This is a genomic window from Phenylobacterium sp. (assembly GCF_031984885.1).
In the GTDB taxonomy this organism is placed as follows: Bacteria; Pseudomonadota; Alphaproteobacteria; order Caulobacterales; family Caulobacteraceae; genus Phenylobacterium.
Map to the genome: position 1 here is coordinate 1 of NZ_DAMABV010000006.1, position 56,048 is coordinate 56,048.

Sequence of the window (56,048 nt, forward strand, 5' to 3'; positions counted from 1 at the left end):
TCGTACACCTCGCCGCCACCATGATCTGGCTGCGCTGAATGTCGATTCCGCCTAGCGCGGAGAGCCGAACGAGCCGTTAAAAGTGCAGCTTTTCCAGCTATTCCGTAGTTGTCGTGCGCGGCGCGCTGCGCAGCAGGAAGGCCGGGATGTCCGAGCCGAAGCCGACCACGCCGTCGCGGTCCTCACGACTGTCGCGATTGTCGCGACCGTCCCGATGGTCGCGGTCGCGGCGCGGACGCTCGCGGCGCGAGGGCTCGGCCGCCGCTTGAGCCGGCGCGGGAGCGGGAGGGGCGGCCGCCTTGGGCGCGGCCTTGGCCGGCGCTTCGGCGCGGGCGCGCGTGCGGCGCTTGGGCGCCTCGGCCTCGCCTTCGGCTTCGACGGGGGCGGCGACGATCGGCTCCATGGAGGCGACTTCGCCGTGGGCCGCGATCGGACGGGCGCGATCACGCCCGCCACGTTCACGCTCGCCGCCGCGCTCACGGCCGCTGCGTTCGCGGCCTCCACGTTCGCGGCTGCTGACGCGGCGCTCGTCCTTGATCGCGGCGAAGTCGACGCCTTCCAGCACGACCTCTTCAGGGACCTTGCCGATCAGCTTGAGCACCTTGTCGATGTTCTTGGCGTCGGCCGGGGTGACGATCATGAACGCCTCGCCGCTGCGGCCGGCGCGGCCGGTGCGGCCGATGCGGTGCACATAGTCGTCGGCGTGGTGCGGGACGTCGTAGTTGAAGACGTGGCTGACCGCGGGGATGTCGAGGCCGCGGGCGGCGACGTCGGAGGCGCAGAGCAGCTTGAGCTCGCCCTTGCGGAAGCTCTCCAGCGTGCGCATCCGGGTCGCCTGGTCCAGGTCGCCGTGAATGGGGCCGGCGTCGAAGCCATGCTTCTTCAGGGACTTGGCGACGATGTCGACTTCGGACTTGCGGTTGCAGAAGACGATGCCGGTGTCGACCTCGGCCTTCTCGATCAGCATGCGCAGGGCGGTGCGCTTGGCCTTCGGATCGGAGGTGGGCAGGCGGACGAGATGCTGGGTGATGGTTTCGGCGGTGGTGGCCGGCCGCGCGACCTCGATCCGCAGCGGATCGTTCAGGAACTGCTTGGTCAGCCGGGTGATTTCCGGCGGCATGGTCGCCGAGAAGAACAGCGTCTGCTTCTTGGCCGGGGTCAGCTTGAAGATGCGCTCGATGTCGGGGATGAAGCCCATGTCGAGCATGCGATCGGCTTCGTCGATCACCATGATCTGGACGCCGGTCATCAGCAGCTTGCCGCGCTCGAAGTGGTCGAGCAGGCGGCCGGGCGTGGCGATCAGCACGTCGACGCCGCGATCGAGCTTCAGCTCCTGGTCGCCGAAGGAGACGCCGCCGATCAGCAGCGCCCACGAGAGGGTGCGCTTCTGGCCCTTGGAGTACTTCTCGAAAGAGGCGGCGACCTGGTCGGCCAGCTCGCGCGTCGGGGCCAGCACCAGCGAGCGCGGCATGCGCGCCTTCGACCGGCCCGCAGCCAAGCGGTCGATCATCGGCAGGGTGAAGGCGGCGGTCTTGCCGGTGCCGGTCTGGGCGATGCCAAGCACGTCGCGGCCCTGAAGGGCGACGGGAATGGCCTGCGCCTGGATCGGGGTGGCCGTGGTGTAGCCGGTGTCGGCAACTGCCTGGAGCGTCGCGGGCGACAGGCCCAGTTCGGAAAATTCGGTCATTCAGCAGCAATGGGGGCGGAAGGCCCGTCCGGAGACGAGCTAGCGAACCGCGGCGGCGCAGACGGCGATCGTCGCGCGACGCGGAAGATACGGAGACATGGCGTCAAGTCAAACGCGTTCTGTCCCCTTGCAGTTCAAGGCGGGTCTTGAGGTTCGCCGATGTAGAGCGCGCGGACCTCGGCGGACGCATTCTGAGACACTGCTTGGCGGCCGAAAATCGGGGGTCGCAGGGCGAGCGTCCGAGACGTTGCGTGGCGGCGGCGCGCCTAGACGTCGAGGTCGTCGGCGGCGAACTCGGCGTTTTCCTGGATGAAGCGGAAGCGCAGCTCGGGCTTGCGGCCCATCAGCGCCTCGACCAGGTCTTCGACGGTTTCCTCGGCGCGGGGCAGGGTGACGCGGGCCATGGTCCGGGTGGACGGATCCATGGTGGTCTCCTTGAGCTGGCCGGGCATCATTTCGCCCAGGCCCTTGAAGCGGCCGATCTCGGGCTTCTTGCCCTTGTACTCGGTCGCCAGCAGCTCTTCGCGGTGGGCGTCGTCGCGGGCGTAGATGGTCTTGCCGCCGTGGCTCATCCGGTAGAGCGGCGGCAGGGCCAGGTAGAGGCGGCCGGCGCGGATCAGGTCCGGCATGGTCCGGTAGAAGAAGGTGATCAGCAGCGATGCGATGTGGGCGCCGTCGACGTCGGCGTCCGTCATGATCACCACGCGCTCGTAGCGCAGATCCTCTTCCTTGAATTTCTTGCCGGGCTGGACGCCGAGCGCCAGCAGCAGGTCCGACAGCTCCTTGTTGGCGACCAGCTTGTCGACCGAGGCCGAGGCGACGTTCAGGATCTTGCCGCGCAGGGGCAGGATCGCCTGGGTCTTGCGGTTGCGGGCCTGCTTGGCCGAGCCGCCGGCGGAGTCGCCTTCGACCAAGAAGATCTCGGTGCCGTCGGTGGCCTGGCCCGAGCAGTCGGCCAGCTTGCCGGGCAGGCGCAGCTTGCGCGTCGCCGAGGCGCGCTGGACGTCGCGGTCGCGGCGGCGCTTGAGGCGCTCCTCGGCCCGGTCGATGACGAACTGCAGCAGGATGCTGGCCGATTTCGGCTGGGCGGTCAGCCAGTGGTCGAAGGGATCGCGCAGGGCGTTCTCGACCAGGCGCTGGGCGTCGGACGAGGAGAGCTTCTCCTTGGTCTGGCCCTGGAACTCCGGGTTGGAGATGAACACGCTGACCAGGGCGCCGGCCTGGGCCACGACGTCCTCGGCGGTGATCAGGCCGCCGCGCTTCTCGCCGGTCAGTTCGGCGTACTGCTTCAGGCCGCGGGTGAGGGCGGCGCGCAGGCCGGCCTCATGCGTGCCGCCTTCCGGGGTCGGCACGGTGTTGCAGTAGGACTGCATGAAGCTGTCGGCCTCGCCGAAGCCGGCGGGGGTCCAGGTGACGGCCCATTCGACCTTGCCGGTCTCGCCTGGGCGCTCGTAGCGGCCGGCGAAGGGCTCGGGGGTGACGGTCTCGATGTCCTTGACCCGTTCGGCCAGGAAGTCGGCCAGGCCGTTGGGGAAGCGGAACACCGCCTCGGCCGGGGTCTGGTCGTGGATGCGCGAGGGATCGCAGCTCCAGCGGATCTCGACGCCGCCGAACAGGTAGGCCTTGGAGCGGGCCATGCGGTAGAGGCGCGCGGGCTTGAAGGCGCAGCCCTCGCCGAAGATCTGCTCGTCGGGCAGGAAGGCGATCGCGGTGCCCTTCTTGCGGGTCGCGCCGAGCTTCTCGATCGCGCCCAGCGGCTTGCCGCGGCTGAAGGACTGGCGCCACTCGAAGCCGTCCTTCCAGGCGGTGACGTCGACGCGCTCCGACAGCGCGTTCACCACCGAGACCCCGACGCCGTGCAGGCCGCCGGAGGTCTCATAGGCCTTGCCGGAGAACTTACCGCCCGAGTGCAGGACGGTCATGATGACTTCCAGGGCCGACTTGCCCGGATGCTTGGGGTGCGGGTCGACCGGGATGCCGCGGCCGTCGTCCTTGACGCTCAGGACGCCGTCGGCGTCGAGCTTGACCTCGATGACCTTGGCGTGACCGGCGACGGCCTCGTCCATGGCGTTGTCCAGCACCTCGGCGAACAGATGGTGCAGGGCGCGCTCGTCGGTGCCGCCGATGTACATGCCCGGCCGCTTGCGGACCGGCTCCAGGCCCTCGAGGACCTCGATGTCCTTGGCGGAGTACCCGCTGGCCGGCTTGTCGGTCAGCGCCGCCGGATCGGGACGTGGCTCATGGCTCTGCGCCAGCGGCGCAGCCGGCGCGGGGTTGAGGGCGTCGTCGAAGAGCGAAGCTTGGGGGGGAGCGGCCTGGGACATGCGACCTGAAAATGGAACGATTCGAGACCGCCCCATATGAATCGCGCCGGCTGCTAAATCAATGCGACCGGGCGGCGTAGCGTCGATGAGCGCTCGTAGGCCCCCGAACGGCCGCGATGGCGTCCGCTAGACGAGGGCGGCCGCCGCGGCGCCGCGACGGCGGCGGATGACGGCGCCGGCCATCACGAAGCCGGTGATCAGCATGGCCCAGGTCGAGGGTTCGGGAACCGGCGTCGGGAAGCGGGGCAGGGGACCTCCGGGCCGCGGCCCCGCGGCCGGGTCGGGCGCCACCAGCCAGTGCCACGGCGAGGGCAGGCGCGGATCGATCTCATAGAGCGTCGGCGTGCGGATGGCTTCGAACGGCAGGGCCTGCTCGACGCTGGTCTCGTGGATGGCGGACCGGGGCTCGGCCATGCCGGCAAGCTGGGTTTCCGGGAGCAGGACCTGTTTGGGGCGGCCGCGCGCGGGCATGAAATAGACCGGGACCATCTGCGTGGAGCCCGCGACGGGCGTGGCGACCAGCGACATCGCCCCGAGCGCGCTGGAGAGCAGGGCGGGCGTCATGGCCGGCAGCGGGATGACGATGGTCGCCAGCAGCAGACCAAAGAGCATCCTGTTCGTTGTCTTCTTCGACGTTCTTCGCATCGATTGAGCAGCCCCGCATCGCTGGACGCAATTGTCCTGAGGGACCGGGGAGCAAGTCGCGGGCCATCCGGCGGCGCGTCGCCATGCGCCGTGTGGAGCGGATTAAGATATTGTAAATAATTGTATTTCGGGGTTTCCAGTTCGCGCGCCGGCCCGTATCGGCATGCGGCGGGCGGGCGTCGCGCAGGACGAAAAACCGCAAGCTGTGCCGGAACGGGCCAGGGGGCCGGCGACGCCGACCCCCCTTTCGAGGCGTCAGTTCCCCTTGAGCACCAGCGGCGCGCTCGGCGCGTCGGCGGCGATGTCGGCGCCGTGGAAGGGCAGGCGGTGCCAGCCCTTCTTCGAATAGAGCCAGGTCTGGTCGGCGTAGTGCGGCGAGGCCGGATCGGTGGACTGGGAGTAGGACAGCACCGCGTCGGCGACCGGCCCCTTGTCGTCGAAGGTGACGACCTGGATGTAGCTGGAGCCGTGATAGGGCACGTAGCCGCCGGCCTTGGCGTCGAAACGGGCCTGTTGGGCGTTGAGCACGCCGTCGCTGCCTTCGCCGCCGTGAACCGGGATCTTGTCCTGGCCGCGGATCGTGAAGTGGTGGGCGCCGTAGGGCGCGTCCAGCGGGATGTTCTGGGCGGCCATCAACTCGACGGCGCCGGCCAGGGCCTGGCGCAGCTTGGCGGCCGTGTCGGGGGCGGTCTTGAGCCCACGCGGGGTGTTGATCGGATCGGCGGCGCTGAACGGCGTGACGTAGAGGTCGGCGATCTTCTGGGCCTGGCGCCAGTATTCCATCCAGAGCAGGGCGCCGACGCTGTCGTTGTCCATCCGGCGGTCCCACTTGGCCAGGATCGCGCAGGCTGGGCCGAGGTCGACGCTCTTGCCTTCTGCCGCGGTCGCGCCGCCGCCCTCGCAGGCTTTCAGCGTGTCGTCGAGGTAGAGTTCGGCGGCGTGGTTCTTGTTCCAGAACAGCATGGTCTTCACCGCGTCCTGGTCGAAGCCCTTGCCGGGCAGGCCGTCCGTACCGGCCAGGCGTGCGTCGATCTCGACGACGCCGGAGCGGGTGCGCAGGTTCTGCGGCGTGTCGACGAGCCCGACGATCGGAGAGTGGGCCGGCAGCGGGGCCTTGGCGTTGGCCAGCCAGAAGCTGTCGTTGCTGTTGGCCACGTAGTCGGTGCGGATCACGGCGGGCATGGTTGCGCCGGGCATCAGGCCAGGGGCGTCCCAGTCGCAGGCCGAACGCGAGCCGTCGAGCACGTAGACGCGCGAGGCGTCCGCCAGCCTGGCCGCGGCGGGGCTGGGCGCGCAGGCCTGCAGCTTCTCGGCCGAGACGTTCGGGGTGGCGGTGATGTCGGCGTAGAGCGCGTCGCCGTGGCGGTCGGCGGCGATGGTGTTGACCCACGGAATGCCCAGCGACGTGGTGATGAGGTCCTTGATCTCGCCGACCGACTTGGCGCGGCTGATGTCCAGCCAGGTTCCGGCCGCGGCGCTGTTGCCCTTGTTGGCGTCGCGCAGGGCGTAGGCGGTCTTGTCGGTCCAGGCGAGCCCGGCCTGGGGCATGACCACGACGGGGCCGTAGACGGTGGCGTAGTAGGTGCGGGTCTGCGGGCCGGCGGCGGTGTCGACGGTCACGGTCCTGCGATCCATGACGTGGCGCTTGCCGTCGACCAGGTAGGCGGTCGGGTCGGCCGGATCGAGCGCCAGTTCGAACAGGGTGAAGTGGCGGTCGGTGGAGACCGTGTGGGTCCAGGCCACGTCCTTGTTGAACCCGATCGACAGGCCGGGCGCGCCGGCGATGGTCACGCCCATGGCGTCGAACTTGCCCGGGATGGTCAGGTGCAGTTCGTAGAAGCGGTTGGTGGTCTCCCACGGGAAGTGCGGGTTGCCGAGCAGCAGGCCGGACCTGTTGGTCGTGGCGTCGCGGCCGAACGCCCAGCCGTTGGAGCCGAGGCCGATCTGCTCGGCCATATCGGGCAGGCCGACATTGGCGGCGGCCTTGGCCGGCGCCGCGGCGCTGGGCGGCGCCGCGGCGTTGGTCTGGCGCAGCCAGGCGCCGCCGCTGGCCTGGATCATCCGCTCTTCGTTCAGGCGCAGCATGTCGTCGACGCCGATGGGGCGGACCCAGGCGGCGTCGCGGCACTCGGCGGGGCGCTTCTCCTTCGGCGTGTCGGCCAGGTAGCGGTTGAAGCCGGCGACGTAGCCGTGGACCAGGGCGCGGTAGTCGGCGGGCCCCTTGTCGAGCTTAGCGCGCAGCGAGGCGATATCGTCCTGGGCGCGGAAGAAGAAGTCGCTCTCGAGGTTCTTGATGTCGGTGAAGGCGATGACGGTGGTGGCGTCGGGCCCGAAGCGCCTGGTCCGCTCGCCGTTCACGGTGACGATCTTGTCGGCGATCAGGCAGAGGTTGTCCTGCGCGAAGGCGTAGGCCTGGCCATAGCCGAGGCCGCCGAAGTCCTTCGCCGTCACATGGGGGATGCCGTACCTGGTGCGGACGATCTGGGCTTCGTAGGTCGCCGCGCCGGCGCTCGAAGCGATACCAGCGGCCAGCACCCACGCAGCGGCGCCCACAAGCAGCTTGTTCATGGCGTTTCCCCCAATTGATCCCTGCTTCGACTCGCAGGGTGAGCGGGGATGACGACGCAACCGAACGTAGTTCGTCAACGTGAAGCTTCACCGGGCGATGAAAAAGGGGCCGCGGATTGCTCCGCGGCCCCTTCGAAGATCGCCTCAGGCGGCTTCGATCAGCACGAATAGTACATGTCGAATTCGACCGGGTGCGGATGCAGTTGGAGGCGCATGACCTCCTGCATCTTCAGCTCGATGTAGGAGTCGATGAAGTCGTCGTCCATGACGCCGCCGGCCTTCAGGAAGGCGCGGTCCTTGTCGAGGTTTTCCAGGGCTTCACGCAGCGAACCGCAGACTTCCGGAACCTTCTTCTGCTCGCGCGGCGGCAGGTCGTAGAGGTTCTTGTCCTGGGCCGCGCCCGGGTCGATCTGGTTGATGATGCCGTCCAGGCCGGCCATCAGCAGGGCGACGAAGGTCAGGTAGGGGTTGCCCATCGGGTCCGGGAAGCGGGCTTCGATGCGCTTGGCCTTCGGCGAGTCGACGTGCGGGATGCGGATCGAGGCCGAACGGTTGCGGGCCGAGTAGGCCAGCTTCACCGGGGCTTCGTAGCCGGGCACCAGACGCTTGTAGGAGTTGGTGGTCGAGTTCGAGAAGGCGTTGATCGCCTTGGCGTGCTTGATGATGCCGCCGATGTACCACAGGCACATCTGCGACAGGCCCGCGTACTTGTCGCCCGCGAATAGCGGCTTGCCGTCGGCCCAGATCGACTGGTGGACGTGCATGCCCGAACCGTTGTCGCCGAACATCGGCTTGGCCATGAAGGTCGCCGTCTTGCCGTAAGCCGCGGCCACGTTGTGGATCACGTACTTATAGAGCTGCATCCGGTCGGCCATGGTGATCATGGTGTCGAACTTCAGGCCGAGTTCGTGCTGGGCCGGGGCCACCTCGTGGTGGTGCTTTTCCGGCTTCATGCCTAGCTCGCCCATGACGGCGAGCATTTCGCCGCGCAGGTCCTGGCTGCTGTCGACCGGGTTGACCGGGAAGTAGCCGCCCTTCGGGCCGGGCCGGTGGCCCATGTTGCCTTCCGGATATTCCTTGCCGGTGTTCGACGGCAGTTCGGTCGAGTCGTAGGAATAGCCGGTCTTGTGCGGGGCGGTCGACCAGCGCACGTCGTCGAAGATGAAGAACTCGGCTTCCGGGCCGAAGAACACGGTGTCGCCGATGCCCGACGACTTCACGTAGTTCAGGGCCGCCTTGGCGATCGAACGCGGGTCGCGGTTATAGGGCGTGCCGGTGTCCGGGTTCACGATGTCGCAGAACAGGCACAGCGTGGTCTGCTGGTAGAAGGGGTCGATATAGGCGGTGTCCAGGTCCGGACGCAGCTTCATGTCGGACTCGTTGATGGCCTTCCAGCCGGCGATCGACGAGCCGTCGAACATGGTGCCGTCGGTCAGGAAGTCCTCATCGACCAGGTCGATGTCGAAGGTGACATGCTGCATCTTGCCGCGAATGTCGGTGAAGCGGACGTCGACGTATTTGACGTCCTTTTCCTTGATCTGATCCAGAATGTCCTTGGCGGTCGTGGCCATGGTCTTATCCCCTTGAAGAAGTCCGATAGCAGTAGGTCTTAGACGGCTGCGGCGCCGGTCTCGCCGGTGCGGATGCGCAGGACGTCGGTGATCTCCGAAACGAAGATCTTGCCGTCGCCGATGCGGCCGGTGCGGGCCGCGCCGACGATGGCTTCCAGCGCCGCTTCGAGCTGGTCGTCGCTGACGACCACTTCGATTTTGATCTTCGGCAGGAAGTCCACCACGTACTCTGCGCCGCGGTAGAGTTCGGTGTGGCCCTTCTGGCGGCCGTAGCCCTTGGCCTCGATGACGGTCATGCCCTGGACGCCCAGCTCCTGCAGGGCTTCCTTCACTTCGTCCAGTTTGAACGGCTTGATGATGGCTTCGATCTTTTTCATTCCAAGCTCACTGGCCTCGCTAGGGACGGCGCCGCCGGGGGCGGTTGGCGGCTACGAGCACGCTCCAGGCAGGGGCGACAAGGGGGATGGGCTTGCGGTTCCGTCGCGGGAGCGTGCGATGATGTGAATGATGCATTTTTAGGCACACGGCGCCCAAATCACGATCAGCGCCGGAAACATACAGTTCGCGTCTGTTCGACGGCCCTCGCGGCGCGCGATCAGTCGCGCAGGGGAGAGAATGATGGACGAGCGGACACCAGTTCTCATCGGAGCGGGCCAATTCACCTATAGGGGCGATCCGGGCGCTTCGCCTTCCCCAACGGCATTGCTGAAGATTGCGGCGGAACGCGCCGCGGCGGACGCGGGCCTGCCCGCAGAGAAGCTCTCGCAGATCGATAGCTTGGCCGTCGTGGGCTTCACGATCGACGCGCCCGGCGGCGGCCGGCTTGTGCCGCACTCCACCAATCCGCCGGCGACCCTGGCCAGGCGGATCGGGGCCGATCCGAAATATGCGGTCTATTCGCACATGGGCGGCAACAGTCCCCAGCAACTGGTCAACACGGTCTGCGAGCGGATCGCCAAGGGCGAGACCGACTTCGCCCTGGTGGTCGGCTGCGAGTTCCTGGGCTCGGCCACCAAGCGGCTGACCAAGGGGCTGGGCTTCGCCGACTGGGACGACGCCGAGGACCTGCCCGAGCCGGACCGCATCGGCGATCCGCGTCCGGGCGTGACGCCTTACGAGGCCAAGCATGGCCTGGGGCGGCCCATCAACTGCTATCCGCTGTTCGAGAACGCCTTGCGGGCCCGGGACGGGCGTTCGATCCCCGACCACCAGAAGCGCCTGGGCGAGCTGTTCGCGCCCTTCACCCAGGTGGCTGCGAAGAACCCCGAGGCCTGGTTCCCGATCGAGCGCTCGGCGCAGGAACTGGTCGAGGTGACCGACCGCAACCGCATGGTCGGCTTTCCCTACACCAAGTACCTGAACGCGATCATGGAGGTCGACCAGTCGGCCGGGGTGCTGGTGGCCAGCCTGAAGACGGCGCGCGAGCTGGGCGTGCCGGAGGACCGGCTCGTCTACCTGCATGGCTGCGCCGACGCCTCGGACCTCTGGTATCCGCTGGACCGCCAGGACTTCCATTCCAGCCCGGCGATGCGGCTGACCGGCAAGCGGGCGCTGGACATGGCGGGGGTCGGGCTGGCCGACATCGGCCACATCGATCTCTATTCCTGCTTCCCGGTGGCGGTGGAGGTCGGGGCCGAGGAGCTGGGCCTGGCGCTGGACGATCCGCGCGGACTGACCGTGACCGGCGGGCTGCCCTATATGGGCGGGCCGGGCAACAACTACGCCATGCACTCGATCGCGGTGATGATGCAGCGGTTGCGGGACGATCCGGGCTCCTACGGCCTGGTGACCGCCAACGGCTGGTTCCTGACCAAGCAGTCGACCGGCGTCTATTCGACCAGGCCGCTGCCCGGGCCGTTCGAACGGCAGGACCCGAAGATCATCCAGGCCCAGATCGACGCCTTGCCGCACCCGGCTGTCATCGAAGAGCCAAACGGCGCGGCCACTATCGAGACCTACACGGTCGTCCACGGCCGCGAGGGCTACATGATGGGCATCGTCGTCGGGCGCGATTCGGAAGGCCGCCGGTTTGTCGCCAATACGCCGACGGACGAGGCGACGCTGGCCGGACTTGAGGCTAAGGAAGCGGTGGGCCGCACCGGGACCGTCAGCCGCTCCGAGGACGGGACCCGCAACATCTTCATACCGGATTGATTTCGATGTCCCGACTTTACCTGATCCGCCATGGCAAGCCGGCCGCCGTCTGGGGCGAGGCCGACGAGGACCCCGGTCTGGACGCGGCGGGCCAGGCGCAGGCGCAGGCGGCGCGGGACTACCTGATGAGCCTGCCCGAGGGCGAGCGGCCGACGCGCGTGGTCAGCTCGCCCCTGCGCCGCTGCCGCGAGACGGCGGCGCCGACGGCCGCGGCCCTGGGCGTCGAGCTCGAGATCGAGCCCTTCGTGGGCGAGATCCCGACGCCCCGGGCGTTGAGCGCCGCGGAGCGGCCCGCCTGGCTGCGCGGCGTGTTCCAGGGACGCTGGAAGGACGTCGAGGGCGATCTCGACTACGACGCCTGGCGCGGGGAGGTGGTGAAGGCGCTGCATTCGCGCGGGGGAACGGCGGTGTTCTCGCACTATGTGGCGATCAATGCGGTGATCTCGCATCTGGATGGCGACGAGCGCGTTCTGGTCTTCCGCCCTGATCACGCCTCGATCTCGACCTTGGAAACCGACGGCGAGCGCTTGACCTTGGTGGAGCGGGGGCGCGAAGCCTCTACCCAAGTCCTTTAGGTCAGACGAGGAGCGGCCGTGGCTGCGCGAAAGATTCTCACGGTCGCCGAAGTCACGGCCGCCGATCAGGCGGCGATCGCCGCGGGCGCGCCCGGCGTCGAGCTGATGGAGCGGGCGGGGGCCGCGGTCGCCGAGGTGATCGTCGAGCGTTTCCCCCAGTTGCCGGTCTGCGTGCTCTGCGGGCCCGGCAACAACGGCGGCGACGGCTATGTCGTGGCCCGGCTGCTCAAGGCGCGCGGCTGGCCGGTCGAGGTGAGGGCGCTGGCCGAGCCGCAGACGGCCGACGCGCGCGCCGCCGCGGCGGCCTGGGAGGGCGGACTGACGCCCTGGGACGCCCCGCTGGAGGCGCAGCTCTATGTGGACGCCATGTTCGGCGCGGGGCTCGCGCGGGCGCTGAACGGCGAGGCGGCGGCGATGGTCGCGCGGCTGGCCGCCCATCCCGAAACCGTGGTCGCGATCGACGTGCCCTCGGGCCTGCCGGGCGACACCGGCGCGCCGCAGGGGCCGGTGATCGTGGCGGGGCTGACGGTGACGTTCCACGCCAAGAAGCCCGCCCACGTGCTGCAGCCCGGGCATGAGCTGTGCGGCGAGGTGGTGGTCGCCGACATCGGCCTGGCCGACGGCCCGGGCCTACTGATCGAGAACGGCCCCGAGGCCTGGCTGGCGCGCTTTCCCTGGCCGCAGGCGAACTCGCACAAGCATGCGCGCGGACGGCTGGTGGTGGTGTCGGGCGAGGCGTGGAACACCGGCGCGGCGCGGCTCTCGGCGCGTGCGGGCCTGCGGATGGGCGCCGGGGTGGTGACCTTGCTCTCGCCCAGCGAGGCGCTGTCGGTGAACGCCGCGCATCTGGAGGCGGTGATGCTGAAGGGCTTCGACACCGAGGCCGAACTGGAACAGGCGGCCGCCGACGTGGACGCCGCGATCATCGGGCCGGCGGCGGGCGTCACCGAGAACACCCTGGTCAATGTGATGGCGCTGGCGCGGACCGGGGCGGCGCTGGTCATCGACGCCGACGCGATCACCGTCTTCCGCGACGACCCGGAGGAGCTGTTCTCGGTGCTGGACGTCGACGACGTGCTGACGCCGCATCCGGGCGAGTTCGAGCGGCTGTTCCCGGGACTGCTGCAGGATTCGCCCGAGCGGATCACCGCGGCGCGGCGCGCGGCCCAGCGGGCCGACGCCATCGTGCTGCTGAAGGGCGCCGACACGGTGATCGCCGCGCCGGACGGCCGGGCCTGCGTCAACGCCAACGGATCGCCCTGGCTGGCCACCGCCGGCTCGGGCGACGTGCTGGCCGGGTTCATCGGCGCGCTGATCGCCCAGGGGATGGAGAGTTTCGAAGCCGCCTGCGCCGCGGCCTGGATCCATGCCGAGATCGCCGACCTGCACGGGCCGGGCCTGATCGCCGAGGACCTGCCCGGCCTGGCGCCGAGCGTCCTGCGCCGGCTTTACGAGGGGCGCCTGGGCTAGGCTGTGGCCAGCCGGCCCGACCCATGCTAACGGCTGGCGCAGGATGACCTCGAACCTTCAGCGCGCAGCAGCCATCGTGGCTATCAGCCGTCCGGTAGCAACCGGGCGGACGATCATGCGTGTTTGGGAGGGCGGGAGCGTCTAGGGTTCGGCAACGAACCTGACGTGCAGCAGAAAACCCCTCCCGGCGACGGGAGGGGTTTTGCTTTTGAGGCCCAAGCCGACGCCGGACCGCGATCCGATCGGAGCCTTCCATGACCTCGCTTACCCCTGAACTCCTGGCGGCGCTGGCGCTCTTCGCCTTCGTCTCCTCGATCACGCCTGGACCCAACAACACGATGCTGATGGCCTCGGGCGCCAATTTCGGGTTCCGGGCCACGATCCCGCACCAACTGGGCGTGTCGGGCGGCTTCTTCCTGCTGGTGGTCGCCGTGGGGCTTGGGCTGGGCGGGCTGTTCGCCGCCTATCCGGGACTGCATGACGTGCTGGCGGTGATCGGCGGGCTCTATCTGCTGTGGCTGGCCTGGAAGATCGCCACGTCCACGGGGCTGGGCATGGGGGAGGCGGGCGCGCACCCGCAGACCTTCCTGCAGGCGGCCGCCTTTCAGTGGGTGAACCCCAAGGCCTGGGCGATGGCGCTGGGCGCGGTGACCGCCTATGCGCCGCGTGACAACTACGTGGCCAACATCCTCGTGGTGTCGCTGATCTTCGCGGTCATAAACCTGCCGTGCATCGCCAGTTGGACCGGATTCGGCGTCGGCCTGCGGCGGTTCCTGGACAAGCCGGCGGTGCTGCGCGCGTTCAACATCGGCATGGCCCTGCTGCTGGTGATCTCGCTCGTTCCGGTGGCCCTGGAGCTCATCGGCGGCTGAGCGGCGGCGGGCGCGGAACTCAGGAGATGACTTGCTGAGTTCCGCCGCCGCACGGTAGAGGGGGGCCTGCCTGCGGCTATGGCGGAATTGGTAGACGCAACGGTTTTAGGTACCGTCGGGAAACCGTGGGGGTTCGAGTCCCTCTAGCCGCACCAGCTCCTCTGCCTTCGTCGGCGCTGGCCGCCAGCATCGGACGGACGGTCAAGACTTCCGGACATTCCGACATTGAGACGCCGGGGCGCCCCGCCTACCTGGGGGCTCCAATCCGGAGTCGCGTATGCTTGAAATCCAGTCCGCCGATCGGCCCGATGCGGTCGCCGTCTCCGACGGCGCGGGGCCTGCCAAGCCTGCCTGGAACGGCATACTGACGCTCTCCCTCAGCGTCTTCGCGCTGGTCACCGCCGAGTTCCTGCCGCCTAGCGTGCTGACGCCCCTGGCGGCGGACCTGGGGGTCAGCCTGGGGGCCGCAGGGCAGGCCGTCACGGCCACGGCCGTCGTCGGGGCGTTCGCGGCCTTGCTGGTCCCGGTCTTCACCAGCCGTTGGGATCGCCGGCGGGTGATGCTGGGGTTGCTCCTGCTCCTCTGCATCTCGAACCTCATGACGGCTGCGGCGGCGAACCTGCCCATGCTGCTGGCCGCGCGGGTCGTGCTCGGGGTCAGCCTCGGCGGCTTCTGGTCGATGGCGGCGGCTACGGCGATGCGACTCGTGCCGATGCCGGTGCTTCCGCGCGCCATGTCGATCGTCTTCACGGGCGTGACCGTGGCGACGGTCTCAGCCGCGCCGATCGGAGCCTATGTCGGCGACGTCTGGGGGTGGCGCGCCGCGTTTCTGATCGCCGGGGTGGTGGGCGTCCTGGCTCTGGTCGGGCTCTGGTTCACGTTGCCGAAGCTGAAACCCACCGCGGTCGCCAAGCTGGCCGACCTGATGGAGGTGGCCGCGCGTCCCCGCGCGCTGGTCGTGCTGGCCTCCGTGCTGGTGGTGATCTCGGGCCACTTCGCCGGCTTCACCTATATCCGGCCGGTTCTGGAGCAGGTTGCGCGACTGGACGTCGCCGCTATCTCGCTGGTGCTGCTCGCCTTCGGCTGCGCCGGGTTCATCGGCAATTTCGTCGGCGCCTTCGTGGCGGAGCGCGATCCCAAGCTGGCGATCATCGGCGGCGCGGGCCTGATGGCCGCATCGATGGCGGGGCTGGTGCTGCTCGGGAGTTCGCCCTGGCTCGCGGGCCTGGCGCTGACGCTCTGGGGGCTGGCCTTCGCCGCCTTGCCGGTGGGCTTCCAGGCCTGGATGGTGACGGACGTGCCGGACCGGCCGGAACTGGCGGGCGGGCTGCTGACCGCCGCCTTCCAGGTCGCGATCGCCACCGGCGCCGTGATGGGCGGTCTGCTGGTCGACCGTTTCGGAGTGCTGAGCGCGGCGGTCTATTGCGGGATGGCCGCTGCGGTCGGCCTCTGCCTGGTGGCGGCCCTGCGCCGCCGCCGGGCCGCGCAGGAGGCGTCCTGCTACGCGGCCTAGGCCCGGCGTCGGACGAACGGCAAAGAAAAGCGGAAGCCTGGGCATGGTTCTGCCGGGCGCGCCACCACATCTCTTCCGATCGTTTGGATCAGGAACCGGTCAATTGCCCGATGCTAGCTTGCAGGCCCAGCTCAGTCCGCCGGTCTCGGACCTTCATCGGGCGATGGACGAGGACCCGCTGAGCCGCATCCTTAGGGACTTGAGGATCGTGGGCGTCTCCTACGGCTGCTGCCGGTTGTCGGCGCCCTGGGGCGTCAACTTCCCCAAGGACGGGACCGCGCGGCTGCATTTCATCATCGAGGGCGCCTGCTGGCTGCGGGTCGAGGGCCAGGAGCCGATGCGGCTGGACGCCGGCGATGCGGTGCTGCTGCCCAAGGGCACGACCCATTGCCTGAGCGACACCGAGCACGGCCGGACGACCTGCATCTCCGACATGCCGGTGCGGCCGATCGGGGACCGGGTCTACCGGCTGGATGGCCCAGCGGCGGCCACCGCGGTGATCGCCTGCTGCAACGTGCGGTTCCGCGAGCCCTGCCTCAATCCGCTGCTGGAGCTGATGCCGGTGGTGGTTTCGGTCGCGGGCGCGCGAAGCGATCCCACGCTGCCGGCGTTGCTGGCGGCGATGGCCGACGAGGTCCTTGACCAGAAGATCGGCGCGGCGACGGTGCTGTCGCGGCTGGCCGACGTGGTGATCACCCGGCTGATCCGGGCCTGGGTGCGGGACGGCGGGCGCGAGGCCGAGGGGTGGATGGCCGCCATCCATGACCCGAAGATCGGCCGCGCCCTGGCCGCGATCCACCAGGATCCGGCCAACGATTGGTCCATCGAGGCGCTGGCCCGCACCGCCGGCCTCTCGCGCTCGATGTTCGCCGAGCGTTTCACCAGGGTGCTGGGGCTTTCGCCGGCCCGCTACGTCGCGCGCTGGCGGATGTACCTGGCCAGCGCGCTGCTGGTCGAGCAGGGGTTGAGCATCGCTGAGGTCAGCGGCCGGCTGGGCTATGAATCCGGTCCCGCCTTCAGCCGCGCGTTCAAGCGGCACCTGGGCGTCTCGCCAGGCGCGATGCGGCTGCGGGCCGTGGGCGCGTCTGCGGAGATGTCGGCGCCCGCCTGACCCCTGGCGCGGGAAGGCCCGGCCGTCTTTGCGCTTGGACTGGGGCGTGCGAAATGACATAAGAGCGCCCGCTCGCCGCCGCTCCGTTCGGCGGCGACCACCTTTTCACCCCTAGGGCGGACCTGCCGGCGCGAGCCCGCGCCGCACTCCGAAATTCGAGAATGTCGATGCAGATCGTTGAAAAGTCTGGCGAAGGCCTGAGCCGCGTTTATGGCGTGACCGTTCCGGTCGCGGACCTGAACGAGCGGCTCGAGGCGCGGATCGTCGAGATCACGCCGCAGCTCAACATCAAGGGCTTCCGTCCGGGCAAGGTGCCCGCCGCGCACGTCCGCCGCCTGCACGGCAAGGCCCTGATGGCCGAAGTGGTCGAGCAGACCATCTCGGAAACCACCCAGAAGGTGCTGGAAGACAACAAGCTGCGTCCGGCCGGCGAGCCCGACCTGAAGCCGGAAGGCGACATCGCCCAGGTGATCGACGGCAAGGCCGACCTCTCCTACGAGATCGCGGTCGAGATCATGCCGGACTTCGAGCCGACCGACCTGAGCAAGATCGCCCTGACCCGCCCGGTCTACGAGCCCACCGAGGCCGAGGTCGACGAGGCGCTGGACGAGCTGGCCAAGCAGAGCCGCACCTACGAGCCGCGCACCGGCAAGTCGCTGAAGGCCAAGGACGGCGACCAGTTGCTGATCGACTTCGTCGGCCGCATCGACGGTGAAGCCTTCCAGGGCGGCACGGCCGAGGATTCGGAACTGGTGCTGGGTTCGGGCCAGTTCATCCCGGGCTTCGAAGAGCAACTGGTCGGCGCCAAGCCGGGCGACGAAGTCATCGTCAAGGTGGCCTTCCCGGCCGACTACCAAGCCGCCAACCTGGCCGGCAAGGACGCCGAGTTCACCACCACGGTGAAGGAAGTCCGCGCCCCGGTCGACGCCAAGGCCGACGACGCCCTGGCCGAGCGTCTGGGCGTCGAGAGCCTCGAGAAGCTCAAGGAACTGCTGAAGTCGAACCTGGAGTCGCAGTACGCCGGCGCCTCGCGCTTCAAGCTGAAGCGCGCCCTGCTGGACGTGCTGGACGAAAAGCACGACTTCCCGCTGCCGCCGAAGATGGTGGAAGCCGAGTTCAACGCCATCTGGCAACAGGTCCAGGCCGACAAGGAACGTGGCGGCCTGCCGCCGGAGGACGCCGAGAAGTCGGAGGACCAACTGCAGACCGAATACCGCAAGATCGCCGAGCGCCGCGTGCGCCTGGGCCTGGTGCTGGCCGAGATCGGCCGCGTCAACAACGTCCAGGTGACCGAGCAGGAACTGCTGGACGCCATGCGCCAGGAAGCCATGCGCTATGGCCCGCAGGCCCAGCAGATCTTCGACATGTTCCGCCAGAACGCCGGCATGCAGGCCCAGCTTCGCGCGCCGATCTTCGAGGACAAGGTCGTCGACCTGATCGTCGGCAAGGCCACGGTGAAGGACGAGAAGGTCTCCAAGGACGACCTTCTGAAGGAAGACGACATGCCGGAAGGCTACGGCGCCTAAGCGCCGACCGGCCCTTCCACGGACGCAGAAATCCCTCCCGGAAACGGGAGGGATTTTCTTTAGGACTATCGGTCACCTTGCGCTGGCCCCTCCGCCACGCGATATCGGAGGGGAACGCGGCTCTGCGTGCAGAGTCGATCCATTCAGAGAGGCTTCCCTTTATGCGTGACCCGCAGATCACCGCGCTGAACCTCGTGCCCATGGTGGTGGAGCAAACCAGCCGCGGCGAGCGCGCCTTCGACATCTTCTCGCGCCTGCTGAAGGAACGCGTGATCTTCCTCAACGGGCCGGTCGAGGACGGCATGTCGGCGCTGATCTGCGCCCAACTGCTGTATCTCGAAGCCGAGAACCCGAAAAAAGAGATCCAGATGTACATCAACTCCCCCGGCGGGGTGGTGACGTCCGGTCTCGCGATCTACGACACCATGCAGTACATCCGCTCGCCGGTCGTGACCCTGTGCATGGGCATGGCCGCGTCGATGGGGTCGTTCCTGCTGATGGCCGGCGAGAAGGACCAGCGCATCGCGCTGCCCAACAGCCGCATCATGGTGCACCAGCCGTCGGGCGGCTACTCGGGCAAGGCCTCGGACATCGAGCGCCACGCCGAGGACATCATCAAGACCAAGCGCCGGCTGAACGAGATCTACGCCAAGCACACCGGCCGTTCCTATGAAGAGGTCGAGGAAAAGCTCGACCGCGACACCTTCATGACCCCGGAAGAGGCCAAGGAGTGGGGCTTGGTCGACCACGTGATCGAGCGCCGCGCCGAGGACTAGGCGCGCCATGCCAGGTCACGTCCTCGTCGTGGGCGGAACCGGCATGCTGTCAGGACTTGTGGAGGCGCTCGCCGGCGACGGCGGGCGCCTTTCGCTTTTGTCGCGCCATGCCTCGCAGCGGCCCGGCGGGATCGACTGCGACTACCATGACGAGGCCGCGTTCGCTCGGGCGCTGGACGCGGCGATCGAGCGCAACGGGCCGGTCGAACTGGCCATCGCCTGGTTTCACACCCTGAAGATCGCCGCGCCCCGGCTGCTGGCGCAGCGGGTGAGGGGACGCATGTTCCAGGTGCTGGGCAGCGCCACGGCCGATCCGGCCTATCCGCACCGTCTGGCCGCCGCCGCAGCCGTGGCCGAGGGGCTGGCGGAATGCCGGCTGCGCCAGGTGGTGCTGGGGTTTCGGGTGGTTGACGGCGGATCGCGCTGGCTGACCAACGCGGAGATCTCCGGCGGGGTGCTGGAGGCGGTGCGGGCCGACCGTCCGCTGAGCATCGTGGGCCAGGTGGAGCCTTGGCCGGCTAGGCCGTGAGCCGCGCCCTGGTCGTGGCGACGAGTGCGGCCCGCCCGGGCTCGCCGGTGACGTCGAAGCGATCGAAGTCGCCGCCGGCCGCATCGCGCAGGTCGGCGAACAGGCCCTTGGGGTCTTCGTGAAAGTGCAGGAACGCCTTGGACCTGCGATAGAAGACGCCGCGCTTCTTCTCGACCATGCCGGGGAGGGCGCGAAGCTCGCCCAATAGCGGTTCGAGCTGATCTAGGGCGTGTTCCCCGGCATGCTTCATGCGCCTCAGTCCTCGCGGGGGTACTGTTGCGGCCGGGCGAGATAGTAGTCCGCCGCGGGCAGGCCGTCAGGCGCCTCCACGGCGGCGTTGAAGACGCGATCGTCGAAGCCGCCGCGCTCGGTGCGCTTGGCCAGGCGCCTGGCTTCGATCTCGGCCATCGACAGGCCGTGCGCGGCGGCCAGGGCGTGGATGACCTCCAGCACGTCGGCCAGTTCGCCGGTCAGCTCGGCCGGCGAGGTCGCCTCCCTGGCCTCCTGCGCTTCCTCGACCAGCTTTTCCTTAAGGGCCGCGACGAACTCCGCCTCGCCCAGGCGGCGCTCGAAGACGGCGAGGCCGTCGGCCCGCATCATGGCGGGCAGGCGGTCGCGGATCAGCTTCTGGACACGGAACCGCATCGCCCTAGGGAACGTCGTCGTCGCCGACGATCCCGCCTTCGTCCTCCCAGGCGCCGATGGCCTTCGCCTCCTTGCGGCTGAACTTGAGGCGCACGCCCGAGCCGAACCCGTCGCCGTCGTCGATGAAGAGCACCCCGAAGTCGTCCAGGGCGCGCAGGACGCTCTCCACCTCGGCCGTGACGTCCAGCGGGCCGTGGCCGTTGGCTTCGAGCTGTCGCAAGGTCTGGAGGTCCAGGCCGGCGCGGGCGGCCAGTCTGGCCTGGCTGACGCCGGTCAGGGCGCGGGCGGCGGCGATCTGGGCGCCGGAGACGACTGTGGTCATGGTTCCTCCAACCGAGGCGGGATCAGGGCTTTTCCTGGAAGACGCGGTAGCCGGGCTCGTCGGCTATGGCGAGCATCTCACGATCGCCGCTCGTATCGCCATAGGCGGCGCGAAGACGCACGCCGGGGCCGAACACCTGCTCGAGCCGGCGGACCTTCTCCGGGCCCCGGCAATTGGGGCCATTGAAGCCGCCGGTCACCCGGTCGCGGGCGTCGAACACCAGCTCCGTGCCGATCAGCAGGTCGGCGCCCAGCCCGCGGGCGAAGGGGGCGACCACGATCTCCGGGGAGGCCGTGACGATGACCAGCTTGGCGCGGCGCTGGCCCCAGCGGCGCCAGGTCCGCAGCGCGTCCGGGCGCAGCATGCGCGGGGCCATCAGCTCGGCGAAGGCGCGGGCGTCCGCCTCCAGGCGCTCGCGCGAGACGCCGGCCAGGAATTCCCGCGTGGCGGCGGCCTTGATGCGTCCGCGATTGCGGTGGCCGAGATAGGAGACGGCGGCCGGCAGCAGCTTGGCCAGGCCAAGATTGTAGCGCGCGGGACCGGCCCGCCACTTCAGAAAGGCGGTGTAGCTGTCGTGAGTGGTCAAGGTGCCGTCGAAGTCGAAGGCCACCACGCCAGCGTCTTCGATACGCTCGTCCAAGGATTCCACCTGCGCTCCGCCGATGCGTCGCAGTTGTCGTCTAGCCATATGTCCCCCAACACGCTCAGAATTTGGGCGTGTCAACTCAAACAAGACCGCTAACGCCGGGCCGGCCGTTTGAGGAGAGGCTTATGCGGCGTCAGGGCGTCTCACTTGCGCCACTTCAACACAATCCCATCTAGGGATTCGGACATGCCCGCCATCGGGCCCCGCCGACGCCAATTGTCACTGAAGCATGTCAGAGGCTTGTGATCGTGGCCCGGATCGGGGAATGTCAAGGATTAGACAACCCCGGGCACGTATCCTGCACTGATGGCGTCAGGGACGCCTCCGGGCCGAACGATGGCGAAGACCACGGTCTGCGTTGTCGAGAGAGTGAGAAACGAGCATGACCAAGGCCGCGAGCGGGGACTCCAAGAGCACGCTTTATTGCTCATTCTGCGGCAAGAGCCAGCACGAGGTCCGCAAGCTTATCGCGGGCCCGACGGTGTTCATCTGTGATGAGTGCGTCGAACTGTGCATGGACATCATCCGCGAGGAGCACAAGATTTCCTTCGTTAAGTCGAAGGACGGCGTTCCGACGCCGAAGGAGATCCGCGAAGTCCTCGACGACTACGTGATCGGCCAGGACCACGCCAAGAAGGTGCTCTCGGTTGCGGTCCACAACCACTACAAGCGCCTGAACCACGCGACCAAGAACAACGACGTCGAGCTGGGCAAGGCCAACATCCTGCTCATCGGGCCGACCGGTACGGGCAAGACCCTGCTGGCCCAGACCCTGGCCCGAATCATCGACGTGCCGTTCACCGTGGCCGACGCCACGACCCTGACCGAAGCCGGCTATGTCGGCGAGGACGTCGAGAACATCATCCTGAAGCTGCTGCAGTCGGCCGACTACAACGTCGAGCGCGCGCAGCGCGGCATCGTCTACATCGACGAAGTCGACAAGATCAGCCGCAAGTCGGACAACCCCTCGATCACCCGCGACGTGTCGGGCGAGGGCGTCCAGCAGGCGCTGCTGAAGATCATGGAAGGCACGGTGGCCTCCGTGCCGCCCCAGGGCGGCCGCAAGCATCCGCAGCAGGAATTCCTGCAGGTGGACACGACCAACATCCTGTTCATCTGCGGCGGCGCGTTCGCCGGCCTGGAAAAGATCATCTCGGCCCGCGGCCAGGGCACCTCGATCGGCTTCGGCGCCAAGGTGTCGGACCCCGACGACCGCCGCACCGGCGAGATCTTCCGCCAGGTGGAGCCGGACGACCTGCTGCGCTTTGGCCTGATCCCGGAGTTCATCGGCCGTCTGCCGGTGATCGCCACCCTGGACGACCTCGACGAGGCCGCCCTGGTGAAGATCCTGACCGAGCCCAAGAACGCCTTCGTGAAGCAGTACCAGCGCCTGTTCGACATGGAGAACGTCGGCCTGACCTTCACCGACGACGCGCTCAGCGCCGTGGCCCGCAAGGCTATCCAGCGCAAGACCGGCGCGCGCGGCCTGCGCTCGATCCTGGAAGGCATCCTGCTCGACACCATGTACGAACTGCCGACCTATGACGGCGTCGAGGAAGTGGTGGTCAACGCCGAGGTGGTGGAAGGCCGCGCCCAGCCGCTGGTCATCTACGCCGAGCGCCGCGACAAGGGCGGCGCCGCCTAGAGCCTGGGTGAGCGACCAATGATCAGGGGCCCCGCGGACATGCGCCGCGGGGCCCTTTTCGTTTCGGGCCGGCCGCCATGAGCCAGGTAGCGGTCCCGCCCTGCGACCGCGGCGTGGTCGAGGCGACAGCGCCCTGCGACGAGCCGTCGAACGGGCCGCTGGTGCTGGCCGGGACGGTGCTGGGCTCGAGCCTGGCGTTCATCGACGGCTCGGCGGTCAATCTCACCTTGCCGGTGATCCAGCAGCAGTTGGGCGGCGACGCGGCCGGCGCGCAATGGATCATGAACGCCTACGCCCTGATGCTGGGCGCGCTGGTCCTGGCCGGCGGAGCGGCGGCCGATCGCTATGGCCGGCGGCGGGTGTTCGTGGTCGGCGTGATCCTGTTTTCTGCCGCTTCGGCGCTTTGCGGCGCGGCCCCGAATCTTCCCTTGTTGATCATGGCGCGGGCGGTGCAGGGGATCGGCGCAGCCCTGCTGGTCCCGGCCAGCCTCGCCCTGCTGGGCGCATCGTTCGACGAGAAGGGCAGGGGCCGGGCGGTCGGGGTCTGGGCCGGCGCCAGCGGGCTGATGAGCGCGGTCGGGCCGGTGCTGGGCGGCTGGCTGACCGACACGGTGTCCTGGCGGGCGGTGTTCCTGATCAATCTGCCGCTGGCGGGGCTGGCGATCGGCTTCATCCTGGCGGGCGCCAGGGAGAGCCGCGCGCCGGCCGCCGGGCCGGTCGACTGGGCGGGGGCGGCCTGCGCGACCCTGGGCCTCAGCGCCGTCACCTGGAGCCTGACCCAGGCTTCGACCCAGGGCGCCTCGCCGCTGGCCTGGACGCTCGGCGGCCTGGGCGTGGTCCTACTGGCCGGCTTCCTGTGGATCGAGCGGCGGGCCCCAAGCCCGATGGTCCCCTTGAGCCTGTTCAGGAGCAGCGCCTTTTCCGGCGCCAACGGCCTGACCCTGCTGCTCTATGCGGCGTTCGGCGGGGCGCTGTTCTTGCTGCCGTTCCAGCTTATCCGGGTGCACGGCTATCCGGCGACGGCGGCCGGCGCCGCCCTGCTGCCGCTGTCGATCGGGCTGGCGGTGCTTTCGCCGATGGCCGGGGCGTTGTCAGCTCGGATCGGCGTGCGGGCGATGCTGACCATCGGCCCGTTCCTGGTAGCGGCCGGCTTTGCGGGCCTGGCCTGGAGCGCGCACGACGCGGGCTATTGGACAGGGGTGTTCCCCGGCCTGGTGCTGCTGGCCCTCGGGATGGGCGTCGCGGTCGCGCCGCTGACGGACGCGGTGCTGGGCGCGGTCCCGAGCGCCTATGAGGGCGCGGCGTCGGGCGTCAACAATGCGACGGCGCGGATCGGCGGCCTGCTGGCCGTGGCCCTGGCGGGTTTCGTCCTGGCCCCTGGTTCGGCCGGGGCCGAGGCCATGACCCAGGGCTATCGCTGGGCGATGTCGGCGGCGGCGCTGGGCGCGGCCGCCGCCGGGCTGATCGGGGCGATCACCATGCGGGCCGCAAAGCCCTGATGGTTACTTCTTCGCCGCGGCCGGCGCGCGCGGCTTCAACCGCTCCGTCCAGTCGAGGGTGGTCAGCCAATAGCTGTTGGTTCGCGGGAGGAAGCCGTCGCGCTTGCGCGCTTCCACCCAGCCGTTGAGGACGTTCAGCAGGTCCGCATCGCCCTTGCGGACGGCGAAGGCGTCGGCGGTGCGGGCCAGGGGCTCGCCCTCGACGACGACGTACCTCTCCGGGCTCCTGACCGCGACCAGGCGGGGGATCGGCGCCTTGTGGGCCAGGGCGGCGACGGCGCCGCCCTGCAGCGCGCGCTCGGCGGCCAGCAAATCGGGAAACTCCTCGACCGTCGCCGCCGGCAATTTCGAGCGGGTGAGCAGGACGGCGGGCGACCCGGCCACCGCGCCGATCACCACGTCGGCCTTGTCCAGGTCGGCCATGCGCACCGGCGCCGCGCCGGCCGCGACGATGGCCACTTCGCTTTCGCTGTAGGGCGTGGTGAACCAGGCTTGGCGCAGGCGATCCGGTTCGATGGCCAGGGAGGCGGAGATCAGGTCGCAGTCGCCCTTGCCCAGGCGGCTCATCATGTCGGCATAGCTGACCGGCACGAACTCGGGGGTGAGGCCGAAGTCGGTGGCCAGGCGCTGGCCGATGTCGATCTCGTGGCCGATCCAGCGCCCGGAGGGGGTCTTCATGGCGTAGGGCGCGCCCTCGACCACGCAGACCTTCAGAGAACCCCGCTTCGCCGCGTCGTCGAGCGTATCGGCCGTCGCCGGCGCGGCGATCAGGAACAGGCCCAGGAAAACGCCAGTCATCAAGCCGCGTCGCATGTGGATCAGCCCTCTCTAGCTCCAGCCTGGATGAGAATTCCATTGTCGGCGGATGACAAGGACTATTCTCAACGGAAGGTTGTTGGCGTTAGGGTGACGCTGCACGTCATCGGAGGTCGCTATGCGTGTCGGCTTGATGATCACGGCGGCCGTCCTCGGTCTTTGGACGGCGCCGGTTACCCCGGCTTACGCCGACTCCTATGTGGACTGCTCGTCTTCCGGATATGGCCGCAACTATTGCCCGATCAATTCGGGCGGCCGGGTCTGGCTCGACTACCAGTACAGCAACAACAACGGCCAGTGCATCGAAAACCAGACCTGGGGCTGGGACGGGCGCGGGGTCTGGGTCGACCGCGGCTGTCGAGGCCGGTTCCGGGTCGAGGACCGCTATGGCGGCGGCGGCAAGAAGGACAAGGACAATACGGCCGCGGTCGTCGGCGGGCTTCTGCTCGGCGGGCTGCTGCTGGGCGCCCTGGCCGCCAGCTCCAAGGACAACAACAGCGGGGGCGGGACGTCCGGCGACTCGCGCCAGGCGGTGGATAGCTGCTCGAACGAGGCGCTGAACCAGGCCTCGCGCTATGGCGCCCGCGCGCGGATCGACCGCATCACCTACGCCAGGCCCCAGGGCGCCGGCTACTCGGTGCAGGGCTACGTCGCCGCCGACGCCGGCCCGCGCACCATCACCTATAGCTTCAACTGCAATTACGACGGCCGCTACGCCAGCGTGGAGTTGAACTGATGCGCAGACAGATCGCCCTGGCGCTCGGCGCCCTCCTGCTGCTTCAGGCCGGTTGCGAGCGCAAACCCGCGGCGCCGCCGACGCCGCCTGCGGCCCCTACCGCCGCGCCGCCGGAAGCCCTCGCGGTTCCCGTGACGCCGCCGGAAGGCAGGTTCGACGCGATCAGCAACACCGCGCTGGGCGTGACCGGCGACATGACCGGCGCGGCCGGCGTCCTGACCTTCGCGCAGGGCCAGAGCTACGGCCTCGTCGGGGAGGGGCGTCTGAAGGGCTCGGACCCCTACGCCTCGACCAAGGCCAGCTTCGCCAGCCTGATCAGCGTCGCCGACAGCGCCGACCTCGAGGTGTTCAAGGTGACGAAGGAAGACCCGGCCAAGGCGCGGAACGGCGGCTTCTGCGGCAAGGGCGTGGCGACGACCTACCTGGTGACGCACCAGGGCGTCGACATCGGCGGCGCGCCGGCCCTGTTCGTGATGGCGTTCAAGGGGGCGTCTGCCCCAGGCGCGGCGTCCGCGGAGGCCGACCTCTGCGGGACCTTCATGTACGGCCCGAAGGCCGGATAGAGCGCGACGATATGTCAGGGACGCGCGAGGTTTGAAGCGCTAACACGGCGCCTTCGGAATCGCGGAAGGCCCTCATGCGTAACCTCGTCCTGACCACCGTGCTCGCCGGCGCCCTCTCGCTGGGCGGAGCCGCCCGCGCGGCCGAGCAGGTGGACCTGCTGATCGTCAACGCCACCGTGATCGACGTGGCGAACGGCAAGCTGGCGAAGGGCGAGGCGGTGGCCGTGCGCGGCGACAGCATCGTCGCGGTGCAGCCCACGTCGAAAGCCAGGGCGGCCTTCAAGGCCCGTCAGGTCGTGGACGCCAAGGGCCGGTTCGTGATGCCCGGCCTATGGGACAACCACGTCCACTTCGGCGGCGGCCCCGAACTGGTCGGCGAGAACAGGGCGCTGCTGCCGCTCTATGTGGCGCATGGGATCACCACGGTGCGGGACGCCTCTGGCGACCTGCCCCAGCAGGTGCTGGCCTGGCGCGGAGAGGTGGCGTCGGGCGCCCTGACCGGCCCGACCATCTATTCCTCGGGGCCGAAGATCGAAGGCCTGAAGCCGATCTGGAAGGGCACGCTGGAGGTCGGTTCGCCGGCCGAGGTCGACGCCGCGCTGGACAAGCTCCAGGGCATGAAGGTCGACTTCGTCAAGATCACCGAGAACACCCTGACGCCGGACCTCTTCCTCTACGCGGTGCGCCAGGCCAAGGGGCGGGGCCTGAAGACCTCGGCGCACATCCCGGCCGCGATCACCGTCGACGCCGCCAGCGAGGCCGGCCTCAGCTCCATCGAGCACATGGGTTATGCGCTGCGCCTGGGCTCTCCGGACGAGGCGCAGATCGCCGCCGACGTGGCGGCCGGCAAGATCACCAGCGGGGAGGCGACGGCCCGGACCCTGGCGTCCTTCGACGAGGCGACGGCCATGGCCGGCTTCCGACGCCTGGCGGCGCGTGGGACCTATGTCTCGCCGACGCTGAACGGCAGCCGCGTGACGGCCTATCTCGACCAGGACGACCACAGGAACGACCCCTACCTGGCCTATATCGGCAAGGGCCTGCAGGCCACCTACGCCTGGCGCGTGGAGCGGGCGGCCAAGGACGATGCGGAGGCCGTCGCGCGCCGCCATGCGGTCTATGAGAAGAACGCCTCGCTCGTGCCGATGCTGCAGCAGGCGGGGGTGTCGATCCTGGCCGGCACCGACGCCGGGTTCCTGAACTCGTTCAACTATCCGGGCGTGGGCCTGCACGACGAGCTGCAGATCTATGTCGATGCGGGCCTCACGCCGCTTCAGGCCTTGCAGGCCTCGGTGATCAACGGACCGCGCTTCCTGGGGCATGCCGATCGCTACGGCGCGGTGGCCGCCGGCAAGACGGCCGACATCCTGATCCTGGAGCGCAATCCGCTGAGCGACATCGCCGCGACCCGCGCCATCGGCGGCGTGGTGCTCAAGGGCCAATATTTCGACCGCAAAGCTCTGGATGAAATGTTGAAAAACGCTGCAAAAGCGGCCGAACAGTCTGGCGCCGCTTGAGTATCGGGCGTCATCTTCCCTAGACACTTCGCCGGGCATAATTGCGGCTGCGCTTGAATGACGGCCGGAAGCGTCCACATAAATGAACCGATAAGCCGCCTTCGAAGGCGGACGGGCCGTCCGACTCAGACGCATCGTCTGAAGTGACCGCGGTCCGGGGGCCGAGCCTGATCCCCCAACAGGCCGGCAGGAGTTTAAGAACGCATCATGTCCGAGATTAAGACCCTTCCCATTCTACCGCTGCGGGACATCGTGGTGTTCCCGCATCAACCGGTGCCGCTCTTCGTGGGCCGGGAGAAATCCGTACGCGCGCTCGAAGAGGCGATGCGGGGCGAAGGCAAGCAGATCCTTCTGGCGACCCAAAAGGACAAGGACGACGACGATCCGTCGCCCGAGGCCATCTATGACGTCGGGGTCGTCGCCACGGTTCTGCAGTTGCTGAAGCTTCCCGACGGCACCGTGAAGGTGCTGGTGGAAGGCAAGGCGCGCGCCGGCATCTCCCGCTTCACCGCGCAAGAAGAGTTCTACGAAGCCGAGATCGCCTTCATCTCCGAAGACGGCGCGGCCTCGCCCGAGGCCGAGGCGCTGTCGCGCGCGGTCGTCGAGCAGTTCGAGAACTACGTCAAACTGAACAAGAAGGTGCCGCCGGAGGCCCTGGCCTCCATGCCCCAGGTCGACGCGCCCGGCGAACTGGCCGACCGCATCGCCTCGCATCTCTCGGTGAAGATCGCCGAGAAGCAGAGCCTGCTTGAGATCTTCAACGTCGTGAAGCGCCTGGAGAAGGTCTACGCCCTGATGGAGGGCGAGATCTCGGTCATGCAGACCGAGAAGAAGATCCGGAACCGCGTGAAGCGGCAGATGGAGAAGACCCAGCGCGAGTACTATCTCAACGAGCAGATGAAGGCGATCCAGCGCGAGCTGGGCGAACAGGACGATCAGCGCGACGAACTGATCGAGCTCGAAAAGCGCATCAAGAAGACCAAGCTCTCCAAGGAGGCCCGCACCAAGGCCGAGGGCGAGCTCAAGAAGCTGCGCAACATGAGCCCGATGTCGGCGGAATCGACCGTCGTGCGGAACTACCTCGACTGGCTGCTCTCGATCCCGTGGGGCAAGACCAAGACCAGGCCCATCGACCTGAGCAAGGCCGAGGACGTCCTGAACCGCGACCACTTCGGCCTGGAGAAGGTCAAGGAGCGGATATTGGAGTACCTCGCCGTGCAGGCGCGGACCGGCTCGCTCAAGGGCCCGATCCTCTGCCTGGTCGGTCCTCCCGGCGTGGGCAAGACCTCGCTGGGCAAGTCGATCGCCGAGGCGACCGGCCGTGAGTTCGTGCGCGTCTCCCTGGGCGGCGTGCGTGACGAGGCCGAGATCCGCGGCCACCGTCGGACCTACATCGGCTCGATGCCCGGCAAGATCATCCAGTCGATGAAGAAGGCCAAGTCGACCAACGCCTTCTTCCTGCTCGACGAGATCGACAAGATGGGCTCGGACTATCGCGGCGACCCGGCCTCGGCCCTGCTCGAGGTGCTGGATCCGGCGCAGAACTCGACGTTCGGCGACCACTATCTGGAAGTCGACTACGACCTGTCGCCGGTGATGTTCGTCACCACGGCCAACAGCCTGAACATGCCCCAGCCGCTGCTGGACCGCATGGAGATCATCCGCATCCCCGGCTACACCGAGGACGAGAAGGTGGAGATCGCCAAGCGCCACGTCCTGCCGAAGCTGACCAAGGACCATGGCCTGACGCCGGAAGAATTCGTCGTTCCGACCGAGACCATCCGCGACCTGATCCGCTACTACACCCGGGAAGCCGGCGTCCGCTCGCTCGAGCGGGAACTGGGCAACCTGGCGCGCAAGACGGTTCGGGACCTGGCCCGCGAGAACGTCAAGTCGATCACGGTCGACGACGAGCGGCTGGCCAAGTACGCGGGCGTGCGCAAGTACCGCTACGGCGAGACGGACGAGGAGGATCAGGTCGGCATCATCACCGGTCTGGCCTACACCGAGTTCGGCGGCGACATCCTGACCATCGAAGCGGTCAAGATGCCGGGCAAGGGCCGCATGTCCATCACGGGCAACCTGAAGGACGTGATGAAGGAGTCCATCGCGGCGGCGAACTCGTATGTCCGCAGCCGGGCCACCCACTTCGGCATCGAGCCGCCGGTCTTCGAGAAGACCGACGTGCACATCCACGTGCCGGATGGGGCCACGCCCAAGGACGGCCCGTCCGCCGGCGCGGCGATGGCCACGGCCATCGTCTCGGTGCTGACCGGAATCCCGATCCGCAAGGACATCGCCATGACCGGCGAGGTCACATTGCGGGGCAGGGTGACGGCCATCGGCGGCCTGAAGGAGAAGCTGCTCGCGGCCTTGCGCTCCGGCGTGAAGACCGTGCTGATCCCGCAGGAGAACGTGAAGGACCTGGCCGACATCCCCGACAACGTCAAATCGGCGCTGGAGATCGTGCCGGTTTCCAACGTCGACGAGGTGCTGGCCCGGGCGCTGATTCAGCCCTTGACGCCGATCGAATGGAACCCTGCTGACCAACCCGCGGTATCGGTTCCGGCCGACGACGCCGCCGACGAGGCTGTGATCACCCACTAATCGGTGGAAAAATACGGTGAATCCAGGCGGCGCGGGGGCTTCCCGCGCCGCCTTTGTTTGACGGGCGAGAATCGACCGCCATAATCGCGCAACGCGAAGCAGCCTCGCGCTTCCGCGAGGGGTTCGCGGTTTGAGATAACGGGCTGGGAGAGACAAGAAATGACCAAGGCCGAACTCGTCACGGCGATCGCCGACAAGGCGGGCCTCAACAAGGCTCAGGCGAAGGACGCTCTGGAAGCGTTCATCGACAGCGTCACCGCGTCGCTGAAGGCGGGCCAAGAAGTCCGACTCGTCGGTTTCGGCAGCTTCGTGCCGGTGACCCGTGCGGCCGGCACCGCGCGTAATCCGCGCACCGGCGAGACGGTGAGCCGCCCGGCCTCCAAGACGGCGCGCTTCCGCGTCGGCGAAGGCCTCAAGGGCTCGCTGAACTAAGAACCGTCACAACGGTTACGTTCAAAGGCGGCCCCCCGACGCGGGGGTCGCCTTTTTTCGATTCTATGAGGGCGGCTAGCTCAGCTGGTCAGAGCACCTGGTTTACACCCAGGGGGTCGGGGGTTCGAACCCCTCGCCGCCCACCATTCCTCCACTTTCCGACGTCCGGGGCGCTGTATTCCAGTTGTGAGGGCGGCGCGATCGTAGCTCTACCGTAGAGTATCTGGCTCCCTCCCGATGTGTGGACTCAATAGTGCACGAGTTCCCATCCGCCGATCCTGACGTCTGGACTGGTTAATAACCCCTAATTGTCATTCTGAACCGACCGGGTTATGGTTAATTTTCTTGGAGCCATGCCCATGGCGATCCATGCAATCTGTCTCGTCAAGAATGAGTCGGATGTCGTCGCCCAGACGCTGGCGGCTGCTTCGGAATGGGCCGACAGCATCTACGTCCTGGACAATGGAAGCGAAGACGAGACCTGGGACCTCGTCAACGAGGCCGCGGCCGCCAACTCCGTGATCGTGCCATATCGACAGGATCCGAGCGCCTTCTGCGACAGCTTGCGGGACCGGGTGTTCACCCACTATCGCGATCGCGCCCGGCGGGGAGACTGGTGGTGCAAGCTCGACGCAGACGAAGCCTATGTCGACGATCCGCGGGAGTTCCTGGCGAGAGTGCCGCGCCGCTACAATGCGGTGTGGGTAAGCAGCTACAACTACCTCTTCACAGAACAGGACCACGCCTCGTACCTGCTCGATCCGGGCAGCTATGACGGCAGCCGTACGTGGCGCGAGGTGCTCCACTACTATGTGCCGTCGGGTTACAGCGAGGTCCGCTTCATTCGCCATTGGTGGGGCCTGGATCGTCTCCCCCCGGAAAATTGGGGGCCGATCTATCCCGAGCCGATCCGGCTTCGGCAATTCATGTACCGCTCGCCTGAACAGATCACGCGTCGGATGATGACCCGCGCGGAATCGATGCAACGGGGCGAATTCGCTCACGAACGGCGCGAGCGCTGGCGGCCCGACATTCCGGCTGATCAGCCGTTCCACTGGTCCGAGCGGTTGGCGATGTGCAGCGAATGTTACGTGGATCGGGGCGATGACACGCTGGTTCAGCAGCCGATCTCGAACCAGCCCGAGGCCGTCATTGGCCCCAATGCTGTAGGCGTGCTGTGGCGAAAAGCGAAGCGGCGGCTTGCCGCCTCGGCCAACCGGGCCGCCCCATTGAGGTTGGCGCTGCGCAGGATGTCGACGGCTCGGCCGGAGTAGGCATCGGCCAGCGTCACGTCATCCCGGCCCTCGCGAGCATAACTATCGTCCGACGCCGCTCTCCCCCATGGGGGCCGTGCGCTTCACATTTTGGGCTCACGGTCATGTGATCCGAACTCTCCCGGCGCTCCGCGGTTCTGGCCGCCGGAGGACAGGCGCCTCCAGACTCTAGCGACCCTGGGAGGGTGACCTAATGAAATCCAAGCTCCTTACATCGGCTGCCGCGCTGGCCATCGGCCTCGGCATGAGCACCATGGCCGTCGCGCAGGTCGACAACACGACGACCGACAACGGCTCGGCTGCGACAGTGACTCAGGCCAACACCGACAACTCGAACAGCTCGACGACCGACAACTCCGACAATTCAACGACCGACAATTCGAACAACTCGACGACCGATAATTCGAACAACTCCGACAATTCGAATAATTCGGACAACTCGGACAACTCGGACAACTCCGACAATTCGGATAACTCGGATAATTCGACGACCGACAACTCGAATAATTCGGATAACTCGAACAACTCCGACAATTCCGATAATTCGGACAATTCGAACAGTTCGACGACCGACAATTCCGATAACTCGGACAACTCGGACAACTCGACGACGGCCACCTACACGGCCGTCTCCACCCAGACCCTCAGCGGCACGGTCACCGGCGCTCCGGTCACCAACAACGGAGGGGATGGCGCGACCGGCACGATCACCACCGGCAACGCGTCGTTCGACGGCGCTGCGTTCGGCGGCATCCAGACGGCCAACGCCAACACCGGCCTCAACTCGCTGGGTCAAGCTGCGACGTCGCTTTCGGCGAACGCCAACATCAGCTTCGGTCAGTAAGCGTGATCTCGGGCCGGCGTCGCAGACGCCGGCCCGTCTTCGTTCCAGCGCCCGAGGAAGAGCTGGGGACTTGGAGGGAGCGATGTCCACGTCGAAGACCGGCTGGTTCGTGGGAGCCGCGATCGCCTCGACCGCCATGGCCGGCATGGCCCTGGCCCAGGAGACCACGCCTATCGCGCCGATCGACCCCGTCGCAGCGTCGCAACCCGCGATCAGCGAGGCTGAGCTCGGCGCCATCAGCGGCGGCGCCGGCGTGGTCGTCGAGGCGCTCTCGAACCAGCAACTGACCGCCAGCAATTCCGGCTCGGTGGAGGCCAATCAGGTCGTCACCGGCAATGTCGACTTCTCGACCGGCGACTACTCCGGGATCGGGAATTTCGTGGTCAACACCGGCAACAACAACAATCTGCAGGGCGTCATCAGCGTCAACATCGCCACCGGCGGCGTGCCCTAGGACGCCAGCCATGTGGTCAAGCCACCGACTTGTCCTGGCCGCGGCGCTGAGCGGCGCGGCGGCCCTGGCGGCGCCTGCGGCGGCGCAGATCGCCTTCACCGACGGCGGAGCGCTCTACGCCCTGGGCGGCGTGACCACGCTGCGCGACATGCCGTTCCGCACCGTGGTGCGCCAGCAATACGACTACAGTTGCGGCTCGGCCGCCCTCGCCACCCTGCTGCGCTTTCACTACGGGGTCGACGTCACCGAGGGCGAGATCTTCAAGGCGATGTACGTCCAGGGCGACCAGGCCCAGATCCGGAAGGTCGGCTTCTCGCTGCTGGATATGAAGCGCTATCTGGCCTCCAGGGGCTACAAGGCCGACGGATACCGGGTCAGCGCCGACGTCCTGGCGCACATGAAGTCGCCCTCGATCGCGGTCATCACGGTCGGGAGCTACAAGCACTTCGTCGTCATCAAGGGGGCCGGCGCGGGCCGCATCCTGGTCGGTGATCCCGCGCTCGGGATGAAGTCCTATCGGCAGGCCGACTTCGAGAAGATCTGGAGCGGCATCGTCTTCGGGATCCACGCCGGGCCGACGGACGGGCTCTACAACACCAGCGCCGAGTGGGCGTCCGTCCCGACCGCGCCGATGGGGCGGCCGCTCACCGACGACTCGCTCGCCGCCTTCACGCTGCAGTTGCCGCCGGTTTACCAGGTGGTGCAGGAGGGCCGGCCGCCGGCCGGCTTCTGAGGGGCGGCCATGAATTGCACCGCCTTCTTCGCCGCCTTGCTCCTGATCTTCGCCCCCGCGGCGCTTCCCGGCGTGGCGGCCGCCGAGGCCTTGGTCGCGGCCGCGCCGCTCACCGACGAGGAACTGGCGGCCGAGCGGGGCGGGCTGAAGTTGCCGACCGGCCTGGAGGTGGGGTTCGGCGCCTCGGTGCGGACCTTCGTGGATGGCGCGCTGGTGCTGGAGACCCGCCTGGTGTGGACCGACCAGGGCGCGGTGCAGAGCCAGTCGCCCTCGGCCATCGGGCCAGGCGGGCAGGGGGTGACCCTGTCGGGCGCCGCCGAGAGCCTGCCGGGCCTGGTCGTGCCGGGCGACGGCGGTTCGACGGCCGTGCTGCATGAACTGAACGCCGAACGCATCGCCAACATCGTCGTCAACACGGCCAGCAACCGCGACATCCGTCAGGAGGTGCAGATCGACCTGGCGATCCCCGAACTGACCCAGTTCCAGCAGTCGGCGCTCCAGGAGCGGGCCAACATCCAGATGCTCGACGCGGCCAATTCCGCGCTTCGGGACGCTGCGCTCCGATGATCCTCAGAACGTGTAGGGCACGCGGAGCGTCAGGCGCATGTCGGGCGCGTCGCTGGTGACCCCGAACTCGAAGCTGTTGATGAGCGTGAAGCGCTGGTTCAGCCGATAGGAGAGGCCCATCTGCAGCGCGCCGATCGACAGGCTGTTGGAGCTCTGGGTCGTCCCGTTGATCTCGGTGTCGGTGGGGAAGATGTAGTGGTGCGAATAGCCGAACGAGACGGAGAATTTCGGGTTCAGGGCCAGGCCGAAGCCGATGCTGGCGCTGAGGCCGTCGCCGGGGTCGACATTGCCGACGAGGATGTTGTCGCCGATCTGCTTGTTGACGTCCTTCCCGAAGCTGTGGAGGTAGCTGACGCCCCCGTAGATCACCGCCGGATCGGAGGGGTAGAGCATGGTGACGCCCAGTTCGCTCGCCCAGAAGCCTGAGCCGGTCGACAATTCCTTGGCGACCGCGAACCTGTCGAACTCCACGTCATAGGGACCGACGCCGGTGTCGGACTTGACCCTCAGGCCGGCGACGAAGATCGGCCAGCCGCCTTTCCCGCTGTTGATCTGGTAGCGGCCCGAGACCTCGATGTCGCCGATGTCGTTGGCGTCCAGTTCGAGCGTGCGGACGACGGCCTGGTCGGCCGCCGCGACGGTGGTGACGCGGTCGTGGCGATAGACATACGGGACGCGGGCCTCGACCTCGATGCGGTCCGTCAGCCCGTAGCGCGCCGATACCGAGCCGATGACGGCGTCGCGGTCGGCGTCGCCGGCCTCGATCAGGCCAAGATTGATGCCCGGCACGACCTCGACCCCCCGGAAGGTCAGCCGGTTGGCGCCGGTGCGGACATATTCGATCGCCGGGTCCACCACGAAGCGGCCCTTGGGGGTGAGCACGCCCAGCCGCTCGGGGATGGCGGCGACTTCGCGCGCCTTCTGCTCCGTCGTGGTCGGCGCCGGGGCCTCGCCGACCGGACCGGACGGCAGTTGCGCGGTCGTCCTGGGCGGCGGTCCCGCCGGTGGGCCCAGAGCGCCCGGCTGTTGCTGGGGCGCCGCGGCGCGACCGGCGCGGAGCTCGGCCAGATTGTCTTCGCGCCCGTCGCGCAGGGCCCGCAGTTCGTTCTGCTGCTGCTGGATCAACGCGGCCTGTTCGGACAGCTTGCGCTCCTGGGCGGCGAGGCGGGCGGACTGGTCCACCAGCAGCGCCTCGATGCGCTGGAGCTTGGCGTCGACGTCCTCGGCGGCGCGGGCCGGGGCCGTGCTGATCAGGGCGATGATCGTCGCGCCGACCAGCGTCAGGCGACGGAAGGGACAGGCGAGGCCGTTTGGTGTGGTCATCTGCACGGATCCGAACGTTGAGGGCCCCCGGTCGTTGCTGACGCAAAACGCCGAGCTTGGTGCGGGAGTTCATTCGCGCCTAGGCGTAGGTCGTCATGTCGGACTGGCGTCGTGGCGGATGCCGTCGGGCCGAGGGGAGTTCGTAGTCGAGGAGGTCGGCCAGGCGCCGGCGGGCTCGGCTGACCCGACTCTTCAAGGTGCCGACGGCGCATCCGCAGACCTCGGCCGCCTCTTCGTAGCTCAGGCCTGCGACCACGATGAGCAGCAGGGCGTCGCGGGTGTCGGGCGTCAACCGGTCCAGGGAGCGCAACAACTCGCCGAACCGAACCTGCCATTCCTGGCTCGGCGTGCACGCCAACTGCGCCGTGAGCCGGCCGTCGACGTCCTGCACGACGAACGGCCGCCGCGCGTGGCTTGTGTAGAAGATGTTGCGGAGGATCTTGTAGAGCCAGGCCTTGAGGTTTGTGCCCGGCTGGTAGGCGTCGCGGAAGCGCCAGGCCCGCACCAGCGTGTCTTGAACCAGGTCGTCCGCTTCGGGTCGGGACCGAGTGAGGCTCATCGCATAGGCGCGCATCATCGGTATCAGCGCGATGACGTCTTTCGGGAAACCATCGCTCATACGCACAGCCCTCTTCCGTGCGGGGCGCTCGCGGCCCCGTCCATGGTTCCTCCCCCTGTCCGAACTCAAGCGTCAGCCAGCCGCGAGGTTGGCGCGCCGGTTTCAGAGAACGTTGTTACTAGTCGCTCCAAATTGCGTATTCAAGGTGCGCGATGGTGTTGTGGGGTTTCGACCTGAGGTAAGCGTGCAGCAAGTTTTAGAAACGTTCGCCTTTTGTGTGTCGTATAGTTCCGCTTGTTAAGATATATTAAGGCGACTTCTAGTGAAGCTATTGTGTGAGTGGCGATCAATGTGCACGCATTTTGTGTCATTATAACTTAAGTTTATGGTGGATAGTCTAGCTTTCCGCTCTCTTCGTGAGAGCGGGTTGCTCGCGCGCCAGGGTCGCTGTCGAGGGCGCGTGGCCTCGGCGTTCGTGGGCCGCTTGTGTCCTGGGCGGGGAAAGGGCTAACCCACCGGCTGGACGCGCCGCGGAGAAGCTCTGACATGCACTACCGCGCCCTGGGCGGGACTGGCCTCTCCGTGTCGGAGATCGGCCTGGGATGCGCCAGTTGGTGGGGGCAAAAGGCGTTTGACGAGCGTCAGGCCCTGGGACTGGTGCACGCCGCGCTCGACCTGGGCGTCACCTTCTTCGATACGGGCGCGGCCTATTCCGGCGGCGAGGCCGAGCCCCGGCTGGGGCGGGCGCTGAAGGGCCGGTCCCTGGACCAGGTGGTGGTCGCGACCAAGGCCGGGACGTTCCATGACGGCCGCCGGGTGGCTCGTGACTTCCGCCCCGCGGCGATCGAGGCCAGCGTCGAGCGCAGCCTGCGCAATCTGGGCCTGGAGGCGTTGCCGCTGTTGCAGTTGCACGGGCCGGCGGTCGCCGAGCTGGACGACGGGATGCTGGCCATGCTGGAGGGGCTGAAGCGGCGCGGCCTGGTTCGGGCGCTGGGGGCCAACAGCTTCGATCCGGCGGTGATCGATCACATCGTCGGGCTGCCGCAGTTCGACGTGGTCATGGTCGACTACAATGTCCTGCGTCCCGAACGCGCTTCGCTGATCGCCAAGGCGGCGGGGCAGGGCAAGGGCGTGCTGGCCGGCATGGCCCTGGCCATGGGGCACGTCAACCGTCAGGTCCTGCGCCTGCGCGCGCCCCGCGACGTCTGGTACGCGCTGAGGGCGCTGAAGAACCATCGCGCCGACATCGCCAGGGGCGCGAGGTTCGGCTTCCTGGGCGAACTGCCCGGCATGACGGCCTCGCAGGCGGCGCTGGCCTATGTGCTGGCCGACGCCAACGTATCCTGTGCGGTGGTGGGCACGACCCGTATGGCGCACCTGGTCGAGAACCTGGACGCCTCGGGAAAGACGCTGGCGCCGGACGTCATGGCGCGGATCAGGCAGGCGCAGGGACTGGAAGCGGGGAACCGAACTTAGTTTGGTTTCAAAGGGTTGTTGTGGCCGGGCGCCGTTTGGGTTTTGATCGATCCAACGGCGTAGGCCACCGACCATGCGCCGATCACATAGGGAGATCGCGCGATGGCTGACGGCGCCATGAAGCTGGCCGACGAGGCGAGGGCACGCGCCTATTCAACGCCGCTGGACGAGTTCCACCCGGGCGATCCCGAGCTCTTCCGCACCGACACCCACTGGCCGTTCTTCGAGCGGCTGCGCCGGGAGGAGCCCGTCCACTGGTGCAGGGACAGCGAGTTCGGCCCCTATTGGTCGATCACCAAGTACAACGACATCATGGCGGTGGACACCAATCACGGGGTCTTCTCGTCGGAGGCGGCGCTGGGCGGCATCACCATCCGCGACGCGCGTCCCGACCTGCGGCGGCCCAGCTTCATCGCCATGGACCCGCCCAAGCACGACGTTCAGCGCAAGACCGTCAGCCCGGTGGTGTCGCCGGCCAACCTGCAGGTGCTGGAGCCGATCATCCGCGAGCGCGCCGGCCGCATCCTCGACGAGCTTCCGGTGGGCGAGACCTTCGACTGGGTCGACCGGGTGTCGATCGAACTGACCACCCAGATGCTGGCGACCTTGTTCGACTATCCGTTCGAGCATCGGCGGCGCCTGACGCGCTGGTCGGACGTGGCGACCTGCATCCCGATGCCCGGCGCGCTCTGCGAGACCGAGGAGGCGCGGCAGGCCGAGCTGATGGAGTGCCTGGCCAGCTTCACCGAACTCTGGAACCAGCGCGTCAACCAGCCGCCAGCCGGCGACCTGGTCTCGATGCTCGCCCATGGCGAGGCGACGCGGAACATGAGCCCCGACGAGTACCTGGGGAACATCATCCTGCTGATCGTCGGCGGCAACGACACCACCCGCAATTCGATCAGCGGCGGCCTGCTGGCCCTCAACCAGAACCCCGACCAGTACGACAAGCTGCGCGCCGACCCCTCGCTCATCCCCTCGATGGTCTCGGAGATCATCCGCTGGCAGACGCCGCTGGCCCACATGCGGCGGACCGCGCTGGAAGACGTCGAGCTGAACGGCAAGCTGATCCGCAAGGGCGACAAGGTGGTGATGTGGTACGTCTCGGGCAACCGCGACGACGAGGTCATCGACCGCCCCGAAAGCTTCCTGATCGACCGGGAGCGCCCGCGCCAGCACCTGTCGTTCGGCTTCGGGATTCATCGGTGCGTCGGCAACCGCCTGGCCGAGATGCAACTGCGCATCGTCTGGGAGGAAATCCTCAAGCGGTTCGCCCATGTCGAGGTGGTCGGCGAGCCGCGGCGCGTGCGCTCCAGCTTCGTGAAGGGCTACGAAACCCTGCCGGTGCGCATCCACGCCTGAGGCTGACGCGACGGCGCCCTTTCCCTGGGCGGGGAGAGGCGTAGTCTTCCCGGATAACAACGATAATCCAGGGCGGAGACGTGTCATGGCGGTGGACCTCGGGCCTCTCGACCGGGCGTTGGAGACGGCGCATCTGCCTGCGCTGTCGGCGGCGCTGGTGCACCTGACGGGCGATCCAGATTGGCTGCGGCCCGAGTGGCGGCCGACCTATACGCCGCTGTCGCGCGGCGAGACCGGGGTGCTGGAGGCCGAGCAGGCCCGGATGCGCAGTCTCGCCAAGGTCGCGATCACTAACTACCTGACCGGCAAGACCCCGATGGCGCCGACGCCGTCGCCCGAAATGGTCCGCCAGATGATGAGCTTCGTCGCCGGCGCGGACATTCCCGACGGCTATGGCGAGTTCCTGACCGACGAACTGGCGCTCGACGGTCATTCCTCCAAGGATCCGGACTGGTCGCCCGACCTGAAGACCGTGGCGCGGCGGCTGCACGTGCTGGTGGTCGGGGCCGGGATGTCGGGCCTGCTGACGGCGCTGCGCCTGGAGCAGGCCGGCGTGCCGTTCCAGGTGGTCGACAAGAACGCCGACGTCGGCGGCACCTGGCTGGAGAACACCTATCCGGGGTGCCGGGTCGACTCCTCCAATCACATGTACTCCTACAGCTTCGAGCCGAACCACTTCTGGCCGCAGCACTTCTCGACCCAGCCCGTGCTGCTGGACTATTTCCGCGGCGTCGCGGCCAGGCACGACCTGAAGAAGCACATCCGCTTCTCGACGACGGTCGAGGAGATGGTCTGGGACGACCGCCGCGGGGTCTGGAAGGTGCGGCTGCGCACGCAAAGCGGCGTCGAGCACGTCGAGGCCAATGCGGTGATCACCGCGGTCGGCCAGCTCAATCGTCCGCGCTATCCGGAGATCAAGGGCCGCGAGCGCTTCGCCGGCCCGGCGTTCCACTCGGCCGAATGGCGTCACGACGTCGACCTGACGGGCAAGCGGGTGGCGGTGATCGGCACCGGGGCCAGCGCCTATCAGTTCGTGCCGGAGATCGCCGGCAAGGTCGGCACCTTGACCGTTTTCCAGCGCACGCCGCCGTGGGGCTTCCCGGTGCCGCACTATCACGAGGACGTCCCCGAGGGGATGAACTGGCTGATGGAGCACGTGCCGTTCTACGACAAATGGTACCGGTTCTGGATGTTCTGGATGGTCACCGACGGCCTGTTGCCGATGGTCACCGCCGATCCGGCCTGGAGCGGCCCTCCGACCGCGGTCAGCGCGCTCAACCAGGGCTTCCGCGACATGATCGCCACCGCGATCGCGGCCCAGGCGCCCGATCGTCCCGACCTGGTGGAGAAGGTCATCCCGACATATCCGATCGGGGGCAAGCGCTCGCTGCTCGACAACGGGGTCTGGATGGCCGCCCTGCAGCGGCCGAACGTCGAGCTGGTGACCGAGGCCATCTCCGAGATCACCGAGACCGGGATCGTCACCGCCGACGGCGCCGCGCGCGAGTTCGACGTGATCATCTACGGCACCGGCTTCTACGCCTCGAAGTTCCTTTATCCGATGACGATCAAGGGGCGCGGCGGCGCCGACCTGCACGAGACCTGGGGCGGGGACGCCAAGGCCTATCTGGGCATGACGACGCCGGGCTTTCCCAACCTGTTCATGATCTACGGCCCCAACACCAACATCGTGGTCAACGGTTCGATCATCTTCTTCTCCGAGTGCAGCGTTCGCTACATCGTCGGCTGCCTGAAGCTGCTGGCCGAGACGGGCGCGGTCTCGATGGAGCCGCGGCGCGAGGTGCACGACGCCTTCAACGAGAAGATCGATGCCGGCAACCGCCTGATGGCCTGGGGCGCACCGCAGGTGACCAGTTGGTACAAGAACGAGACCGGGCGGGTCAGCCAGAACTGGCCGTTCGCCCTGGTCGACTACTGGCGGGCCACCCTGGCGCCCGATCCGAATGATTTCGTGCTCGCCAAGAGCGCGGAGCTGGTGAGCTAGGGTAGGGGAGAGAGCCAGATGAGCCAGCTTCAGGGCGGCTGCGCCTGCGGCGCCGTCCGCTACCAGATCAACCAGCCGCCCGTGGGCGTGGGCGTCTGCCACTGTCGCCAGTGCCAGTACAGTTCCGGCGGCGGACCGAACTATGTGGCCCTGGTCATGCGCGAGGGGTTCGAGGTGACCAAGGGAAGCCCGAAGGCCTTCGCCAGTCCGGGCGGCAGCGGCCAGGACGTCTCGCGCGCCTTCTGCCCCGACTGCGGCACGCCGCTCTATTCCGACCCGGTGGTGCTGCCGTTCATCGCCGTGAAGCTGGGCGGACTGGACGATCCGTCGGCGCTGTCGCCGGGCATGCACATCTGGACCCTCGAGGCGCCCTCCTGGCATCAGATGACCCCCGGCCTGCCGACCTTCGAGCGGGGCCCGCCCGGATAGCGATGGCGGCGGGCCTTCAAGGCGCTATAGCTGGCGTCCTGGATAGCCCGAGGTCGTCATGTCGCTGAAGCTCAATGTCGTCGTCTGCTCCACCCGCCCGGGGCGCGTGGGGATCTCCATCGGCCGATGGTTCGAGGGCTATGCGAAGGCGCATGGCGGCTTCGACGTCAGCCTGGAGGATCTGGCCGACTACAACCTGCCGGTCTTCGACGAGCCGCATCACCCGCGGATGAAGAAGTACGAGCACGACCACACCAAGGCCTGGAGCGCCAGCGTCGAGCGCGCCGACGCCTTCGTGTTCGTGACGCCGGAATACAATTTCGGACCGCCGCCCTCGCTGGTGAACGCGATGAACTATCTGGTGCTGGAGTGGCACAACAAGGTCGCCGGCTTCGTCAGCTACGGCGGCGTCTCGGGCGGCATCCGCGCCACCCAGGCCGAGAAGCTGATGATGACCAGCTTCAAGATCATGCCGCTGCCCGAGCAGGTGATGATCCCGATGTTCCCGCAGCACCTGGACGCCGAGAAGCGTTTCACCCCCAACGACATCCACGAGGTCTCGGCCAAGACCATGCTCGACGAACTGGTGCGTTGGGCCGGGGCGCTGAAGGCGATGCGCGAGGCCCCTGCGGCGTCCTAGGCGCGGCGACGTCTGAGCAGCCGGTCCAGCAGGACGAAGCCGAGGCCCGTGGCGAGGAAGAAGAGGCTCATCAGGGCCAGGTTCACGAGCACCTTGCTCATGCCAAGCTGCGAAACATCCAGGAACGGATAGGGGTAGAACCCAGAGAGCGGCCCGCGCGCCAGGCTGTAGACGCCGTAGGCCAGCGGAAACAGCAGCCAGGGGAGGGGCGAGGCGGCTCGCAGCGTCCCCTTGGGCGTGAAGACCAGCCAGTCGATCAGGAACAGGGCGGGCGTCACATAGTGCAGCGTCGTGTCGGCGACCCATTGCAGGCCCTGCGGCCGCCACAGGCCCTGCAGGACGACGATGTAGGTCGCGGCGGTGACGCTCGTATAGAGCACGATGGCCGTGCGGACGGCCGGCGCGCCGACGAACCGGCCGATCGGGCTGGCGGGCGCCACGACCGGGGCCGAGAGGGCTATGGCCGCCAGGAGGTTGCTGAGGATCGTGAAGTAGCTGAAGAAATTGACCGTGCGGGCGGCGAAGGCCGGTCCCGTCTGTCCCTGGACGATCAGATAGTACTGAAGCAGCAGTCCGAACCAGGCCGTCAGGGCCGCCAGGGTGCGGTAGAGCTTCATCTCGTCATCCTCCCGACGTCGCAGCAGGTGATCGCGCGTTGCGGGTGACGGTCAAGCCTGTCCGAGCGCAGGGGCTGCGCCGGGTTATGTTTCTGAGTTTTCAGGAAGAAGTGGCGCGAATGACGGGGCTCGAACCCGCGACCTCCGGCGTGACAGGCCGGCGCTCTAACCAACTGAGCTACATCCGCGTGACGGCGACGTCGCCGCGAGGGGCGTCTGATATGACCGCACCTGAATCGTGTCAACGACCAATCTCGCTGAGTTGTGGATAAACCGCCTCGGCCGGCGTTTTCCCGCAGGAAGGGCCGGGAGGGGGCTTAAGTGTTGCGAGTGATTATCAATCGTAATTTCTGTTCGAGGGAAGAACTGTGAGCCTGGATCACAGGCGCGGGGCGCGGATTTAACAGACGATGCAGGTTGCGCGCATTTGCGATACCACCGGTCGCACCACGCCGTTTGAACCCTGCGCGATGCTGGTCTAGAAGGGCGCGCGACTCCTTCGAGGATTCCATGAACGCCTTTCTTTTGCAGTATCTGCCCATCGTGATCTTCCTTGGGATCGCGACCGCCCTGGGCCTCGCATTCATCGTGGCTTCGGCCACGCTGTCTCCGCAGGCGCCGGACCCTGAGAAGCTGTCCACCTACGAGTGCGGCTTCAACGCCTTCGACGATGCGCGCATGAAGTTCGACGTCAGGTTCTACCTGGTCTCGATCCTCTTCATCATCTTCGACCTTGAAGTGGCGTTCCTGTTCCCGTGGGCGGTGTCGCTCATGAAGCTGCCGCAGGAGCTCGGACAGTTCGCCTTCTGGTCGATGATGACCTTCCTGGGCGTGCTGACCGTCGGCTTCATCTACGAGTGGAAGAAAGGCGCCCTGGAATGGGAGTGATCGTTCCCGCGGGTTCGGCCGGCCGTTCGACGGTCGAAGGCTACGACCCCAAGCTCCACGACCCGTTCTTCGACGGCGTGTCGAACGAACTGGCCGACAAGGGCTTCATCACGGCGGCCGCCGACGATCTGATCACCTGGGCGCGCACCGGCTCGCTCATGTGGATGACGTTCGGCCTGGCCTGCTGCGCGGTCGAGATGATGCAGGCTTCGATGCCGCGCTACGACCTGGAGCGCTACGGCTTCGCGCCGCGCGCCTCGCCGCGCCAGTCGGACGTGATGATCGTCGCCGGCACGCTCTGCAACAAGATGGCCCCGGCCCTGCGCAAGGTCTACGACCAGATGCCGGAGCCGCGCTACGTCATCTCGATGGGCTCGTGCGCCAACGGCGGCGGCTACTATTACTTCTCCTATTCGGTGGTGCGCGGCTGCGACCGGATCGTTCCGGTCGACATCTATGTGCCCGGCTGCCCGCCCACGGCTGAGGCGCTGGTCTACGGCGTGCTGCAACTGCAGAAGAAGATCCGCCGGACAGGGACCATCGAGCGATGAGCTGGCCCGTGACCGAAGACGCCCTGCAGGCGCAGGGCAACGAGATCCTGACCTCGGGAACCGGCGCGATCGCCGGTTTCCATGTCGCCTATGGCGAGCTGACCCTGACGGCGCCGGCCAACCGCGTGGTCGAGGCGCTGACCCAGTTGCGCGACCAGTTCGGCTTCCACCAACTGATCGACCTCTGCGGCGTCGACTATCCCGAGCGCGCCCAGCGTTTCGACGTGGTCTACCACCTGCTGTCGATGACCAGGAACAGCCGCATCCGGCTCAAGGTGCAGACCGACGAGGACACCCCGGTTCCGACCGTGACGGGCGTCTTCCCCTGCGCCGACTGGTACGAGCGCGAGGCGTTCGACATGTACGGGGTGTTCTTCGAGGGCCACCCGGACCTGCGCCGCATCCTGACCGACTACGGCTTCCACGGCCATCCGCTGCGGAAGGACTTCCCGATGACCGGCTATGTCGAGCTGCGCTATGACGACGAGCTGAAGCGGGTGGTCTATGAGCCGGTGAAGTCGGTCGAATACCGCAACTGGGACTTCCTCTCGCCCTGGGAAGGCGCCGAGTACGTGCTGCCGGGCGATGAAAAGGCGGAGGCGAAGTAATGGCCGACGACGCTTCGAACCCGGTCGCGATCCCGGAAACCCCGGTCCGCAAGTTCAACATCAACTTCGGCCCGCAGCACCCGGCGGCCCACGGCGTTCTGCGCCTGGTCCTGGAGCTGGACGGCGAAGTCGTCGAGCGGGTGGACCCGCACGTCGGCCTGCTGCATCGCGGCACCGAAAAGCTGATGGAGTACCGGACCTACCTCCAGAACATCCCGTACTTCGATCGCCTCGACTATGTGGCGCCGATGAACCAGGAACATGCGTTCTGCCTGGCCATCGAGAAGCTGCTGGGCCTGGAGGTTCCGATCCGCGGCTCGATCATCCGGGTGATGTTCTCGGAAATCGGCCGGATCCTGAACCACCTGCTCAACGTCACCACCCAGGCGATGGACGTCGGCGCGCTGACCCCGCCGCTGTGGGGCTTCGAAGAGCGCGAGAAGCTGATGGTGTTCTACGAGCGCGCCTGCGGCGCGCGCCTGCACGCCAACTACTTCCGCCCGGGCGGCGTCCACCAGGACCTGCCCGACGCGCTGATCCAGGACATCGGCGACTGGGCCGTGGCCTTCGAGCGCCCGATCCGCGACATCGACAAGCTGATCACCGGCAACCGCATCTTCAAGCAGCGCAACGTCGACATCGGCGTGGTGTCGAAGGAAGAGGCGATCCGCTGGGGCTTCTCGGGCGTGATGGTGCGCGGCTCGGGCATCGCCTGGGATCTGCGCCGCAGCCAGCCCTACGAGTGCTACGACGACTTCGAGTTCGACATTCCGCTGGGCGTCAACGGCGACTGCTACGACCGCTATCTCTGCCGTATGGAAGAGATGCGCCAGAGCGCGAAGATCATCATCCAGTGCGTTGAACGGCTTAAGAAAACACCGGGTCCGGTGTTGACCGAGGACAACAAGTTCGCGCCGCCGCGCCGGGGCGAGATGAAGCGCTCGATGGAAGCGCTCATCCATCACTTCAAGCTCTACACCGAGGGCTTCCGCACGCCGCCGGGCGAGGTCTATGCCTGCGTGGAAGCGCCGAAGGGCGAGTTCGGGGTGTTCGTCGTCTCCGACGGCGCCAACAGGCCGTACCGCTGCAAGATCCGCGCTCCGGGCTATCCGCACCTGATGGCGATGGACTGGCTGAACCGCGGCCACATGCTGGCCGACGTGTCCGCCATCCTCGGCTCGCTGGACATCGTGTTCGGGGAGATCGACCGTTGAGCGCGCCCGCTTGCATCAGCCCCTTCGACGTGGCCGAGGCCCAGCTCGAGGCGTACAACGCCCAGGACCTGGACGGGCATGTCGCCTGCTTCGCCGACGACGTGATCGTGGCCGACCTGAACGGGGCGGTGACGATCTCCGGGATCGACGCCTACCGCGCCAAGTATCAGCAGGTTTTCGCCGACTTCCCGCACAATCATGCCGAACTGCTGAACCGCATCGTGGTCGGCAACCGGGTCATCGACCATGAGCGGGTGAAGCGTTCGCCGGACGCCGATCCTTTCGAGGTCGCCGCCATCTACACCGTCTCGGACGCCAAGATCGTCCGCGTCGACTTCGTGAAGTGAGGATCGCTTGAGCGTTCGCCGCCTCTCTCCGAACCAGCCCGCCAGCTTCGAGTTCTCCGCGGAGACCCGGAAGACGGCGGAGTGGTGGATTTCCAAGTTCCCGGCCGGCCGCCAGCAATCGGCGGTCATTCCGATTCTGTGGCTGGTCCAGAAGCAGGAAGGCTGGGTCTCCGAGCCCGCCATCCGCACCGTCGCCGAGCTGCTGGGCATGGCCCAGATCCGGGTGCTGGAGGTCGCGACCTTCTACACCATGTTCATGCTCGAGCCGGTCGGCAGCCACGCCCTGGTGCAGGTCTGCGGCACGACGCCCTGTGCGCTGCGCGGCGCCAACGAGCTGATGGCCCATTGCAAGAAGCGGCTGGGCCCGAAGGATCACCTGTCGGCCGACGGCAAGTTCTACTGGCAGGAAGTCGAGTGCCTGGGCGCCTGCTCGAACGCGCCGATGGCCGCGATCAACGACTATTACTACGAAGACCTCACGGTCGAGACGCTCGACCAGGTGCTGGACGAGTTCGCCGCCGGCACGCCGCGCGCGCCGGGCTCGGTGATCGGCCGCCAGGGCTCCGCGCCCGACGGCGGCCCGCTGACCCTGAGCGACGCCTCGCTCTATGACGGGACGCGCGCCAAGCCGATCAAGTCGCTGCCCAACGCGCCCAAGCCGTCGAAGGGCGCGAAGGAGCCGGCCCAGTGAGCGGGATGATTTTGGTCGTGCGGGAAGCCCGCGCGAATAAGGGAGTTTAGGGGCCTTGGTCGGCATACTCCAAGACAAGGACCGCATCTTCACGAACCTCTACGGGCTCCATGACTGGGGCCTGGAGGGCGCGAAGCAGCGCGGCGCCTGGAACGGCACCCGCGAGATGCTGAAGCAGACGCCGGAATGGCTCTGCGACCAGATCAAGGCTTCGGGCCTGCGCGGACGCGGCGGGGCGGGCTTCGGCACCGGCCTCAAGTGGACCTTCATGCCCAAGCAGGAGAGCGAGCGGCCCCACTATCTGGTGGTCAACGCCGACGAATCCGAGCCGGGCACCTGCAAGGACCGCGAGATCCTGCGCAACGACCCGCACCTGCTGATCGAGGGCTGCCTGATCGCCAGCTACGCGATCCGGGCGCACACCTGCTACGTCTATATCCGCGGCGAATACGTGCATGAGCGCGAGCGCCTGGAGGCGGCGATCAAGCAGGCCTACGAGGCCAAGCTGATCGGCAAGGGCAACGTCCACGGCTGGGACTTCGACCTGCACGTCACCCACGGCGGCGGCGCCTATATCTGCGGCGACGAAACCGCGCTGATGGAGAGCCTGGAAGGCAAGAAGGGCCAGCCGCGCCTGAAGCCGCCGTTCCCGGCCGGCGCCGGCATCTACGGCTGCCCGACCACCATCAACAACGTCGAGTCGATCTCGGTCGTCGGCACCATCCTGCGCCGCGGCGCGGAGTGGTTCGCGGGCTTTGGCCGTCCGAACAACACCGGCACCAAGCTGATGGCCATCTCGGGCCACGTGAACAAGCCGTGCGTGGTCGAGGAGGCCATGTCGATCCCGCTGAAGCAGTTGCTCGAAGAGCACTGCGGCGGCGTCCGGGGCGGCTGGGGCAACCTCAAGGCGGTGATCCCGGGCGGCTCGTCCGTGCGGATGATCCCGGCCCACGAGGCCGAGACCGCGCTGATGGACTTCGACAGCCTCTCGGCGCTGAAGTCGGGCCTGGGCACCGCCGCGGTGATCGTGATGGACCAGTCCACCGACATCGTGAAGGCGATCGCGCGCCTGTCGTACTTCTACAAGCACGAGAGCTGCGGCCAGTGCACGCCGTGCCGCGAGGGCACCGGCTGGATGTGGCGGGTCATGGAGCGCATGGTCACCGGCGAAGCCGAGATGCGCGAGATCGACATGCTGCTGGACGTCGCCAGCCAGGTCGAGGGCCACACGATCTGCGGCCTGGGCGATGCGGCCGCCTGGCCGATCCAGGGCCTGTTCCGTCACTTCCGCCACGAGGTGGAAGACCGCATCACCCAATATCGGGCCGGAAGGCCGCATGTGCAGGGCGCCTCCCTGCAAGCGGCGGAGTAACCCCTAATGCCCAAGGCTAAAGTCAACGGCGTCGAGGTCGAGTTCGAACCTGGCATGACGGTTCTGCAGGTGGCGGAGCTGGCCGGGGAGGAGATCCCGCGCTTCTGCTACCACGAGCGCCTGAGCATCGCCGGCAACTGCCGCATGTGCCTGGTCGAGGTGAAGCCCGGCCCGCCGAAGCCGCAGGCGTCGTGCGCGCTGCCGGCCGCCGAGAACCAGGAGATCTTCACCAACACGCCGATGGTGAAGAAGGCCCGCGAAGGGGTGATGGAGTTCCTGCTCATCAACCACCCACTCGACTGCCCGATCTGCGACCAGGGCGGCGAGTGCGACCTGCAGGACCAGGCCATGGGCTATGGCCGCGACGACAGCCGCTACGCCGAGAACAAGCGGGCCGTCGAAGAGAAGTACATGGGGCCGTTGATCAAGACGGTCATGACCCGCTGCATCCAGTGCACGCGCTGCGTCCGCTTCATCACCGAAGTGGCCGGCGTGCCGGACATCGGTCTCATCTCCCGCGGCGAAGACGTTGAAATCACGACCTATCTGGACAAGTCGGTCGCCTCGGAACTGTCCGCCAACGTGATCGACCTGTGCCCGGTGGGCGCGCTGACCTCCAAGCCCTACGCCTTCAACGCCCGTCCGTGGGAGCTGAAGAAGACCGAGAGCGTCGACGTGATGGACGCCCTGGGCTCGGCCATCCGCATCGACAGCCGCGGCCCGGCGGTTCTGCGCGTGCTGCCGCGGCTGAACGAAGAGGTCAACGAGGAGTGGATCAGCGACAAGACCCGCTACGCGGTCGATGGTCTCTCGCGCCAGCGCCTGGACCGGCCGTTCATCCGCAAGGACGGACGCCTGCAACCGGCGACCTGGAGCGAGGCCTTCGAGCTGATCACCACCAAGGTGAAGGCCACGACGCCTGACCGCGTCGGCGTGATCGCCGGCGACGTGCAGGACGTCGAATCCATGAAGGCGGCCAAGGACCTGTTCGAGGCCCTGGGCTCGGCCAACATCGACTGCCGCCAGGACGGCATGGCGCTGGGCGCCGGTCCGCGCGAGAGCTGGCTGCTCAACTCGACCATCGCCGGCATCGAAGAGGCCGACGTCATCCTGCTGGTCGGGACCAATCCGCGCCTCGAGGCGCCGGTGTTCAACGCCCGCCTGCGCAAGCGCTGGCTGGCGGGCGCGCTGCGCGTCGGCGTGATCGGCGAGCAGGCTGACCTGACCTACAAGTACGACTATCTCGGCGCCGGCGCGCAGACCCTGTCGGGCCTGGGCCGCGCCAGGAACGACTTCGTCAAGGCGCTGAAGGAAGCCAGGAATCCGGCGATCATCGTCGGCGCGGGCGCCCTGTCGCGCGACGACGGCCAGGCGGTGCTCGCCGCCGCCGCCGCGGTCGCCAAGAGCTTCGGCATGACCTGGAACGTGCTGCACACCGCCGCCTCGCGCGTCGGCGGCCTGGACCTCGGCTTCGTGCCGGGCGAGGGCGGCAAGAGCGCCAGGCAGATGGTGCAGGCCGGCGCGCTGGACGTGCTGTTCCTGCTGGGCGCCGACGAGATCGACGCCAAGGCCAGCGACGCCTTCACCGTCTATCTCGGCACGCACGGCGACGCCGGGGCGCACAAGGCCGACGTGGTCCTGCCGGGCGCGGCCTATACCGAGAAGGACGGGATCTACGTCAACACCGAGGGCCGCGTTCAGTTCGGCTTCCGCGCGGTGTTCCCCAAGGGCGAGGCCCGCGAGGACTGGTCGGTGTTCCGCGCCCTGTCCGACCGCCTGGGCGCGACCCTGCCTTACGACACCCTGGTCCAACTGCGGGCCAGGCTCTTCGCCGACCATCCGACCTTCGGCCAGGTGGACTATGCGCCCGGCGCCGCCGGCGCGGCCCTGGACTTCGGCTTGCTGGGCGCGAAGGGCGAGCTTTCCGACGCCCCGTTCGAGAGCGCCGTGAAGGCCTTCCATCTGACCAATCCCATCGCCCGCTCCAGCGTGACGATGGCCGAGTGCGCCGCCGTGGCTTCCGGCGCCGCCAAGATCGCGGCGGAGTAGGGGCATGGACGCCAACACCTTCTGGACCACGCCCGGCGGCTGGACCCTGATCACGGTCGCGCAGATCCTGGCGGTCGTGCTGCCGCTGCTGGTGGCCCTGGCCTTCTTCATGCTCGCCGACCGGAAGATCTGGGCCGGCGTGCAGATGCGCAAAGGGCCGAACGTGGTCGGCCCCTTCGGCCTGCTGCAGTCCTTCGCCGACCTGATCAAGTTCGTGCTGAAGGAAATCGTCATCCCCGACGGGGCGGACAAGTTCGTCTTCCTGCTGGCGCCGGTCCTGACCTTCGTCCTGGCCCTGGTGGGCTGGGCGGTGATCCCGTTCGCGCCGGGGTGGGTGGTCTCCAACATCAATGTCGGCGTGCTGTACCTGTTCGCGATCAGCTCGCTGGGCGTCTACGGCATCATCATGGGCGGCTGGGCTTCGAACTCGAAGTACCCGTTCCTGGGCTCGCTGCGCTCGGCTGCGCAGATGGTGTCCTACGAGGTCTCCATCGGCTTCGTCATCGTCACCGTCATCCTGCTGTCGGGCACGATGAACCTGCAGAAGATCGTCGAGCTGCAAGCCGGCGGGTTCTGGAACTGGAACGTGTTCGGCGGTCCTGGCCTGACCAACCTGCCGCTGGCGCTGATCATGGTCCCGATGGCGGTGATCTTCTTCATCTCGGCCCTGGCCGAGACCAACCGCCCGCCGTTCGACCTGCCCGAAGCCGAATCCGAGCTCGTGGCCGGCTATCAGGTCGAGTACTCGTCCAGCCCGTTCCTGCTCTTCATGATCGGCGAGCTGGTGAACATCGTGCTGATGTGCGCCCTGATCTCGGTGATGTTCTTCGGCGGCTGGCAGGCTCCGATCGATCTGCCCTGGGTGGCCAGTTGGCCGCCGACGGTGCAGAGCTTCTATGGCCTGATGTGGTTCGTGCTGAAGATCTGCTTCTTCTTCTTCCTGTTCGGGATGGTGAAGGCGATCGTGCCGCGCTACCGCTACGACCAACTGATGCGCCTGGGCTGGAAGGTCTTCCTTCCGACCTCGCTCGTCGCCGTCGCCTTTGTCGCGGCGTGGCGCGTTTTCGGTCCGGGGGGTGCATGAGGACCGTCATGGCCAGCATCCTTCTGATTTCCCTTTCGGCCTGCGCCAGTGCGCCGGGCGGCCCCGACGTGGCCGGCGGCGTGGCCAGCTACGATGCGCTGAAGTCCGCCAGCGCGGCCTGCGCCGCCAGGGGCGGCGAACTGGTCCGCAGCGACGAGGGCTCGGGCAAGCGCATGACCGACTACGCCTGCAAGAGAAAGTAACCGCGAAATGATGCAGCGAATCTCACAAGCAGTCAGGGGCGCGGCCCTGATGGACTTCGTCGGGGCCTTCGGCCTGGCGATGAAGTACATGGTCAAGCCGAAGGCGACCGTGCAGTACCCGCACGAGCGCGGCCCGCAGTCGCCGCGCTTCCGCGGCGAGCACGTCCTGCGCCGCTATCCCAACGGGGAGGAGCGCTGCATCGCCTGCAAGCTGTGCGAGGCCATCTGCCCGGCCCAGGCGATCACCATCGAAGCCGAGCCGCGCGACGACGGCAGCCGCCGGACGACCCGTTACGACATCGACATGGTCAAGTGCATCTACTGCGGCCTGTGCCAGGAGGCATGCCCGGTGGACGCCATCGTCGAGGGCCCGAACATCGAGTTCGCCGTCGAGACGCGGGAGGAGCTCTACTACGACAAGGAGCGCCTGCTCGCGAACGGCGACCGCTGGGAACGGCAGATCGCGAAGAACCTGGAACTGGACGCGCCCTACCGGTAGTCACCGGGCGCATCCTTGAAGACACCACCTTCGCCAGCGTCGGGCTCTCCGGCGAAGGCGGGCAAAGTAAACTAAGGGGCTGAGAAAAGCCGTCATGGCCTTGGCGATCGCATTCTACCTGCTGGCGGCGGTGACCGTGGGCGCAGGGTTCGGGGTGGTTTCCTCCCGAAATCCCGTGCACTCGGTGCTGTTCCTGATCCTCAGCTTCTTCTCGGCCGCGGGCCTCTTCGTGACCATGGGCGCGGAGTTCCTCGCGATGCTCCTCGTGGTGGTCTACGTCGGGGCGGTCGCGGTGCTCTTCCTATTCGTCGTCATGATGCTCGACGTCGACTTCGCGGCGCTGCGGCAGGGCTTCGCCCGCTACATGCCGCTGGGCGGCCTGGTCGCCGGCGTCCTGGCGATCGAGATGATCGTGGTGGCCACGGCCGTCGCGACCAGCGGGACGCCGAAGGCCGACGCGCCGCAGGTGTACGCCGACGTCTCGAACATCGAGACCATCGGGCGGGTGCTCTACACCGACTACGTCTACTTCTTCCAAGCCGCGGGGCTGGTGCTGCTGGTGGCCATGATCGGCGCCATCGTGCTGACCCTGCGCCACAAGCCGGGCGTGCGCCGCCAGGTCATCGTCGACCAGGTGGCCCGGACGCCGAAGACCGGCATGCGCGTCGTTCAGATCAAGCCGGGGCAGGGGATCGAGCAATGATCATCGGGCTCACCCACTATCTCGCGGTGGCCGCGATCCTGTTCACCATCGGGGTGTTCGGGATCTTCGTGAACCGCAAGAACATCATCGTCATCCTGATGTCGATCGAGCTGATCCTGCTCGCGGTGAACATCAACCTGGTGGCGTTCTCGGTCTACCTGCACGACGTCGTGGGGCAGATCTACGCGATGTTCGTCCTCACCGTGGCGGCCGCCGAGGCCGCCGTCGGCCTCGCCATCCTTGTCACCTTCTTCCGTAACCGCGGCGACATCTCCGTCGACGACGTCTCGATGATGAAGGGCTGACGGACCACAACATGACACCGCAGTCTCTGATCACCACTGTCGTCTTCGCGCCCCTGGTCGGCGCGATCGTGGCGGGCCTGTTCGGCCGCCGCATCGGCAACGTCGCGTCCCAGTCGATCACCACCGGCCTGCTGCTGCTGTCGGCCGTGCTGTCGTGGACGATCTTCAGCCAGTGGACCTGGGGCGGGCTCGAGCCCTTCACGCTCCAACTGCTGCCGTTCATCAACATCGGCGACTTCCAGTCGAACTGGTCGATCCGGCTCGACGGCCTCTCGGCGGTCATGCTGGTGGTCGTCACCAGCGTCTCCTCGCTCGTCCACGTCTATTCGTGGGGCTACATGGCCGAGGACGACTCCAAGCCGCGCTTCTTCGCCTACCTGTCGCTGTTCACCTTCGCCATGCTGGCGCTGGTGACCGCCGCCGACTTCATGCAGCTATTCTTCGGCTGGGAAGGCGTGGGCCTGGCCAGCTACCTGCTGATCGGCTTCTGGTTCAAGAAGCCGACCGCCAACGCCGCCTCGATCAAGGCCTTCGTGGTCAACCGGGTCGGCGACTTCGGCTTCGCGCTCGGCATCATGACCGTCTTCTGGATGTTCGGCACGATCCAGTTCGCCGAGCTGTTCCCGAAGATCCCGTCGATGGCGAACGAAGGCTGGTGGTTCGCCGGCTCGTACTGGCACGCGGTCGACTTGGCCTGCGCCCTGCTGTTCGTCGGCGCGATGGGCAAGTCGGCGCAGTTCTTCCTGCACACCTGGCTGCCGGACGCCATGGAGGGCCCGACCCCGGTCTCGGCCCTGATCCACGCGGCGACCATGGTCACCGCCGGCGTCTACATGGTCTGCCTGCTCTCGCCGATGTTCGAGTACGCGCCCTACGCCAAGCAGATCGTCACCCTGATCGGCGCGGTCACGGCGCTGTTCGCGGCGACCGTCGGCCTGGCGCAGAACGACATCAAGCGGGTCATCGCCTATTCGACCTGTTCGCAGCTCGGCTACATGTTCTTCGCCGCCGGCGTGGGCGCCTATCAGGCGGCCATGTTCCACCTGTTCACGCACGCCTTCTTCAAGGCCCTGCTGTTCCTGGGCGCCGGTTCGGTGATCCACGGCATGCACCACGAGCAGGACATGCGGAAGATGGGCGGCCTGTGGAAGTACCTGCCGGTCACCTATGCGGTGATGACCATCGGCACCCTGGCGATCACCGGCTTCGGCCTGCCGAACCTGCACCTGGGCTTCGCCGGCTTCTATTCGAAGGACACCATCATCGAGAGCGCCTTCGCGGCCGGCCAGCAGTTCGGCGGCGTCGCCTACTTCGCCTTCGTGGTCGGGGTCTTCGCGGCCGGCCTGACCGCTTTCTACTCGTGGCGCCTGGCGTTCATGACCTTCCATGGGACCGCCAAGTGGAGCCATGACGATCACGCGCATGACCATGCGCACGCCCATGGCGACGACCACGCCTCCTCGGCGCAGATCGAGACCCATGACGAACCGCTGGCCGATCACGACCACGATCATGGCCATGGCCATGGCCACAAGCCGCATGAGAGCCCGGTGATCATGCTCGTGCCGCTGCTGCTGCTCGCCCTTGGCGCGGTCGCGGCCGGCTACGTCTTCGTCGACCATTTCGTGGGCGAGGGCTGGCGCGAGTTCTGGCGCGGGGCGATCTTCAACGGCGCGGACAACCACATCCTGGAGCACGCCCACCATTCCCCGACCTGGGTGAAGTGGGCGCCGCTGGTGGTCTCGGCCCTCGGCTTCGCCGGCGCCTTCTACGTCTACATCATGCGCGAAGGCCTGGGCGCGGCGATCGCCGCGCGGAAGGGCCCGCTGTGGACCTTCCTCTACAACAAGTGGTTCTTCGACGAGATCTATGAGGCGACCTTCGTGCGGGCGACCAAGTTCCTGGGCGACCTGTTCTGGAAGGGCGGGGACCAGAAGATCATCGACGGCCTGGGGCCGGACGGGGTCTCGGCGCTGTCCTACACGATCGGCCGCCGGGCCGGCCGTCTGCAGACCGGCTACGTCTATCACTATGCGTTCGTAATGCTGCTCGGCGTGGCGGGACTGCTGTCCTACGCGCTGTGGGCCTGGCAAGCTTAAGGGGGAGGGCGATCCCATGACCGGTATTCTCTCCCTGACGACCTTCACGCCGCTGATCGGCGTGGCGGCCATCCTGTTCCTGCGGGCCTTCCGCTCGCAGGAGGACGCGCAGACCATCGCCGCCGTGAAGTGGATCACCCTGGTGACCACGCTCGCGACCTTCGCGCTCTCGGTGCTGCTGGTGATGCAGTACGACCCGGCCAATCCGGGCTTCCAGTTCGTGGAAGACCATCCGTGGTTCGCCGGGCTCCACTACCGCATGGGCGTGGACGGGATCTCGATCCTGTTCGTGCTGCTGACCGCGTTCCTGATGCCGATCTGCATCGCCGCGTCGTGGTTCTCGATCGACAAGCGCGTGCCGGCCTACATGATCGCGTTCCTGGTCCTGGAAACGCTGGTCATC

General features: G+C 67.5%; 55 protein-coding genes and 3 tRNA genes (1 of these 58 running past the window's edge). 43 read left to right on the forward strand and 15 right to left on the reverse strand.

All coding sequences use genetic code 11. The annotated features are described in order from the left end of the window. Positions 1-97 precede the first annotated feature (97 nt). The 6 genes from RTL41_RS10340 to RTL41_RS10365 form a co-directional block, all read right to left on the reverse strand. Positions 98-1,687 (reverse strand): DEAD/DEAH box helicase, encoded by a 1,590-nt coding sequence (locus RTL41_RS10340; protein WP_312164039.1) that lies wholly within the window; start codon positions 1,685-1,687, stop codon positions 98-100. Positions 1,688-1,953: 266 nt separating this feature from the next. After that, positions 1,954-4,011: a DNA topoisomerase IV subunit B gene (gene parE / locus RTL41_RS10345; protein ID WP_312164041.1), complete on the reverse strand. Its 2,058-nt coding sequence runs from the start codon at positions 4,009-4,011 to the stop codon at positions 1,954-1,956. A gap of 126 nt (positions 4,012-4,137) precedes the next feature. Then, positions 4,138-4,623: a PEPxxWA-CTERM sorting domain-containing protein gene (locus tag RTL41_RS10350; protein ID WP_312164043.1), complete on the reverse strand. Its 486-nt coding sequence runs from the start codon at positions 4,621-4,623 to the stop codon at positions 4,138-4,140. 288 nt (positions 4,624-4,911) lie between these two features. Beyond that, positions 4,912-7,224, reverse strand: coding sequence for an acylase (locus RTL41_RS10355; protein ID WP_312164045.1), 2,313 nt, complete (start codon positions 7,222-7,224; stop codon positions 4,912-4,914). A gap of 158 nt (positions 7,225-7,382) precedes the next feature. Further along, on the reverse strand, positions 7,383-8,795 hold the full coding sequence (glnA, locus tag RTL41_RS10360; RefSeq protein WP_312164047.1) for a type I glutamate--ammonia ligase: 1,413 nt from the start codon (positions 8,793-8,795) through the stop codon (positions 7,383-7,385). 38 nt (positions 8,796-8,833) lie between these two features. Beyond that, on the reverse strand, positions 8,834-9,172 hold the full coding sequence (locus RTL41_RS10365) for a P-II family nitrogen regulator (RefSeq protein WP_267233004.1): 339 nt from the start codon (positions 9,170-9,172) through the stop codon (positions 8,834-8,836). Between the two features lie 241 nt (positions 9,173-9,413). Here RTL41_RS10365 and RTL41_RS10370 point away from each other — a divergent pair, with 241 nt between their 5' ends. From RTL41_RS10370 to RTL41_RS10415, 10 genes are all read left to right on the forward strand, one after another. Further along, complete coding sequence (locus RTL41_RS10370) at positions 9,414-10,949, forward strand: acetyl-CoA acetyltransferase (protein WP_312164050.1); 1,536 nt, start codon at positions 9,414-9,416, stop codon at positions 10,947-10,949. Between the two features lie 5 nt (positions 10,950-10,954). Further along, on the forward strand, positions 10,955-11,524 hold the full coding sequence (locus RTL41_RS10375; RefSeq protein WP_312164052.1) for a histidine phosphatase family protein: 570 nt from the start codon (positions 10,955-10,957) through the stop codon (positions 11,522-11,524). A gap of 18 nt (positions 11,525-11,542) precedes the next feature. After that, on the forward strand, positions 11,543-12,994 hold the full coding sequence (locus RTL41_RS10380) for an NAD(P)H-hydrate dehydratase (RefSeq protein ID WP_312164054.1): 1,452 nt from the start codon (positions 11,543-11,545) through the stop codon (positions 12,992-12,994). A 254-nt stretch (positions 12,995-13,248) separates the two neighbouring features. Continuing rightward, positions 13,249-13,866: a LysE family translocator gene (locus tag RTL41_RS10385; RefSeq protein ID WP_312164056.1), complete on the forward strand. Its 618-nt coding sequence runs from the start codon at positions 13,249-13,251 to the stop codon at positions 13,864-13,866. A 72-nt stretch (positions 13,867-13,938) separates the two neighbouring features. After that, positions 13,939-14,021 (forward strand) — tRNA-Leu (locus tag RTL41_RS10390). Between the two features lie 122 nt (positions 14,022-14,143). Further along, positions 14,144-15,379, forward strand: coding sequence for an MFS transporter (locus RTL41_RS10395; protein WP_312164057.1), 1,236 nt, complete (start codon positions 14,144-14,146; stop codon positions 15,377-15,379). Positions 15,380-15,482: 103 nt separating this feature from the next. After that, positions 15,483-16,490, forward strand: coding sequence for an AraC family transcriptional regulator (locus RTL41_RS10400; protein WP_312164058.1), 1,008 nt, complete (start codon positions 15,483-15,485; stop codon positions 16,488-16,490). 167 nt (positions 16,491-16,657) lie between these two features. After that, positions 16,658-18,016 (forward strand): trigger factor, encoded by a 1,359-nt coding sequence (gene tig, locus RTL41_RS10405; RefSeq protein WP_312164059.1) that lies wholly within the window; start codon positions 16,658-16,660, stop codon positions 18,014-18,016. A 161-nt stretch (positions 18,017-18,177) separates the two neighbouring features. Next, entirely contained in the window at positions 18,178-18,792 is a 615-nt protein-coding gene (locus RTL41_RS10410; RefSeq protein ID WP_293407738.1) for an ATP-dependent Clp protease proteolytic subunit, read from the forward strand. A gap of 43 nt (positions 18,793-18,835) precedes the next feature. Beyond that, entirely contained in the window at positions 18,836-19,321 is a 486-nt protein-coding gene (locus tag RTL41_RS10415) for a hypothetical protein (RefSeq protein ID WP_312164060.1), read from the forward strand. On the opposite strand, the gene RTL41_RS10420 is transcribed toward RTL41_RS10415, so the two are convergent. From RTL41_RS10420 to RTL41_RS10435, 4 genes are read right to left on the reverse strand one after another with little or no spacing between them, the layout of a single operon-like run. Then, the gene (locus RTL41_RS10420) at positions 19,311-19,571 is read right to left on the reverse strand and encodes a hypothetical protein (protein WP_312164062.1); all 261 of its coding nucleotides are present in this window, start codon (positions 19,569-19,571) and stop codon (positions 19,311-19,313) included. The genes RTL41_RS10415 and RTL41_RS10420 overlap by 11 nt on opposite strands. Before the next feature lie 5 nt (positions 19,572-19,576). After that, a complete protein-coding gene (locus RTL41_RS10425; protein WP_312164065.1) occupies positions 19,577-19,966 on the reverse strand; it encodes a nucleoside triphosphate pyrophosphohydrolase in 390 nt (129 codons plus the stop codon). Positions 19,967-19,970: 4 nt separating this feature from the next. Continuing rightward, positions 19,971-20,288, reverse strand: coding sequence for a helix-turn-helix domain-containing protein (locus RTL41_RS10430; RefSeq protein ID WP_312164067.1), 318 nt, complete (start codon positions 20,286-20,288; stop codon positions 19,971-19,973). A 22-nt stretch (positions 20,289-20,310) separates the two neighbouring features. Then, positions 20,311-20,976 (reverse strand): HAD-IB family hydrolase, encoded by a 666-nt coding sequence (locus RTL41_RS10435; RefSeq protein WP_409418322.1) that lies wholly within the window; start codon positions 20,974-20,976, stop codon positions 20,311-20,313. 340 nt (positions 20,977-21,316) lie between these two features. Here RTL41_RS10435 and clpX point away from each other — a divergent pair, with 340 nt between their 5' ends. Continuing rightward, positions 21,317-22,579 (forward strand): ATP-dependent Clp protease ATP-binding subunit ClpX, encoded by a 1,263-nt coding sequence (gene clpX, locus RTL41_RS10440; RefSeq protein ID WP_312164071.1) that lies wholly within the window; start codon positions 21,317-21,319, stop codon positions 22,577-22,579. 77 nt (positions 22,580-22,656) lie between these two features. Next, positions 22,657-24,078, forward strand: a complete 1,422-nt coding sequence (locus RTL41_RS10445) for a DHA2 family efflux MFS transporter permease subunit (protein WP_312164073.1) — start codon at positions 22,657-22,659, stop codon at positions 24,076-24,078. 3 nt (positions 24,079-24,081) lie between these two features. Here the strand turns inward: RTL41_RS10445 and RTL41_RS10450 are convergent, their stop codons facing one another. Further along, positions 24,082-24,876, reverse strand: a complete 795-nt coding sequence (locus RTL41_RS10450) for an ABC transporter substrate-binding protein (protein ID WP_312164075.1) — start codon at positions 24,874-24,876, stop codon at positions 24,082-24,084. A gap of 136 nt (positions 24,877-25,012) precedes the next feature. Between RTL41_RS10450 and RTL41_RS10455 the strand changes: the two genes are divergently transcribed. The 11 genes from RTL41_RS10455 (at position 25,013) to RTL41_RS10505 (ending at position 34,621) form a co-directional block, all read left to right on the forward strand. After that, positions 25,013-25,630: a DUF3011 domain-containing protein gene (locus RTL41_RS10455; RefSeq protein WP_312164077.1), complete on the forward strand. Its 618-nt coding sequence runs from the start codon at positions 25,013-25,015 to the stop codon at positions 25,628-25,630. Beyond that, positions 25,630-26,193, forward strand: a complete 564-nt coding sequence (locus tag RTL41_RS10460; RefSeq protein WP_312164079.1) for a hypothetical protein — start codon at positions 25,630-25,632, stop codon at positions 26,191-26,193. Before RTL41_RS10455 ends, RTL41_RS10460 begins: the two co-directional genes overlap by 1 nt. A gap of 74 nt (positions 26,194-26,267) precedes the next feature. Beyond that, positions 26,268-27,710, forward strand: coding sequence for an amidohydrolase family protein (locus tag RTL41_RS10465; RefSeq protein ID WP_312164081.1), 1,443 nt, complete (start codon positions 26,268-26,270; stop codon positions 27,708-27,710). A 207-nt stretch (positions 27,711-27,917) separates the two neighbouring features. Continuing rightward, on the forward strand, positions 27,918-30,317 hold the full coding sequence (gene lon, locus RTL41_RS10470) for an endopeptidase La (protein WP_312164083.1): 2,400 nt from the start codon (positions 27,918-27,920) through the stop codon (positions 30,315-30,317). Between the two features lie 159 nt (positions 30,318-30,476). Beyond that, positions 30,477-30,749: an HU family DNA-binding protein gene (locus RTL41_RS10475; RefSeq protein ID WP_056018577.1), complete on the forward strand. Its 273-nt coding sequence runs from the start codon at positions 30,477-30,479 to the stop codon at positions 30,747-30,749. A 69-nt stretch (positions 30,750-30,818) separates the two neighbouring features. Beyond that, a tRNA-Val gene (locus RTL41_RS10480) sits at positions 30,819-30,895 on the forward strand. A gap of 213 nt (positions 30,896-31,108) precedes the next feature. Then, positions 31,109-32,023, forward strand: coding sequence for a glycosyltransferase family 2 protein (locus tag RTL41_RS10485; protein WP_312164088.1), 915 nt, complete (start codon positions 31,109-31,111; stop codon positions 32,021-32,023). A 193-nt stretch (positions 32,024-32,216) separates the two neighbouring features. Next, positions 32,217-32,867, forward strand: a complete 651-nt coding sequence (locus RTL41_RS10490; RefSeq protein WP_312164090.1) for a hypothetical protein — start codon at positions 32,217-32,219, stop codon at positions 32,865-32,867. A gap of 82 nt (positions 32,868-32,949) precedes the next feature. Then, on the forward strand, positions 32,950-33,321 hold the full coding sequence (locus RTL41_RS10495; protein WP_312164091.1) for a hypothetical protein: 372 nt from the start codon (positions 32,950-32,952) through the stop codon (positions 33,319-33,321). A gap of 10 nt (positions 33,322-33,331) precedes the next feature. Next, complete coding sequence (locus RTL41_RS10500; RefSeq protein WP_312164093.1) at positions 33,332-34,054, forward strand: C39 family peptidase; 723 nt, start codon at positions 33,332-33,334, stop codon at positions 34,052-34,054. A gap of 9 nt (positions 34,055-34,063) precedes the next feature. Next, positions 34,064-34,621, forward strand: a complete 558-nt coding sequence (locus RTL41_RS10505; RefSeq protein ID WP_312164095.1) for a hypothetical protein — start codon at positions 34,064-34,066, stop codon at positions 34,619-34,621. A gap of 3 nt (positions 34,622-34,624) precedes the next feature. Here the strand turns inward: RTL41_RS10505 and RTL41_RS10510 are convergent, their stop codons facing one another. Together RTL41_RS10510 and RTL41_RS10515 are read right to left on the reverse strand one after the other, a co-directional pair. Further along, entirely contained in the window at positions 34,625-35,944 is a 1,320-nt protein-coding gene (locus tag RTL41_RS10510; protein ID WP_312164097.1) for a transporter, read from the reverse strand. 79 nt (positions 35,945-36,023) lie between these two features. After that, positions 36,024-36,563, reverse strand: a complete 540-nt coding sequence (locus tag RTL41_RS10515; protein WP_312164099.1) for a sigma-70 family RNA polymerase sigma factor — start codon at positions 36,561-36,563, stop codon at positions 36,024-36,026. A gap of 486 nt (positions 36,564-37,049) precedes the next feature. Here RTL41_RS10515 and RTL41_RS10520 point away from each other — a divergent pair, with 486 nt between their 5' ends. From RTL41_RS10520 to RTL41_RS10540, 5 genes are all read left to right on the forward strand, one after another. Further along, entirely contained in the window at positions 37,050-37,979 is a 930-nt protein-coding gene (locus RTL41_RS10520; RefSeq protein WP_312164102.1) for an aldo/keto reductase, read from the forward strand. A 102-nt stretch (positions 37,980-38,081) separates the two neighbouring features. Then, positions 38,082-39,341 carry a cytochrome P450 gene (locus RTL41_RS10525; protein ID WP_312164104.1) on the forward strand — a complete coding sequence of 420 codons (1,260 nt, stop codon included), beginning with the start codon at positions 38,082-38,084 and terminating at the stop codon, positions 39,339-39,341. A gap of 85 nt (positions 39,342-39,426) precedes the next feature. Then, entirely contained in the window at positions 39,427-41,346 is a 1,920-nt protein-coding gene (locus tag RTL41_RS10530) for an NAD(P)/FAD-dependent oxidoreductase (RefSeq protein WP_312164106.1), read from the forward strand. 18 nt (positions 41,347-41,364) lie between these two features. Then, entirely contained in the window at positions 41,365-41,775 is a 411-nt protein-coding gene (locus RTL41_RS10535) for a GFA family protein (protein WP_312164108.1), read from the forward strand. Positions 41,776-41,833: 58 nt separating this feature from the next. Beyond that, a complete protein-coding gene (locus RTL41_RS10540; RefSeq protein ID WP_312164110.1) occupies positions 41,834-42,415 on the forward strand; it encodes an NAD(P)H-dependent oxidoreductase in 582 nt (193 codons plus the stop codon). On the opposite strand, the gene RTL41_RS10545 is transcribed toward RTL41_RS10540, so the two are convergent. Together RTL41_RS10545 and RTL41_RS10550 are read right to left on the reverse strand one after the other, a co-directional pair. After that, on the reverse strand, positions 42,412-43,032 hold the full coding sequence (locus RTL41_RS10545; RefSeq protein WP_312164112.1) for a Pr6Pr family membrane protein: 621 nt from the start codon (positions 43,030-43,032) through the stop codon (positions 42,412-42,414). The genes RTL41_RS10540 and RTL41_RS10545 overlap by 4 nt on opposite strands. 111 nt (positions 43,033-43,143) lie before the next feature. Then, positions 43,144-43,220: transfer RNA gene (locus RTL41_RS10550), tRNA-Asp, on the reverse strand. Between the two features lie 322 nt (positions 43,221-43,542). Between RTL41_RS10550 and RTL41_RS10555 the strand changes: the two genes are divergently transcribed. The 15 genes from RTL41_RS10555 to RTL41_RS10625 all read left to right on the forward strand — a co-directional run. Beyond that, entirely contained in the window at positions 43,543-43,920 is a 378-nt protein-coding gene (locus RTL41_RS10555) for an NADH-quinone oxidoreductase subunit A (protein ID WP_056018620.1), read from the forward strand. Continuing rightward, positions 43,890-44,471 (forward strand): NADH-quinone oxidoreductase subunit B family protein, encoded by a 582-nt coding sequence (locus RTL41_RS10560; protein WP_267233039.1) that lies wholly within the window; start codon positions 43,890-43,892, stop codon positions 44,469-44,471. The genes RTL41_RS10555 and RTL41_RS10560 overlap by 31 nt, the downstream gene beginning before the upstream one ends. Then, on the forward strand, positions 44,468-45,079 hold the full coding sequence (locus RTL41_RS10565) for an NADH-quinone oxidoreductase subunit C (RefSeq protein WP_312164116.1): 612 nt from the start codon (positions 44,468-44,470) through the stop codon (positions 45,077-45,079). The genes RTL41_RS10560 and RTL41_RS10565 overlap by 4 nt, the downstream gene beginning before the upstream one ends. Further along, positions 45,079-46,293 (forward strand): NADH-quinone oxidoreductase subunit D, encoded by a 1,215-nt coding sequence (locus RTL41_RS10570; RefSeq protein WP_312164118.1) that lies wholly within the window; start codon positions 45,079-45,081, stop codon positions 46,291-46,293. The genes RTL41_RS10565 and RTL41_RS10570 overlap by 1 nt, the downstream gene beginning before the upstream one ends. Next, positions 46,290-46,640 (forward strand): nuclear transport factor 2 family protein, encoded by a 351-nt coding sequence (locus RTL41_RS10575; RefSeq protein WP_312164120.1) that lies wholly within the window; start codon positions 46,290-46,292, stop codon positions 46,638-46,640. The genes RTL41_RS10570 and RTL41_RS10575 overlap by 4 nt, the downstream gene beginning before the upstream one ends. Positions 46,641-46,647: 7 nt before the next feature. Beyond that, positions 46,648-47,331, forward strand: a complete 684-nt coding sequence (gene nuoE / locus RTL41_RS10580; protein WP_312164122.1) for an NADH-quinone oxidoreductase subunit NuoE — start codon at positions 46,648-46,650, stop codon at positions 47,329-47,331. Between the two features lie 55 nt (positions 47,332-47,386). Next, positions 47,387-48,703: an NADH-quinone oxidoreductase subunit NuoF gene (nuoF, locus tag RTL41_RS10585; protein WP_312164123.1), complete on the forward strand. Its 1,317-nt coding sequence runs from the start codon at positions 47,387-47,389 to the stop codon at positions 48,701-48,703. A 6-nt stretch (positions 48,704-48,709) separates the two neighbouring features. Continuing rightward, complete coding sequence (gene nuoG / locus RTL41_RS10590; RefSeq protein ID WP_312164124.1) at positions 48,710-50,752, forward strand: NADH-quinone oxidoreductase subunit NuoG; 2,043 nt, start codon at positions 48,710-48,712, stop codon at positions 50,750-50,752. Positions 50,753-50,756: 4 nt separating this feature from the next. Then, positions 50,757-51,836 (forward strand): NADH-quinone oxidoreductase subunit NuoH, encoded by a 1,080-nt coding sequence (gene nuoH / locus RTL41_RS10595; protein ID WP_312164126.1) that lies wholly within the window; start codon positions 50,757-50,759, stop codon positions 51,834-51,836. 8 nt (positions 51,837-51,844) lie between these two features. Further along, positions 51,845-52,039, forward strand: a complete 195-nt coding sequence (locus RTL41_RS10600; protein WP_312164129.1) for a hypothetical protein — start codon at positions 51,845-51,847, stop codon at positions 52,037-52,039. 7 nt (positions 52,040-52,046) lie between these two features. After that, positions 52,047-52,538, forward strand: a complete 492-nt coding sequence (nuoI, locus tag RTL41_RS10605; protein ID WP_056734505.1) for an NADH-quinone oxidoreductase subunit NuoI — start codon at positions 52,047-52,049, stop codon at positions 52,536-52,538. A 94-nt stretch (positions 52,539-52,632) separates the two neighbouring features. Further along, complete coding sequence (locus RTL41_RS10610) at positions 52,633-53,241, forward strand: NADH-quinone oxidoreductase subunit J (protein WP_312164134.1); 609 nt, start codon at positions 52,633-52,635, stop codon at positions 53,239-53,241. Continuing rightward, positions 53,241-53,546 carry an NADH-quinone oxidoreductase subunit NuoK gene (gene nuoK / locus RTL41_RS10615; protein WP_056018653.1) on the forward strand — a complete coding sequence of 102 codons (306 nt, stop codon included), beginning with the start codon at positions 53,241-53,243 and terminating at the stop codon, positions 53,544-53,546. The genes RTL41_RS10610 and nuoK overlap by 1 nt, the downstream gene beginning before the upstream one ends. Positions 53,547-53,557: 11 nt before the next feature. After that, positions 53,558-55,645, forward strand: coding sequence for an NADH-quinone oxidoreductase subunit L (nuoL, locus tag RTL41_RS10620; RefSeq protein WP_312164136.1), 2,088 nt, complete (start codon positions 53,558-53,560; stop codon positions 55,643-55,645). A gap of 16 nt (positions 55,646-55,661) precedes the next feature. Further along, positions 55,662-56,048: the 5' end (the start) of an NADH-quinone oxidoreductase subunit M gene (locus tag RTL41_RS10625; RefSeq protein WP_312164139.1), read on the forward strand. The gene runs 1,101 nt beyond the window's last position; the window shows 387 of its 1,488 coding nt (coding positions 1-387); its start codon is at positions 55,662-55,664; its stop codon lies off the right edge, out of view.

Bases quoted from the DNA above. Each gene is read 5' to 3' on its own strand.
- RTL41_RS10340 (WP_312164039.1), bottom strand. From the start codon at position 1,687: ATGACCGAATTTTCCGAACTGGGCCTGTCGCCCGCGACGCTCCAGGCA.
- parE (WP_312164041.1), bottom strand. From the start codon at position 4,011: ATGTCCCAGGCCGCTCCCCCCCAAGCTTCGCTCTTCGACGACGCCCTC.
- RTL41_RS10350 (WP_312164043.1), bottom strand. From the start codon at position 4,623: ATGCTCTTTGGTCTGCTGCTGGCGACCATCGTCATCCCGCTGCCGGCC.
- RTL41_RS10355 (WP_312164045.1), bottom strand. From the start codon at position 7,224: ATGAACAAGCTGCTTGTGGGCGCCGCTGCGTGGGTGCTGGCCGCTGGT.
- glnA (WP_312164047.1), bottom strand. From the start codon at position 8,795: ATGGCCACGACCGCCAAGGACATTCTGGATCAGATCAAGGAAAAGGAC.
- RTL41_RS10365 (WP_267233004.1), bottom strand. From the start codon at position 9,172: ATGAAAAAGATCGAAGCCATCATCAAGCCGTTCAAACTGGACGAAGTG.
- RTL41_RS10370 (WP_312164050.1), top strand. From the start codon at position 9,414: ATGGACGAGCGGACACCAGTTCTCATCGGAGCGGGCCAATTCACCTAT.
- RTL41_RS10375 (WP_312164052.1), top strand. From the start codon at position 10,955: ATGTCCCGACTTTACCTGATCCGCCATGGCAAGCCGGCCGCCGTCTGG.
- RTL41_RS10385 (WP_312164056.1), top strand. From the start codon at position 13,249: ATGACCTCGCTTACCCCTGAACTCCTGGCGGCGCTGGCGCTCTTCGCC.
- RTL41_RS10395 (WP_312164057.1), top strand. From the start codon at position 14,144: ATGCTTGAAATCCAGTCCGCCGATCGGCCCGATGCGGTCGCCGTCTCC.
- tig (WP_312164059.1), top strand. From the start codon at position 16,658: ATGCAGATCGTTGAAAAGTCTGGCGAAGGCCTGAGCCGCGTTTATGGC.
- RTL41_RS10410 (WP_293407738.1), top strand. From the start codon at position 18,178: ATGCGTGACCCGCAGATCACCGCGCTGAACCTCGTGCCCATGGTGGTG.
- RTL41_RS10415 (WP_312164060.1), top strand. From the start codon at position 18,836: ATGCTGTCAGGACTTGTGGAGGCGCTCGCCGGCGACGGCGGGCGCCTT.
- RTL41_RS10420 (WP_312164062.1), bottom strand. From the start codon at position 19,571: ATGAAGCATGCCGGGGAACACGCCCTAGATCAGCTCGAACCGCTATTG.
- RTL41_RS10425 (WP_312164065.1), bottom strand. From the start codon at position 19,966: ATGCGGTTCCGTGTCCAGAAGCTGATCCGCGACCGCCTGCCCGCCATG.
- RTL41_RS10430 (WP_312164067.1), bottom strand. From the start codon at position 20,288: ATGACCACAGTCGTCTCCGGCGCCCAGATCGCCGCCGCCCGCGCCCTG.
- RTL41_RS10435 (WP_409418322.1), bottom strand. From the start codon at position 20,976: ATGGCTAGACGACAACTGCGACGCATCGGCGGAGCGCAGGTGGAATCC.
- clpX (WP_312164071.1), top strand. From the start codon at position 21,317: ATGACCAAGGCCGCGAGCGGGGACTCCAAGAGCACGCTTTATTGCTCA.
- RTL41_RS10445 (WP_312164073.1), top strand. From the start codon at position 22,657: ATGAGCCAGGTAGCGGTCCCGCCCTGCGACCGCGGCGTGGTCGAGGCG.
- RTL41_RS10450 (WP_312164075.1), bottom strand. From the start codon at position 24,876: ATGACTGGCGTTTTCCTGGGCCTGTTCCTGATCGCCGCGCCGGCGACG.
- RTL41_RS10455 (WP_312164077.1), top strand. From the start codon at position 25,013: ATGCGTGTCGGCTTGATGATCACGGCGGCCGTCCTCGGTCTTTGGACG.
- RTL41_RS10460 (WP_312164079.1), top strand. From the start codon at position 25,630: ATGCGCAGACAGATCGCCCTGGCGCTCGGCGCCCTCCTGCTGCTTCAG.
- RTL41_RS10465 (WP_312164081.1), top strand. From the start codon at position 26,268: ATGCGTAACCTCGTCCTGACCACCGTGCTCGCCGGCGCCCTCTCGCTG.
- lon (WP_312164083.1), top strand. From the start codon at position 27,918: ATGTCCGAGATTAAGACCCTTCCCATTCTACCGCTGCGGGACATCGTG.
- RTL41_RS10475 (WP_056018577.1), top strand. From the start codon at position 30,477: ATGACCAAGGCCGAACTCGTCACGGCGATCGCCGACAAGGCGGGCCTC.
- RTL41_RS10485 (WP_312164088.1), top strand. From the start codon at position 31,109: ATGGCGATCCATGCAATCTGTCTCGTCAAGAATGAGTCGGATGTCGTC.
- RTL41_RS10490 (WP_312164090.1), top strand. From the start codon at position 32,217: ATGAAATCCAAGCTCCTTACATCGGCTGCCGCGCTGGCCATCGGCCTC.
- RTL41_RS10495 (WP_312164091.1), top strand. From the start codon at position 32,950: ATGTCCACGTCGAAGACCGGCTGGTTCGTGGGAGCCGCGATCGCCTCG.
- RTL41_RS10500 (WP_312164093.1), top strand. From the start codon at position 33,332: ATGTGGTCAAGCCACCGACTTGTCCTGGCCGCGGCGCTGAGCGGCGCG.
- RTL41_RS10505 (WP_312164095.1), top strand. From the start codon at position 34,064: ATGAATTGCACCGCCTTCTTCGCCGCCTTGCTCCTGATCTTCGCCCCC.
- RTL41_RS10510 (WP_312164097.1), bottom strand. From the start codon at position 35,944: ATGACCACACCAAACGGCCTCGCCTGTCCCTTCCGTCGCCTGACGCTG.
- RTL41_RS10515 (WP_312164099.1), bottom strand. From the start codon at position 36,563: ATGAGCGATGGTTTCCCGAAAGACGTCATCGCGCTGATACCGATGATG.
- RTL41_RS10520 (WP_312164102.1), top strand. From the start codon at position 37,050: ATGCACTACCGCGCCCTGGGCGGGACTGGCCTCTCCGTGTCGGAGATC.
- RTL41_RS10525 (WP_312164104.1), top strand. From the start codon at position 38,082: ATGGCTGACGGCGCCATGAAGCTGGCCGACGAGGCGAGGGCACGCGCC.
- RTL41_RS10530 (WP_312164106.1), top strand. From the start codon at position 39,427: ATGGCGGTGGACCTCGGGCCTCTCGACCGGGCGTTGGAGACGGCGCAT.
- RTL41_RS10535 (WP_312164108.1), top strand. From the start codon at position 41,365: ATGAGCCAGCTTCAGGGCGGCTGCGCCTGCGGCGCCGTCCGCTACCAG.
- RTL41_RS10540 (WP_312164110.1), top strand. From the start codon at position 41,834: ATGTCGCTGAAGCTCAATGTCGTCGTCTGCTCCACCCGCCCGGGGCGC.
- RTL41_RS10545 (WP_312164112.1), bottom strand. From the start codon at position 43,032: ATGAAGCTCTACCGCACCCTGGCGGCCCTGACGGCCTGGTTCGGACTG.
- RTL41_RS10555 (WP_056018620.1), top strand. From the start codon at position 43,543: ATGAACGCCTTTCTTTTGCAGTATCTGCCCATCGTGATCTTCCTTGGG.
- RTL41_RS10565 (WP_312164116.1), top strand. From the start codon at position 44,468: ATGAGCTGGCCCGTGACCGAAGACGCCCTGCAGGCGCAGGGCAACGAG.
- RTL41_RS10570 (WP_312164118.1), top strand. From the start codon at position 45,079: ATGGCCGACGACGCTTCGAACCCGGTCGCGATCCCGGAAACCCCGGTC.
- nuoG (WP_312164124.1), top strand. From the start codon at position 48,710: ATGCCCAAGGCTAAAGTCAACGGCGTCGAGGTCGAGTTCGAACCTGGC.
- nuoH (WP_312164126.1), top strand. From the start codon at position 50,757: ATGGACGCCAACACCTTCTGGACCACGCCCGGCGGCTGGACCCTGATC.
- RTL41_RS10600 (WP_312164129.1), top strand. From the start codon at position 51,845: ATGGCCAGCATCCTTCTGATTTCCCTTTCGGCCTGCGCCAGTGCGCCG.
- nuoI (WP_056734505.1), top strand. From the start codon at position 52,047: ATGATGCAGCGAATCTCACAAGCAGTCAGGGGCGCGGCCCTGATGGAC.
- RTL41_RS10610 (WP_312164134.1), top strand. From the start codon at position 52,633: ATGGCCTTGGCGATCGCATTCTACCTGCTGGCGGCGGTGACCGTGGGC.
- nuoL (WP_312164136.1), top strand. From the start codon at position 53,558: ATGACACCGCAGTCTCTGATCACCACTGTCGTCTTCGCGCCCCTGGTC.